The 57,671-nt window shown below is 70.0% G+C and carries 46 protein-coding genes and 2 riboswitches (2 of these 48 only partly in view); of the genes, 13 read left to right on the top strand and 33 right to left on the bottom strand.

The window, feature by feature from the left end; genetic code table 11:
• Both BLS25_RS15845 and BLS25_RS15850 read left to right on the top strand, forming a co-directional pair.
• Positions 1 to 91, top strand: partial view of an aminopeptidase P family protein gene (locus BLS25_RS15845; RefSeq protein WP_074697112.1) — the end only. 1,319 nt of this gene lie to the left of the window's left edge; the window shows 91 of its 1,410 coding nt (coding positions 1,320-1,410); the start codon falls outside the window, past its left edge; it ends in the stop codon at positions 89 to 91.
• Positions 88 to 1,983, top strand: coding sequence for a gamma-glutamyltransferase family protein (locus BLS25_RS15850; RefSeq protein ID WP_074697114.1), 1,896 nt, complete (start codon positions 88 to 90; stop codon positions 1,981 to 1,983). The genes BLS25_RS15845 and BLS25_RS15850 overlap by 4 nt, the downstream gene beginning before the upstream one ends.
• A gap of 344 nt (positions 1,984 to 2,327) precedes the next feature.
• Here BLS25_RS15850 and BLS25_RS15855 read toward each other — a convergent pair whose 3' ends face one another.
• Both BLS25_RS15855 and BLS25_RS15860 read right to left on the bottom strand, forming a co-directional pair.
• On the bottom strand, positions 2,328 to 2,996 hold the full coding sequence (locus BLS25_RS15855) for an alpha/beta hydrolase family protein (RefSeq protein ID WP_176786402.1): 669 nt from the start codon (positions 2,994 to 2,996) through the stop codon (positions 2,328 to 2,330).
• Positions 2,993 to 3,739: a YflT domain-containing protein gene (locus BLS25_RS15860; RefSeq protein WP_074696983.1), complete on the bottom strand. Its 747-nt coding sequence runs from the start codon at positions 3,737 to 3,739 to the stop codon at positions 2,993 to 2,995. The genes BLS25_RS15855 and BLS25_RS15860 overlap by 4 nt, the downstream gene beginning before the upstream one ends.
• A gap of 71 nt (positions 3,740 to 3,810) precedes the next feature.
• Between BLS25_RS15860 and BLS25_RS15865 the strand changes: the two genes are divergently transcribed.
• The 3 genes from BLS25_RS15865 to BLS25_RS15875 are packed head-to-tail and all read left to right on the top strand — an operon-like array spanning position 3,811 to position 6,871.
• Positions 3,811 to 5,130 (top strand): magnesium transporter MgtE N-terminal domain-containing protein, encoded by a 1,320-nt coding sequence (locus tag BLS25_RS15865; protein ID WP_056230475.1) that lies wholly within the window; start codon positions 3,811 to 3,813, stop codon positions 5,128 to 5,130.
• Complete coding sequence (locus BLS25_RS15870; RefSeq protein ID WP_056230474.1) at positions 5,130 to 5,726, top strand: DUF1003 domain-containing protein; 597 nt, start codon at positions 5,130 to 5,132, stop codon at positions 5,724 to 5,726. Before BLS25_RS15865 ends, BLS25_RS15870 begins: the two co-directional genes overlap by 1 nt.
• Positions 5,723 to 6,871, top strand: coding sequence for an Mrp/NBP35 family ATP-binding protein (locus BLS25_RS15875; RefSeq protein WP_056230471.1), 1,149 nt, complete (start codon positions 5,723 to 5,725; stop codon positions 6,869 to 6,871). The genes BLS25_RS15870 and BLS25_RS15875 overlap by 4 nt, the downstream gene beginning before the upstream one ends.
• A 112-nt stretch (positions 6,872 to 6,983) precedes the next feature.
• Here the strand turns inward: BLS25_RS15875 and BLS25_RS15880 are convergent, their stop codons facing one another.
• Complete coding sequence (locus BLS25_RS15880) at positions 6,984 to 7,355, bottom strand: twin-arginine translocase TatA/TatE family subunit (protein WP_056230469.1); 372 nt, start codon at positions 7,353 to 7,355, stop codon at positions 6,984 to 6,986.
• Positions 7,356 to 7,427: 72 nt separating this feature from the next.
• Between BLS25_RS15880 and BLS25_RS15885 the strand changes: the two genes are divergently transcribed.
• A complete protein-coding gene (locus tag BLS25_RS15885) occupies positions 7,428 to 8,066 on the top strand; it encodes an O-methyltransferase (protein WP_056230467.1) in 639 nt (212 codons plus the stop codon).
• Positions 8,067 to 8,142: 76 nt separating this feature from the next.
• Here BLS25_RS15885 and BLS25_RS15890 read toward each other — a convergent pair whose 3' ends face one another.
• The 3 genes from BLS25_RS15890 to dapE all read right to left on the bottom strand — a co-directional run bounded on the left by BLS25_RS15890 (position 8,143) and on the right by dapE (position 10,703).
• Positions 8,143 to 8,313 (bottom strand): DUF3117 domain-containing protein, encoded by a 171-nt coding sequence (locus tag BLS25_RS15890; RefSeq protein ID WP_074615842.1) that lies wholly within the window; start codon positions 8,311 to 8,313, stop codon positions 8,143 to 8,145.
• 93 nt (positions 8,314 to 8,406) lie between these two features.
• A complete protein-coding gene (locus tag BLS25_RS15895) occupies positions 8,407 to 9,630 on the bottom strand; it encodes a hypothetical protein (protein ID WP_235557003.1) in 1,224 nt (407 codons plus the stop codon).
• A complete protein-coding gene (gene dapE, locus BLS25_RS15900; protein WP_056230465.1) occupies positions 9,627 to 10,703 on the bottom strand; it encodes a succinyl-diaminopimelate desuccinylase in 1,077 nt (358 codons plus the stop codon). The genes BLS25_RS15895 and dapE overlap by 4 nt, the downstream gene beginning before the upstream one ends.
• 42 nt (positions 10,704 to 10,745) lie before the next feature.
• Here dapE and dapD point away from each other — a divergent pair, with 42 nt between their 5' ends.
• Positions 10,746 to 11,666 carry a 2,3,4,5-tetrahydropyridine-2,6-dicarboxylate N-succinyltransferase gene (gene dapD / locus BLS25_RS15905; protein ID WP_056230463.1) on the top strand — a complete coding sequence of 307 codons (921 nt, stop codon included), beginning with the start codon at positions 10,746 to 10,748 and terminating at the stop codon, positions 11,664 to 11,666.
• Positions 11,667 to 11,786: 120 nt separating this feature from the next.
• On the opposite strand, the gene ddaH is transcribed toward dapD, so the two are convergent.
• The 7 genes from ddaH to BLS25_RS15940 all read right to left on the bottom strand — a co-directional run bounded on the left by ddaH (position 11,787) and on the right by BLS25_RS15940 (position 17,355).
• A complete protein-coding gene (gene ddaH / locus BLS25_RS15910; protein WP_056230461.1) occupies positions 11,787 to 12,548 on the bottom strand; it encodes a dimethylargininase in 762 nt (253 codons plus the stop codon).
• A 328-nt stretch (positions 12,549 to 12,876) separates the two neighbouring features.
• Complete coding sequence (locus BLS25_RS15915) at positions 12,877 to 14,172, bottom strand: citrate synthase (RefSeq protein ID WP_074696985.1); 1,296 nt, start codon at positions 14,170 to 14,172, stop codon at positions 12,877 to 12,879.
• A 220-nt stretch (positions 14,173 to 14,392) separates the two neighbouring features.
• Positions 14,393 to 15,496 carry a succinyldiaminopimelate transaminase gene (dapC, locus tag BLS25_RS15920; protein ID WP_074696987.1) on the bottom strand — a complete coding sequence of 368 codons (1,104 nt, stop codon included), beginning with the start codon at positions 15,494 to 15,496 and terminating at the stop codon, positions 14,393 to 14,395.
• 3 nt (positions 15,497 to 15,499) lie between these two features.
• Positions 15,500 to 15,820 (bottom strand): ferredoxin, encoded by a 321-nt coding sequence (fdxA, locus tag BLS25_RS15925; RefSeq protein WP_055836218.1) that lies wholly within the window; start codon positions 15,818 to 15,820, stop codon positions 15,500 to 15,502.
• 52 nt (positions 15,821 to 15,872) lie between these two features.
• A complete protein-coding gene (locus tag BLS25_RS15930; protein ID WP_074696989.1) occupies positions 15,873 to 16,271 on the bottom strand; it encodes a histidinol dehydrogenase in 399 nt (132 codons plus the stop codon).
• 56 nt (positions 16,272 to 16,327) lie between these two features.
• Positions 16,328 to 16,642, bottom strand: coding sequence for an AzlD domain-containing protein (locus BLS25_RS15935; protein WP_056230455.1), 315 nt, complete (start codon positions 16,640 to 16,642; stop codon positions 16,328 to 16,330).
• Positions 16,639 to 17,355: an AzlC family ABC transporter permease gene (locus BLS25_RS15940; protein ID WP_074696991.1), complete on the bottom strand. Its 717-nt coding sequence runs from the start codon at positions 17,353 to 17,355 to the stop codon at positions 16,639 to 16,641. The genes BLS25_RS15935 and BLS25_RS15940 overlap by 4 nt, the downstream gene beginning before the upstream one ends.
• Before the next feature lie 66 nt (positions 17,356 to 17,421).
• On the opposite strand from BLS25_RS15940, the gene BLS25_RS15945 reads away from it, so the two are divergent.
• Positions 17,422 to 17,973 (top strand): helix-turn-helix domain-containing protein, encoded by a 552-nt coding sequence (locus tag BLS25_RS15945; RefSeq protein ID WP_074696993.1) that lies wholly within the window; start codon positions 17,422 to 17,424, stop codon positions 17,971 to 17,973.
• A 48-nt stretch (positions 17,974 to 18,021) separates the two neighbouring features.
• Positions 18,022 to 18,381 (top strand): DUF2200 domain-containing protein, encoded by a 360-nt coding sequence (locus BLS25_RS15950; RefSeq protein WP_056230449.1) that lies wholly within the window; start codon positions 18,022 to 18,024, stop codon positions 18,379 to 18,381.
• Positions 18,382 to 18,567: 186 nt separating this feature from the next.
• Here BLS25_RS15950 and typA read toward each other — a convergent pair whose 3' ends face one another.
• From typA to BLS25_RS16000, 10 genes are all read right to left on the bottom strand, one after another.
• Entirely contained in the window at positions 18,568 to 20,481 is a 1,914-nt protein-coding gene (gene typA / locus BLS25_RS15955) for a translational GTPase TypA (RefSeq protein WP_056230447.1), read from the bottom strand.
• 156 nt (positions 20,482 to 20,637) lie between these two features.
• Positions 20,638 to 22,317: an ABC transporter family substrate-binding protein gene (locus BLS25_RS15960; protein WP_074696995.1), complete on the bottom strand. Its 1,680-nt coding sequence runs from the start codon at positions 22,315 to 22,317 to the stop codon at positions 20,638 to 20,640.
• Positions 22,318 to 22,321: 4 nt separating this feature from the next.
• Positions 22,322 to 24,514, bottom strand: a complete 2,193-nt coding sequence (locus BLS25_RS15965; RefSeq protein ID WP_081349900.1) for an ABC transporter ATP-binding protein — start codon at positions 24,512 to 24,514, stop codon at positions 22,322 to 22,324.
• Entirely contained in the window at positions 24,507 to 25,430 is a 924-nt protein-coding gene (locus BLS25_RS15970; RefSeq protein WP_056230443.1) for an ABC transporter permease, read from the bottom strand. The genes BLS25_RS15965 and BLS25_RS15970 overlap by 8 nt, the downstream gene beginning before the upstream one ends.
• A 1-nt stretch (position 25,431) precedes the next feature.
• Positions 25,432 to 26,412 (bottom strand): ABC transporter permease, encoded by a 981-nt coding sequence (locus BLS25_RS15975; RefSeq protein WP_074696997.1) that lies wholly within the window; start codon positions 26,410 to 26,412, stop codon positions 25,432 to 25,434.
• A gap of 220 nt (positions 26,413 to 26,632) precedes the next feature.
• Positions 26,633 to 27,223 (bottom strand): PH domain-containing protein, encoded by a 591-nt coding sequence (locus BLS25_RS15980; RefSeq protein WP_074696999.1) that lies wholly within the window; start codon positions 27,221 to 27,223, stop codon positions 26,633 to 26,635.
• Entirely contained in the window at positions 27,220 to 28,884 is a 1,665-nt protein-coding gene (locus tag BLS25_RS15985) for an ABC transporter ATP-binding protein (protein ID WP_074697001.1), read from the bottom strand. Before BLS25_RS15985 ends, BLS25_RS15980 begins: the two co-directional genes overlap by 4 nt.
• Entirely contained in the window at positions 28,881 to 29,828 is a 948-nt protein-coding gene (locus tag BLS25_RS15990; RefSeq protein ID WP_074697003.1) for an ABC transporter permease, read from the bottom strand. The genes BLS25_RS15985 and BLS25_RS15990 overlap by 4 nt, the downstream gene beginning before the upstream one ends.
• Positions 29,818 to 30,747, bottom strand: coding sequence for an ABC transporter permease (locus BLS25_RS15995; RefSeq protein ID WP_074697005.1), 930 nt, complete (start codon positions 30,745 to 30,747; stop codon positions 29,818 to 29,820). The genes BLS25_RS15990 and BLS25_RS15995 overlap by 11 nt, the downstream gene beginning before the upstream one ends.
• Positions 30,748 to 30,910: 163 nt before the next feature.
• Positions 30,911 to 32,530, bottom strand: a complete 1,620-nt coding sequence (locus BLS25_RS16000; protein ID WP_074697007.1) for a peptide ABC transporter substrate-binding protein — start codon at positions 32,528 to 32,530, stop codon at positions 30,911 to 30,913.
• A 164-nt stretch (positions 32,531 to 32,694) separates the two neighbouring features.
• Here BLS25_RS16000 and BLS25_RS16005 point away from each other — a divergent pair, with 164 nt between their 5' ends.
• Positions 32,695 to 33,549: a CPBP family intramembrane glutamic endopeptidase gene (locus BLS25_RS16005; RefSeq protein ID WP_081349901.1), complete on the top strand. Its 855-nt coding sequence runs from the start codon at positions 32,695 to 32,697 to the stop codon at positions 33,547 to 33,549.
• Positions 33,550 to 33,552: 3 nt separating this feature from the next.
• On the opposite strand, the gene BLS25_RS16010 is transcribed toward BLS25_RS16005, so the two are convergent.
• The 9 genes from BLS25_RS16010 to BLS25_RS16050 form a co-directional block, all read right to left on the bottom strand.
• Positions 33,553 to 35,295: an ABC transporter substrate-binding protein gene (locus BLS25_RS16010; protein ID WP_081349902.1), complete on the bottom strand. Its 1,743-nt coding sequence runs from the start codon at positions 35,293 to 35,295 to the stop codon at positions 33,553 to 33,555.
• 144 nt (positions 35,296 to 35,439) lie between these two features.
• Complete coding sequence (gcvP, locus tag BLS25_RS16015; protein ID WP_074697011.1) at positions 35,440 to 38,319, bottom strand: aminomethyl-transferring glycine dehydrogenase; 2,880 nt, start codon at positions 38,317 to 38,319, stop codon at positions 35,440 to 35,442.
• Entirely contained in the window at positions 38,316 to 38,690 is a 375-nt protein-coding gene (gene gcvH, locus BLS25_RS16020; RefSeq protein WP_056230424.1) for a glycine cleavage system protein GcvH, read from the bottom strand. The genes gcvP and gcvH overlap by 4 nt, the downstream gene beginning before the upstream one ends.
• The gene (gcvT, locus tag BLS25_RS16025) at positions 38,687 to 39,850 is read right to left on the bottom strand and encodes a glycine cleavage system aminomethyltransferase GcvT (protein ID WP_074697013.1); all 1,164 of its coding nucleotides are present in this window, start codon (positions 39,848 to 39,850) and stop codon (positions 38,687 to 38,689) included. Before gcvT ends, gcvH begins: the two co-directional genes overlap by 4 nt.
• A 48-nt stretch (positions 39,851 to 39,898) precedes the next feature.
• Positions 39,899 to 40,004: riboswitch (glycine riboswitch) on the bottom strand.
• Positions 40,005 to 40,099, bottom strand: a riboswitch (glycine riboswitch).
• 60 nt (positions 40,100 to 40,159) lie between these two features.
• Positions 40,160 to 40,549 (bottom strand): hypothetical protein, encoded by a 390-nt coding sequence (locus BLS25_RS16030; RefSeq protein ID WP_143017986.1) that lies wholly within the window; start codon positions 40,547 to 40,549, stop codon positions 40,160 to 40,162.
• Between the two features lie 91 nt (positions 40,550 to 40,640).
• The gene (locus BLS25_RS16035; RefSeq protein ID WP_074697017.1) at positions 40,641 to 42,470 is read right to left on the bottom strand and encodes an alpha/beta hydrolase; all 1,830 of its coding nucleotides are present in this window, start codon (positions 42,468 to 42,470) and stop codon (positions 40,641 to 40,643) included.
• A 125-nt stretch (positions 42,471 to 42,595) separates the two neighbouring features.
• The gene (locus BLS25_RS17010) at positions 42,596 to 42,763 is read right to left on the bottom strand and encodes a hypothetical protein (protein WP_176786403.1); all 168 of its coding nucleotides are present in this window, start codon (positions 42,761 to 42,763) and stop codon (positions 42,596 to 42,598) included.
• A gap of 98 nt (positions 42,764 to 42,861) precedes the next feature.
• A complete protein-coding gene (locus tag BLS25_RS16045; RefSeq protein ID WP_143017987.1) occupies positions 42,862 to 50,451 on the bottom strand; it encodes an Ig-like domain-containing protein in 7,590 nt (2,529 codons plus the stop codon).
• Positions 50,452 to 50,551: 100 nt separating this feature from the next.
• Positions 50,552 to 51,946, bottom strand: a complete 1,395-nt coding sequence (locus tag BLS25_RS16050) for a CSLREA domain-containing protein (RefSeq protein WP_074697023.1) — start codon at positions 51,944 to 51,946, stop codon at positions 50,552 to 50,554.
• A gap of 142 nt (positions 51,947 to 52,088) precedes the next feature.
• Between BLS25_RS16050 and BLS25_RS16055 the strand changes: the two genes are divergently transcribed.
• On the top strand, positions 52,089 to 54,680 hold the full coding sequence (locus BLS25_RS16055) for a LuxR family transcriptional regulator (protein WP_074697025.1): 2,592 nt from the start codon (positions 52,089 to 52,091) through the stop codon (positions 54,678 to 54,680).
• A gap of 54 nt (positions 54,681 to 54,734) precedes the next feature.
• Here the strand turns inward: BLS25_RS16055 and BLS25_RS16060 are convergent, their stop codons facing one another.
• On the bottom strand, positions 54,735 to 55,910 hold the full coding sequence (locus tag BLS25_RS16060; protein WP_074697027.1) for a MarP family serine protease: 1,176 nt from the start codon (positions 55,908 to 55,910) through the stop codon (positions 54,735 to 54,737).
• A gap of 149 nt (positions 55,911 to 56,059) precedes the next feature.
• On the opposite strand from BLS25_RS16060, the gene BLS25_RS16065 reads away from it, so the two are divergent.
• Entirely contained in the window at positions 56,060 to 56,785 is a 726-nt protein-coding gene (locus BLS25_RS16065) for an NUDIX hydrolase (RefSeq protein WP_056230168.1), read from the top strand.
• A gap of 12 nt (positions 56,786 to 56,797) precedes the next feature.
• Positions 56,798 to 57,671, top strand: partial view of a quinolinate synthase NadA gene (gene nadA / locus BLS25_RS16070; RefSeq protein ID WP_074697029.1) — the 5' portion only. Its footprint extends 458 nt past the window's final position; 874 of the gene's 1,332 nt are visible here — the first part of the coding sequence; the start codon lies at positions 56,798 to 56,800; its stop codon lies beyond the right edge, outside the window.

Genomic DNA, 57,671 nt, shown 5'->3' on the forward strand with positions numbered 1-57,671 from the left:
CATGACGTCCGACGGCCCGGTCAACCTGTCGGCGGGCATCCCCCGCACGGCGGACGAGGTCGAGGAGTGGATCGCCCGGCTGTCGCGATGACGTTCACGCCGGCGGCATCCTTCACCACCCGGCCGACCCTGCGGGGCACGTTCGGGATGTCGGCCTCGACGCACTGGACAGCGACCGCCACCGCGCAGTCCGTGCTCGAGCGCGGCGGCAACGCGTTCGACGCGGCGGTGGCGGCAGCGTTCGTGTTGCACGTCGTCGAGCCGCACTTGAACGGCCCCGGGGGCGACCTCGTCGCCCTCGTCCGACCCGCGGGGCGGGCGGAGCCCGTCGTCCTCATGGGCCAGGGCCCGGCGCCCGCGCGCGCGACCATCGAGCACTTCCGCGGCCGCGGGCTCGACCTCGTGCCCGGGGCGGGAGGCCTCGCCGCCGCCGTGCCGGGCGCCGTCGACGCCTGGCTGCTGCTGCTGCGCGATCACGGCACGTGGGAGCTCGGCGACGTGCTCGCCTACGCGATCGGTTACGCCCGCGACGGGCACCCGCTCGTGGCGGGGGCGGCCGCGACCATCGCCCGGGTCGCCGACCTGTTCCGCGACCACTGGCCGACTTCGGCAGAACGATGGATGCCGGAGGGCACGCCACCCGCCGTCGACACGCTCGTGAGCAACCCTGCGTATGCCGACGTGCTCGACGGACTCGTGGCGGCGGGAGCGGGGGTCGACCCCGTGCGGGGTGCTCACGCGCGGGCGGACGACGTGCAGCGCCGCCAGGCGGAGGCGGACCATTCGCAACGCGACGACGCGCAAGCGGGCCACGCGTCTCGCGACCGCGCGCCGCGCGACGACCGCGCCGCACGCATCGACGCCGCCCGCGCGCACTGGATGACCACGGTGCTGCCCGAGGCCGCCGCCTTCATCGCGCAGCCGCACCGGCACGCGGACGGTGCCGATCACCCCGGCATCCTGAATGCTCAAGACCTGGCGGACTGGCGCGCCTCGTTCGAGCCGGCCGTGTCGACGAGCTTCCGCGGGTGGGACGTGTTCAAGGCCGGCACGTGGACCCAGGGACCCGCTCTGCTGCACACGTTGCGGCTGATCGAGGCCTCCGACGACCTCGACCCGTCGTCGGTCGAGGGAGCGCACCTGCTCCTCGAGGCGCAGAAGCTCTCGTACGCCGACCGCGACGCGTGGTTCGGCGACGCCGGCGGGGCCGTCGACCTCGACGCCCTGCTCGCCGACGACTACGTCGCCTCCCGGCGGGCGCTGATCGGGCCCGAGGCCTCGAGTCAGTGGCATCCGGGATCACCCGAGGGCCGCGACCCGGTGCTGCCACCGTTGCGCACCGACCACGCGAGCACCGACGGCTCGACCGGCGAACCGACGGTCGACCGCTCGGGGCAGACCCGCGGCGACACGTGCCACCTCGACGTGATCGACCGCTGGGGCAACGTCGTCTCGGCGACCCCGTCGGGCGGCTGGCTGCAGTCGTCGCCGACCGTGCCGTCGCTGGGATTCTGCCTGGGCACGCGCCTGCAGGCGACGTGGCTCGTGCCGGGGCACCCGGCATCGCTCACCCCGGGCCGGCGACCGCGGACGACCCTGACCCCGACCCTGGTGTCGCGCGGCGCGGAGGTCATCGCGATCGGCTCCCCCGGCGGCGACCAGCAGGACCAGTGGCAGCTGACCGTGCTGCTGCGCATGCTCGTCGGCGGCTACAGCGCGCAGCAGGCGATCGACGCGCCGAACCTCAACATCACCGCGCTCATCGATTCGTTCTGGCCACGCACGTGGGTGCCCGCGGGCGTCGCCCTCGAAGACCGCATCGGCGACGACGTCATCGCCGCGCTCGAGCAGCGCGGGCATCGCGTGCGCCGCGCGGGCGACTGGGCCCTCGGCCGCGTCACCGCCGTCGGGCGCGGAGCCGACGGCGTGCTGTGGGCCGCGGCGAACCCCCGCGGAGCCCAGGGCTACGCCGCGGGGCGCTGACGCTCGGGTCCACCTCTGTCGGCGCACCGACGCGCCGGGCTACATGCGGCGGGGCGCCCGGCTTCGCGGGGCGTAGACGTGTGGCGTCCCGCGTCGGGGCGCCGACGCGGGCAGCCGCGACCCGACGAACCACCGCGCGACGGGGCCGCACCACCCGGACACAACTCAGGAGATATCGACGCACCCACGGCTTCCACGCCTCCCCCGTCGCGGAACTGCAGGAGTTGTGCACCACGCCGGCGCCGAAATTCCTGCGATGCGTTCGCCGCGCGAGACCGCGCGGAGCCCAGAGCTTCGCGGCAGGGCGCCGACAGTCATCGAAACTCGACCCGCCGCCCAGGTCGTCAGAGCGAGCGCACGAACTCCGCGACCACCGGGGCCAGAGCCGCACCGATCTCGTCGGCCGCGCGCCGGGCGCCTTTCACCTCGAACGAGTGGTTGCCGCCGGCGATCCAATGCACTCGCGCGTCCTGGCACGAGGCAACGACCTCGTCGAACTGCGCGCGCGGGGCGATGAAGGGATCGTTCTCCCCCTCGACGAACAGCTGCGGAACGCCGATGGCCGGCAGGTGCTCGCGGCGCGGCTTCTCGGGACGCCACGGCGGGTGAAGCGGATACCCGAGGTAGGCGAGACCGGCCGGGGCGATCACCCCTTCGGCGGAGGCCATGGATGCCATGCGCCCGCCGTACGACTTCCCCACTGCCGCGTACGGGCCGGGGGCGGCCGAGGCGAGCAAGGCCTCGACGCCTGTCCAGGTGGCCACCGCGTGGGACGCGGGTCCGGGCATACGGCGTCCCGCCTCGACGTAGGGGAAGACGAAGCGCAGCACCGACACCCCCGAGGCCACGAGGGCGTCGGAGAGCCCGGAGAGGAACGGGTGCTCCATCCCTGCGCCCGCACCGTGCGCGAGAGCGACGGTCGCGGCCGCGGCCGGTGCCGCGGACCACAGGCCCGACACCTCGGTGTCGCCCGCCGGCAACGCGACGGCGATGCGGACGGGCTCGGTGCTCACCGCTCGGTCGGGGTGGGGCGCTCGTCGGGGCGCGGAGTCTCGGCGGTGCGGTCGTCCTTCTCCGGCGCCTCGGGCACGGGCGCCGACGGCGGGGCGATGCGCTCCCCGTAGCGCGGGGGCTCGTCGTCGCGCGGGGCCGGGTTCGGGGTCGGTGCCGGCGGGCGCGGCGGGGCGACGGGAGCAGCGGAGCCCGGAGCGACCCGTTCGCCATACTGCGGCGGCGCGGAGTCCGAGGGCGCCGGACGCGACACAACGGTGGGAGCGGCAGCGGAGCCGGCCGGGCCCACGATCCCGCGGGCCTTGTGGACGCTGGGCGCCGCGACGCAGACGTCGTAGTGATCGGCGGCGACCTGCATCACCGACGCGAAATCGCGGCGGCGGCGCACGATGGAGTACGTCCCGATGCTCAAGATCATGCCGAGCGCCATTCCGACCAGCAGGACGCCGATGAACGCGGAGATCTGCACGGTCGGCATCCCGAGCACGAAGATGAACGCGAAGAGCAGGCCGAGCATGAGGCCGTTCAGCGCACCCGAGCGGGCCGCCGTGGCGTAACCGAGCTTGCCGGTGATGCGCTCGATCGAGCGCAGACCCGAACCCACGATCGCGATGTCGCGCGCGGGCACCTCGCCGGCGATGAGGGACGAGACGGCCTTCTGCGCCTGCTCATACGTCGGGAACGAGGCGATCTTCTCGCCGACCTCGTCGCGACCGGCACCCGGACGCTGCGCGAACATACTCATTTCACCATTCTGTCACGCGCGCCTGACCGTTCCCGAGGTGTTGCAGAGGAGGCGCGGACTACGCTGTACCGGTGAGCACGCAAAGGGTTTTCGTCGCCCGCTTGGCGGGCTGCACGGTGTTCGACCCGGCGGGAGACCGTCTGGGTAAGGTACGCGACGTCGTGGTGATCTACCGCGCGTCTGCGGCGCCGCGCGTCGTGGGGCTCGTCGTCGAGATTCCCGGACGACGACATGTGTTCGTGTCCATCGGGCGCGTCACCTCCATACAGGCCGGTCAGGTCATCACAACCGGTCTCATCAACGTGCGCCGTTTCCAGCAGCGCGGCGGCGAAGTGCGCGTCATGGCAGAGATGCTCGGACGCCGCGTGAGCCTCGTCGACGGCTCGGGCACCGCGGTCATCGAAGACGTCGCGATCGAGCGCAACCGCCTCGGCGAGTGGGACGTGGGGCAGCTGTTCCTGCGCCGCCCGCGCACGAGCGCCTCGCCCTTCGCCAAGGGCGCGACGACGTTCGCCGCGTGGGGCGAGGTGCGCGAGAACCAGACTCCCGGCGAGGCGCAGTCCGCCGAGCAGCTGGTCGCGACCTACTCCGAGCTCAAGCCCGCCGACCTCGCCAACACCCTCCTCGACCTGCCTGAGGAGCGCCTCATCGAGGTGGCCGAAGAGCTCAGCGACGACCGCCTGGCCGACGCCCTCGAAGAGATGCCCGAGGACGAGCAGGTCCACATCCTCGAGCAGCTGGGCGACGAGCGCGCCGCCGACATCCTGGATGCCATGGAGCCCGACGACGCGGCCGACCTCCTCGGTCAGCTCCCCGAGTCGCGCTCCGAGCAGCTGCTCGACCTGATGGAGCCGGAAGAGGCCGACGACGTTCGCGCCCTCCTGCAGTACGGCCCCGACACCGCGGGCGGTCTGATGACGCCCGAGCCGATCGTGCTGTCGGCCGATGCGACGGTGGCCGAGGCCCTGGCCCTCATCCGCCGGCACGAGCTGCACCCCGCCCTCGCGGCATCCGTCTTCATCACCCTTCCGCCGTACGAGACGCCCACGGGGCGCCTGCTCGGCACCGTGCACTTCCAGCGCATGCTGCGCTACCCGCCGCACGAGCGCCTCGGCGCGATCATCGACGACACCCTCGAGCCGGTCACCGCCGACGCCACCGCCGCCGAGGTCGCGCGTCTGCTCGCGAGCTACAACCTCGTCTCGCTCCCCGTGGTCGACCAGGCGCACCGACTCGTGGGCTGCGTGAGCGTCGACGACGTGCTCGACTACCTGCTGCCCGATGACTGGCGCACGCACGACAGCGATGATCCGAGACCCAGGGCCACGATCAGACCCACGCATACGTCGAGCATTCCGACCCAGATCCCCCAGACCCCGAGGAGGCGCTGATGGCACGCAACAACCGCAAGCCGGCTCTCGACGCCCCGCGCGGCCGCACCGGCGTCCTCGCCCCTCGCGCCCCGCAGCCCTCGCGCGACCGCTTCGGTCGGTTCACCGAGTGGGTCGCGCGCGCGATGGGGACCCCGACGTTCCTGCTGTCCCTGACGCTGTTCTGCGTGGTGTGGATGGGCTGGAACTCGATCGCCCCCGACGAGCTGCGCTTCGACTCCGCCGCGATCGGCTTCACCGCGCTGACCCTCGTGCTCTCTCTGCAGGCGTCCTACGCCGCGCCCCTCATCCTGTTGGCCCAGAACCGGCAAGATGACCGCGACCGCGTGCAGATCGAGCAGGATCGCCAGCGCGCCGAGCGCAACCTGGCCGACACCGAGTACCTCGCCCGCGAGATCGTGGCGTTGCGCATGGCCGTTCGCGATCTGACCGACGAGGTCATCACGAAGGACACGCTGCGCGCCGAACTCCGGGCGGCGCTGGAGCGCCTCGACGCCGACGACGACGCCCCGCGGGCGGAGTCCGGACGCGCGGACGCCCCTCGTGGCGACCTGCGCCGCGGCACGCACACCGAGCCCGCGCGGCCCGGCTCGTGAGCGTCGACCTCACCGAGAGGGTTCGCTCGGCCGTCGCCGCGGTCACCGATCCCGAGCTTCGTCGTCCCCTCGGCGAGCTCGACATGCTGCGAGAGATCTCGGTCGCGGACACCACGGCGCAGGTGGCCATCGCCCTCACCATCGTGGGCTGCCCCGCCGCCGACCGCATCGAGCGGGAGGTCCGGGATGCCGCGGCCTCGGTCGCCGGCATCGACGCGGTCGATGTGCGGGTCGGGGTGATGTCGCCCGACGAGCGGAGGGCGTTGACCGAGAAGCTCCGCGGCGGCCGCGCGAAGCGCGAGATGCCCTTCGGCCCCGACTCGCTGACCCGCGTCATCGCGGTGACCAGCGGCAAGGGCGGCGTGGGGAAGTCGACCGTGACCGCGAACCTCGCGGTGGCGTTGGCGGCGAAGGGGCTGCGCGTCGGTCTGATCGACGCCGACGTCCACGGTTTCTCGATCCCGGGGCTGCTCGGGCTCGTCGACGCCGATGGTCTGCCTCCGGCGCCGACCAAGCTCGACGACCTCATCCTTCCGCCCGTCGCCTACGGGGTGAAGGTCATCTCGATCGGCATGTTCCTTCGGCGCCCCGGGGAGGATGCCGCCGGCGCGGTCGCCTGGCGCGGACCCATGCTGCATCGCACCGTGCAGCAGTTCCTCACCGACGTGTTCTTCGGCGATCTCGACGTGCTGCTGCTCGACATGCCGCCCGGTACCGGCGACGTCGCCATCTCGGTCGGTCAGCTGCTCCCCCACGCCGACGTCCTGGTCGTCACGACACCTCAAGCCGCGGCCGCCGAGGTCGCCGTGCGCTCCGGACTCGTCGCGCGCCAGACCGGCCAACGCCCCATCGGCGTCATCGAGAACATGGCCGCGATGACCCTGGCCGACGGGACCGTCCTCGACCTGTTCGGCTCGGGCGGCGGAGAAGAAGTGGCCCGCGCCCTGTCGAGCGACGGCGTGGACGTGCCGCTGCTGGCATCCGTTCCGCTCAGCGCCGCCCTCCGCACCGGGGGCGACGACGGACGCCCCGTCGTGCTGTCGCAGCCCGACGACCCGGCCGCGATGGCGATCGACGCGGCGGCCTCGGCTCTGGCGGTGCGCCCGCGCGGACTGTCCGGCAAGCCCCTGCGCCTCAACGTCTGACGCAGAGCGGGACGCCCGTCACGAGAACATGACGCTGTAGCGGAAACAGGGCGTTCCCGCCGGAATCAGCCTGTCCTCGTCACGTCCCCTGTTTCGGTGACGGGCTCCCGCGTCAGGTCGCCTCGTCGTCGAACGGCGGCAGCTCGCCCGCCACGAAGGGGGTGGATGCCGGCTTCTCGCGCGCCGCGAGAGCTGCGGCGCCCGCAGCCCGCATCGTCGCCGTCGGGGTGTCGTCGAGCAGCGCCTCGCGGATGATGCGCCGCGGGTCGTACTGGCGCGGGTCGAGCTTCTTCCAGTCGACGTCGTCGAACTCGGGGCCCATCTCGTCGCGCATGCGCGAACGGGCACCCTGCAGCGTCTCTTTCGCGCGCTTGGTGAACTTGGCCAACGCCTCCGCGTAGCGCGGCAGGCGCTCGGGGCCGACGAGGACCGCTGCGATCACGCCGATCAGCATCAGCTTCTCGATCGTGAGGCCGAAGAACATGCCTCCAGATTACCGGCCTCGCCTGGGGGTCCAGCGACCATCCGCCGTCTAGCCTGATCTGAGGAGGTCCACGTGAGCGGTCATGAGGCGAACGAACGGTTCGTGCAGGAGTCGACGGTCGAGCCCGAGCACATCGCTCGCGCCCGGGCGCACGCGCTCGAGCTCGGAGCGGCGCCCATCAGCCCCGCGGTCGGAGCCCAAGCCGCGGTGATCTCGGCGGCATCCCGTGCTCTCAACATCGTCGAGGTGGGCACCGGCGGCGGCGTGTCGGGCCTCTGGCTGCTGCACGGTTCGCCCCGCGCGACGATCACCACGATCGACAGCGAACCCGAGCACCTCGGGGCCGCTCGCTCCGCATTCTCGGACGCCCGCGTGCCCGCCGCGCGTGCCCGATTCATCACCGGGCGGGCATCCGATGTCCTGCCGCGCATGAACGAGGCGTCGTACGACATCGTCTTCATCGACGCCGACCCCGAAGGCGTCATCGAATACGTCGAGCACGGCCTGCGTCTGGTGCGCGCCGGCGGGACCGTCCTCATCCCCCGCGTCCTCGCGCACGGCGCGGTCGCCGACCCGGTGCGCCGCGACGCGGTGACCACGGCCTACCGCTCGCTGATTCAAGAGGTGCAGTCCTCCCCCGCCGTCATCGGCGCCCTGTCGACCACGGGCGAAGGCCTGCTGCAGCTCACGACCCGTCCACCCGAGGCCTGAACCTCTCCCCGCGAAGCACGCGGGAACGAAGAAGGCCGGCCCCCGCGGGAGCCGGCCTTCACTGCGTCGATGGTCGTCAGGCGGTGACGACACCACCGAGCACGTCGTAGAGTTCCTTCGCCTCGGCGTCGTTCACCGAGACGACGAGTCGCCCGCCACCCTCGAGCGGCACGCGCACGATGATCAACCGGCCCTCCTTCACGGCCTCCATCGGTCCGTCGCCGGTACGCGGCTTCATGGCTGCCATCGCGGCCCCCTTTTCGTCGTTGGTCTGCCTGAGAAGTTTACCGGTATCCCGCGTGGCGGGTCGTACAGGCGGGTCGGCGGGGGCGGATCTGGGTCAGGGAATCTGCCAATACGTGTTCGCGAGGGCGTACATGTTGTAGATCCACCACCACTGTCCGAGCAGCGCGAGAGCGAGAACGCCGAACCGCCACGCGCGCGATTTCGGCACCGCGAGGGCGCCCCACAGCGGCGAGATCGGCACGAGCAACCGGAAGATGCTGGACTGCGGGAAGAACACCAGCAGCAGGTAGACGAGGTAGCTCGCCGACCACAGTCGCACCTCGATGCCCAGTCGCTTCACCTGCGGCGAGAACAGCAGCAGCGCGGCGATGGCCACCACCATCAGCGCGAGGAACACGTAGCCCGTGACGGCGCCGAGCCCCCACCGGGTGAACCAGAACCCCGCGGCCTCGACGAACCCGTCGAAGGGGACGAAGCCCCGCCCCGAGTCCCCGAGCCAGTTGCGCCGCCACGCCAACTCGGTCGCCAGGTACGCGCCCGGGTCGCCCGTGACGATCCCCGCGATCACCTGCCACGCGAAGCCCACCACGACCGAAAGTCCGCCGAGGGCCACGAGATGCGCGATGTCGCGCGTCGTAAGCGGATCCTTCCGTCGGCGCACGAAGCGGTATACCCCGTAGAGACCGAGGAACAGAGCGAAGGCGAGGATCCCGGGGCGCGTGAACCCCATCGCCGGGACCAGCAGATAGAGCCAGCCCCATCGACGTCGCTGCACGCACCGGAGGGCCAGGAAGAGGAAGAACAGGAACAGCGCCTCGGCGTACCCCACCTGGAACAGGGCGGCGAGCGGACCGCACGCGAAGAAGACCACGGCCCACATCGCGGCGGAGTCGCCGATCCGATCCCGCAGCATCGAATGCAGCACGAGGCACGCACCGAACCCCGCGGCCAACGAGATGGTGACGGCCCCGGCGCCCCACGAGCCGAGCAGGAATCCGAGTCCGGCCGAGAGGTACGAATACAGCGGCATGAACGCCCACGCGTTCTCGGCGACGTGACCGCCCGCGGCGAGGGGCAGATCAACGGGATATCCCGACACCGCGGCGAGCCAGTACCACTGCGCATCCCACCCGAGCGCGAGCTTATCGAGCGAGGGGGCCACACCGTACCGCGACCCGGGCCCCGACAGCGCAGAGGCCAGCAGGAAGAATCCCGTCGTGACCACGCGCGCCGCACCGTAGACGATGGCGATGCGCGCCGGCACGGGCAGGCGCTCCCACCATCCGACCCGCGTGCGCGTCGTGGCCGCGGCGGTCACGACCCGCTCAACCAGGCACGAAGGCCGCGCTCGACGGCGTCGATCTGCGCGATCGGAACCCGCTCCTCGTCGTGGTGAGCGAGGTGCGGGTCACCGGGACCGTAGTTGACGGCGGGGATGCCGAGCGCCGAGAACCGCGCCACGTCCGTCCAGCCGTACTTCGGTTTGGGGGTGGCACCCACGGCATCCACGAAGTCCTTCGCCAGGGCCGCGTCGAGGCCGGGACGAGCTCCTTCGGCCACGTCGACGATCTCGACGTCGAAGCCCGTGAACACGTCGGTGACGACGCGGGTGGCGGCGGCGGCGTCACGGCTCGGCGCGAAGCGGTAGTTGACCTCGACCGCGCACGCGTCGGGGATGACGTTGCCCGCGACCCCGCCCGAGATGCTGACAGCGTTCAAGCCCTCGCGGTAGACAAGACCCTCGACCTCGATCTCGCGGGCACGGTACTCGGCCAGGCGCGCGAGGATCGGCGCGGCCTTGTGGATCGCGTTCTCGCCGATCCACGATCGCGCGCTGTGCGCACGGACTCCCTCGGTGCGCACGATGGCGCGGAGCGTGCCGTTGCAGCCGCCCTCGACCTCGCCGTTGCTCGGTTCGCCGAGGATCGCGAAGTCGCCCTCGAACAGGTCCGGGCGGTTGCGCGAGAGCCGACCGAGGCCGTTCAGCGCCGAGTCGACCTCTTCGTGGTCGTACCACATCCAGGTGATGTCGACCGGGGGCGCGGTGAGCTCGGCGGCGAGCTTGAGCTGCACCGCGACGCCCGCCTTCATGTCGACCGTCCCGCGGCCCCAGATGACGTCCTCGCCGTCGACCGTGCGGTCCTCGACGGGGAGGTTGCGGTTGATCGGCACGGTGTCGATGTGCCCGGCGATGACGACCCTGCGGTCGCGCCCCAGGGCGGTGCGGGCGACGATGGTGTCGCCGTCGCGGATGACCTCGAGGTGGGGGTACGCGGAGACGGCGGCCTCGATGGCATCCGCGAGAGGGGTCTCGTCTCCCGAGACGCTGTGGATGTCGCAGACGGCTCGCGTCAGGGCGGCCGAGGACTGGGTGAGGTCGAGCGCGGGCATGCCCCGATCTTCCCACAGCCGGTGCCCCAGTACCCTGGGACGGTGAGCAACGAACGACGCATCAGCGCTGCCGGCCTCTCGACGCGAACCACCGGGGGGACGGTGCTCGACGCCTGGTTCCCGAAGCCGGTCCTCGGTGCCCACGGAGACCTGGATGCCGAGCAGGCGGCGCTCGAATCCGCCGCCGGCCCCGACGAGCGACGTGGCGTCGTCGTCGAGACGGTGTCTCTCATGATCGACGCCGACGCGGCTCCCGCCTCGACCGTCGACGCCTACCTGCGCCTGCACGCGCTCTCGCACCTGCTCGTCCGGCCCAACGAGATCAACCTCGACGGCATCTTCGGGCACCTCCCCAACGTCGCGTGGACGAACGCGGGTCCCGTGCACCCCGACGACGCGGAGCGCCTGCTGCCGCAGTTGAAGCGTCACGGCATCCAGCTCCAGGGTCTCGACAAGTTCCCGCGCCTGACCGACTACGTCCTGCCCGCGGGCGTGCGCATCGCCGACGCCTCGCGCGTGCGCCTGGGCGCGCACCTCTCCCCCGGCACGACCGTCATGCACGAGGGCTTCGTCAACTTCAACGCCGGCACGCTCGGCTCCTCGATGATCGAGGGCCGCGTCTCTCAGGGCGTCGTCATCGGCGACGGCACCGACATCGGCGGCGGCGCCTCGATCATGGGCACGCTCTCGGGCGGCGGGACGCACCGCGTCTCGATCGGAGCACGCACCCTGCTCGGCGCGAACGCCGGCATCGGCATCTCGCTCGGAGACGACTGCGTCGTCGAGGCCGGTCTCTACGTCACCGCCGGCACGAAAGTGCGCGTCGGCGACGAGACGGTCAAGGCGGGCGAGCTGTCGGGTCGCGACGGCATCCTGTTCCGCCGCAACTCTCTCACCGGCGCCGTCGAGGCCTCGGCCCGCGCCGGCGTCGGCGTCACGCTGAACGAGGCACTGCACGCCTGAGCGGCAGGCGCCTGCGCCCTTTTCCCGATAAACGCTCCCTGCACGAGGAAACGCCCTCGGCGCGCGTTTCTCCGTGCAGGGAGCGTTTCTCGTCGCGTATCCGCCTCCGCGCCGGTCGCGTCAGTCGCGCACCCGCACCGACAGGCAGGTCACGCAGCCCTCGAGCTTCTCGAACTCGCTCACGTCGACGGTCACGACCTCGAGGCCGCGGAACCGGTGCTCCTCCGCCGTCGCCGGAGCGTCCGCCGACATCAGCACCGTGTCGTCGTCGAGGACGACCACGGCCGTGCCGTGCTCTTCGGGGACTCCCGCGAACACCGGGAACATCGACGGATCGTCGACCAGCGGCTCGAACCCCACGACCGTTCCGTCGGGTAGCGCCGTCACCCCCGACTTCAGGTGCAGCACCTTCGTGACCGGGATCTCGCGCACCTCCCACCCACGCGGCTCGAGCAGAGCCCGCAGCTGGGCGATGCCCTCGGCGTTCGTCCGCGACGACGCGCCCACGTAGACGGTCCGTCCGACCTTGAGCACGTCGCCCCCGTCGAGGGTTCCGGGTTCCACGATCTCGGCAAGATCGATTCCGGATGCCGTGACCCCCGCGCGCACGCTCTCCGCCTCGCCGCGGCGCGAGACGGCGCCGGCCCGGCAGAGCACGGCGAGGTCGCCGAAGACGACGACCGCATCCTCGACGAACACCCCGTCGGGCTGGTCATCGGCCGGGTCGATCTCGACGATCTCCCACCCACGGGTGCGGAAGGCATCGACGTACGCCTGCCACTGCGTCAGCGCCAGCTCGGCATCGACCGGCACGCGGTCGAGGTGGGTGAGCTCGCCCTCGGCGAGGCGGGGCGACGGACGGCGAACGAGCAGGCGCGACATGCCCCGACCCTACTGGTTGCGTCATCGGCGTCGGCGGAACCGCCTGGCATCCGGTCTCTCCGGCGCACCCATGTCCCCATCTGCGCAGACCATGTCCCACAATCGGCTCCCTGGCGGCGCCCCAGACAGCACAAAGTGGGACATGGCTGCAGGGCGAACCACCCTCGCCGACCATGTCCCCATATATGCAGACCATGTCCCACAATCGGCTCCCTGGCGGCGCCCCAGACAGCACGAAGTGGGACATGGGGAGAACCAACGACACACACCGCCGCACACAGCGAAACGCCCCGCCCCTCGCGAGAGGGACGGGGCGCTCCAGGCCGGATCAGATGCCGGGGTAGTTGCGCTCGGCGGCACCCGTGTAGAGCTGCTGCGGGCGGCCGATCTTCGTCTGGGGGTCGCTGATCGCCTCGCGCCACTGGGCGAGCCAGCCGGGCAGACGGCCGATCGCGAACAGCACCGTGAACATGCGCGTGGGGAAGCCCATCGCCTTGTAGATCACGCCGGTGTAGAAGTCGACGTTCGGGTAGAGGCGACGCTCCTTGAAGTAGTCGTCCTCGAGGGCGATCTGCTCGAGCTCCTTGGCGAGGTCGAGCAGCGGGTCGCTGACGCCGAGTGCGGTGAGCACCTCGTCGGCCGACTCTTTGACGAGCTTCGCGCGCGGGTCGTAGTTCTTGTAGACGCGGTGACCGAAGCCCATGAGCTTGACGCCCTGCTCCTTGTTCTTCACCCGCTCGACGAAGCGCTCGACGCTCTCGCCCGAGTCGCGGATGCGTGCGAGCATCTGCAGGACGGCTTCGTTCGCGCCACCGTGCAGGGGGCCGGAGAGCGCCTGGATGCCGGCCGAGATCGACGCGAACTGATTCGCTCCGGTCGAACCGACCAGGCGCACGGTCGAGGTCGAGGCGTTCTGCTCGTGGTCCTCGTGCAGCATCAGCAGCAGGTCGAGGGCCTTCGTCATGACCGGGTTGGCCTCGAAGGGCTCGCTGTGCACACCGAAGTTGAGCTTGAGGAAGTTGTCGACGAAGCCCAGGGAGTTGTCGGGGTACAGGAACGCCTGTCCGATGCTCTTCTTGTGCGCGTAGGCGGCGATCACGGGGAGCTTCGCGAGCATGCGGACCGTGTTGAGCTCGACGTGCTCGGGGTTGTGCGGGTCGGACTCGGCCTCGTAGTAGGTCGAGAGGGCCGCGGTCGCCGCTGAGAGCACCGACATGGGGTGCGCGGTAGGCGGTAGCGCCGAGAAGAGGCTCTTGAGGTCTTCGTGCAGCAGCGTGTGACGGCGGATCCGCTCGTCGAACGACGCGAGCTCGGATGCCGAGGGCAGCTCGCCGTAGATGAGCAGCCACGCGACCTCGAGGTAGGTGCTGTTCTTCGCCAGCTGCTCGATGGGGTACCCGCGATAGCGGAGGATGCCCTGATCGCCGTCGATGTAAGTGATGTCGGACTTCGTCGACGCCGTGTTGACGAAACCGTAATCGAGCGTGGTGTGACCGGTCTGCTTCGTCAGCGACGCGATGTCGATGCTCGGAACGCCGTCGGTGCCTCGCAGGACCGGGAATTCGGCGGTGGTGCCCCCTACCGTGAGAGTGGCCTTGTCCTGCTGCGTGCCCGCGTCGCTCACCGCGCCTCCTTGCGATTTCTGGTCGCCCGTGTGGTCGAACGCGGGGGGTTGCGGCACCCCGCGATCTTCTCGCCCTCTGGATGCCACGGGAATGGCATCCGGGTCGGCGGGGCGCACGGAGGATGACCCCGAACGACCTGCCTTTACAGCCTAGTAGGCACTCCGGCGTACAGATGACACCGCTAAAGGTTGCCCCCATCGAATGGAGGGAACCTCCTGGTCAGGCGCGCAGACGCTCCGCGGCGGCGGCGATGCGCTCGTCGGTCGCGGTGAGCGAGAAGCGCACGTGGTTCGGAAAGTGGGTGCCGTAGAAGTGCCCCGGTCCCACCAGGATGCCGAGATCGGCGAGGCGGTCGACGCTCTCCCACGCGTCGCGTCCCTCGGTCGCCCAGAGGTACAGGCCGCCCTCGCTGCGGTCGATGGTGAAGCCGGCGGCCTCGACCGCGGGCTTGAGGACCGCGCGGCGGCGGGCGTAGCGCTCGCGCTGCGCGGCGACGTGCTCGTCGTCTCCGAGGGCGACGGTCATCGCGCGCTGCACCGGCGCGGGCGGCATGAGGCCCAGGTGCTTGCGACCGGTGAGCAACCGCGACACGAGGGCGGGGTCACCGGCGAGGAACGCCGCGCGGTACCCGGCGAGGTTCGACTGCTTGCTCAAGGAGTACACCGACAGCACGCCGGAGAGGTCGTCGCCGACGACGCCCGGGTCGAGCACGCTCGGTACGGGCTGCTCATCCCACGGGGCGTCCCAGCCCAGTTCGGCGTAGCACTCGTCCGACGCGAGGACGGCACCGATTTCACGCGCCCGGGCCACGGCATCCCGAAGCTCGTCCGTCGAGAGGACGCGCCCGTCGGGATTGCCGGGTGAGTTGATCCAGATCACGCGCGCGTTCGCGGGCCACGAGGACGGATCGTCGGATGCCACGGCCTCGGCGCCCACGAGACGCGCTCCGACCTCGTAGGTCGGGTAGGCGGCGCGCGGGTGAACCACCGCATCGCCCGGGCCGAGCCCCAACAGCAACGGCAGCAGGGCGACCAGCTCTTTGGAGCCGACGGTCGGCAGAACGTTCGCCGCGGCCAGGCCGGGGACGCCGCGCCGGCGGTGGTACCACTCGGCGATCGCCTCGCGCAGCGCCGGGGTCCCCGCCGTCTGCGGGTAAGCGTGCGCGTCGGTTGCGTCAGCCAGAGCTTCGGCGACGACGGCGGGCGTCGGGTCGACGGGCGAGCCGATGGACAGGTCGACGATGCCGTCGGGGTGGCGTCGGGCGCGCTCCGCGTACGGGGCGACCGCGTCCCACGGGTAGTCGGCGAGGTCGGCGACGCCCACGGGTCAGTGCGCCTGCGGGGGCAATGCGGTGATGACGGGGTGGTCCTTGGCGATCACGCCGACCTTGGCCGCACCACCGGGCGAGCCGATGTCGTCGAAGAACTCGACGTTGGCCTTGTAGTAGTCGGACCACTCCTCGGGGAGGTCGTCCTCGTAGTAGATGGCCTCGACGGGGCAGACCGGCTCGCACGCACCGCAGTCGACGCACTCGTCGGGGTGGATGTAGAGCGATCGTTCACCCTCGTAGATGCAGTCGACAGGGCACTCATCGATGCAGGCGCGGTCTTTCACATCGACGCACGGGAGGGCGATCACGTAAGTCACCGCATCAGTCTAATCGCGCCGGAGCGACCGACCCCGCCGCCGGGCCGCGGGCTTAGGATTCGGCCGGGCGCGCCGGCGCCTGCATCTTGCTGAAGTCGGGCCACAGCGCGACCAGCACCATGAGCGCGGGTCCGACGACCGTCCACACGAGCGGGATCCACTCGGTCCCCGCGGTGGGGGCCGCGACGATCGCGGAGCCGCCCGGCCCCACCTGAGAGAACAGGTAGGTGGCGGCGGTGATCCCCAGCCCTCCGGCGAGGGCGTTGACGCGATCGCCCGTGAGTGTGCGCAGGGCGATGAGCAGGGCCGCACTGCCAATCGTCGCGAGGATCAAGCCCACCGGCACGGGGCCGACGAGGAAGGCCTGGCCGACGGTGCCGGCTGCTCCGTAGAAGGCCCCCACGAGCAGGGCCACCACCCAGCCGACGACGCGGAGAATCGTGGAAGTCACCGGTCGAGTCTAGGCGCGACGGCTATGCGACGGCCGCGGCCGATAGCGCTCACCCCTCACGCCGCCCACCCCCAGAGCCGCAGCAGCGCCGCGGTGAGGGCCGCCGCGGCGACCACGACGAGGAACGGGGCGCGCGCCCAGAGGAGCAGGGCCGCGACGCCGACCGCCGGGAGTCGCGCGTCCACGACCACCGCCGACCCCGCGCCGAGCGTCTGCACCATCACGAGCGCCGAGAGCAGGGCGACGGTGAGAAGGTCCGCGATCCGCGCGGGGCGCGGCTTGTCGAGCCAGTGAGCGGGAAGCAGGTAGCCCGTCGCCTTGAGGGCGACGCAGATGACGGATGCCGTGAGCACCGCGGTCCACAGGGTCATGGCATCCGCTCCTCGGTTGCCGCCGGCTTCGCGGGCCGGGGATCGAACAGTCCCACCGCGATCGCGACTCCCGCCGCCGCAATCACCGGGATCCCCGGCATGAGCCACGGTGTGAGCAGCGCCGCGACGATCGCCGCTCCCGCGGCCACTGCCAGGGGCTGACGTCCGCGAAGACGCGGCCACAGCAGAGCGAGGAACGCGGCGGCCGCCGCCGCATCGAGACCGTAGACACGGGGGTCGCCGAGGACGTCGCCGAGGAGCGCCCCCAGGAGAGTCGAGAGGTTCCAGCCGACCCAGATCGCCACACCCGTGACCCAGAAGCCCACCTGACGAGCGCGCGGCTCGGTCTGCGCCAGGCCGACCGCCACCGATTCGTCGATCGTGAAGTGCGTGGCCGACGCCTTGCGCCAGGGTCCGCCCGCCACGACGGGCGCCATGCGCATCGCGTACGCGGCGTTGCGGACGCCGAGCAGGGCCGACGACGCGATCGCCGCGGGTGCGGCGGCCACTCCCCCCGCGGCGATGACGCCGACGAACGCGAACTGCGATCCGCCGGTGAACATCAGCAGGCTCAGCACGCAGGTCTGCCAGATGTCCAGACCGGATGCCACGGACAGGGCCCCGAAAGAGATGCCGTAGGCACTCGTGGCGAGGGCGACGGCGAGGCCCTGTCGAGCGGCGACACCCTCGGATGTTCGGTGAAGCGAACGCATGGACATCATCGTGAACGCTCAAGACGTCGTTCGTCAAGTCGAACGATCGACGGTCATAATGAACAGATGAGCGATCTGAGCGCCCGAATCGCCGCGAGCCTGCGCCGCGAGCGAGAAAGACGTGACCTCAGCGTCTCGGAACTCGCCCGGCGGGCCGGAGTCGCCAAGGCCACCGTCTCGCAGCTCGAGAACGGGGGCGGCAATCCCAGCGTCGAGACCCTGTGGGCGCTGGCCTCGGCGCTCGAGATCACGTTCGCCGACTTCGTCGACGAGGGCGCGCACTCCCCCACCCTCATCCGGGCCGGCGAAGCCGGTGCGGCCGTGGCCTCATCGGCATCCGACTACATCGCCGTCCTGCTCTCGGCGAGCCCCCCGCACGCTCGCCGCGACATCTACCTGCTCTCGGCCGAACCGGGTTCCCCCCGCCGATCCGACCCGCATCCCCGGGGAACGATCGAGCACCTCGTGATGGTCTCGGGTCGCGGTCTCGTCGGCCCGGCCGACGCCCCCTTCGAGCTCGCACCCGGCGACTACCTTTCGTACGCCGGTGACGCGCCCCACGTCTTCGAAGCGCTCACGGCGGGTATGAGCGCCGTCTGCGTCGTCGAGTCCCGCTGACCCGACGACCGCGTCGACAGGGTCCGGACGCGGGGATATCGTGCTGGCATGTCCCGCGTCTTCGACATGACCTTCTCGTCGGTGTATCCGCTGTACGTCGCGAAGGTCGAACGCAAAGGGCGCACCACCGACGAGCTCGACACGGTGATCCGCTGGCTGACCGGGTTCGACGAGGCGGCCCTCGCCCGCCACGCGCAGGGGTCGACCACGTTCCGCGAGTTCTTCGACGAGGCGCGGCTCACCCCGCAGGCCGCCGAGATCACCGGAGTGGTCTGCGGCGTGCGGGTCGAGCAGATCGAAGACCCGCTGATGTACCGCATCCGACTGCTCGACAAGGTCGTCGACGAACTGGCGAAAGGCAAAGCGCTCGCGAAGGTGATGCGCGCGGGGGCGTCCGGAGACAGCTGAACTCCCGCCGGTCCCCGCACACCCGCGGACGAATCCCCCGACGCGCCGCCTACCCCAGCCGCGTCGCCGAAAACCCCCCGCCGTCAGGCACGCCACGGCATCCGGATGCCACCCACCCGCAGACCCCGCAAAGCGAACGGCCCCGCCGAGCACGAGGCTGGGCGGGGCCGTTCGAGACGGGAACGCTTACGCGTTGGCGTCCTGGCGCTTCAAGCGCGAAGCGGAGCGACCGCGCGCGGTCGCGTCGAGCTCGACCTTGCGGATGCGCACCTTCTCGGGCGTGACCTCGACGCATTCGTCGTCGCGGGCGAACTCCAGCGACTCCTCGAGCGTGAGGATGCGCGGGGGCGTCATCGACTCGAAGGAGTCGGAGGTCGACGAACGCATGTTCGTGAGCTTCTTCTCCTTGGTGATGTTGACATCCATGTCGTCGGCGCGCGAGTTCTCGCCGATGACCATGCCCTCGTAGACCTCTTCGGTGGGCTGCACGAAGAAGCTCATGCGCTCCTGCAGGGCGATCATGGCGAACGGGGTGACGACACCCATGCGGTCGGCGACGATCGAGCCGTTCTGGCGGGTCGTGATCGAGCCGGCCCAGTCGTCGTAGCCGTGCGAGATCGCGTTCGCGATGCCGGTGCCGCGCGTGATGGTGAGGAACTCGCTGCGGAAGCCGATGAGGCCGCGCGAGGGCACGACGAACTCCATGCGCACCCAGCCGGTGCCGTGGTTCGTCATGTTGTCCATGCGGCCCTTGCGGGCGGCCATGAGCTGCGTGATCGCACCGAGGTGCTCTTCGGGGGCGTCGATGGTGAGGTGCTCGAAGGGCTCCTTGAGCTTGCCGTCTTCGCCGCGCTTGGTGACCACCTGGGGCTTGCCGACGGTGAGCTCGAAGCCCTCGCGACGCATGTTCTCGACGAGGATGGCCAGCGCGAGCTCGCCGCGGCCCTGGACCTCCCACGCGTCGGGGCGTCCGATGTCGACGACTTTGAGCGAGACGTTACCGATGAGCTCGCGGTCGAGGCGGTCCTTCACCATGCGGGCGGTGAGCTTGTGGCCCTTGACCTTGCCCATGAGGGGCGAGGTGTTGGTGCCGATGGTCATCGAGATGGCCGGGTCGTCGACGGTGATCGCCTTGAGCGGGCGCACGTCCTCGGGGTCGGCGATGGTCTCGCCGATGGTGATGTCGGGGAAACCGGCGATGGCGACGATGTCACCGGGGCCGGCGTCTTCGGCCGGGTAGCGCTCGAGGGCGCGGGTCTTCAGCAGCTCGGTCACGCGAGCGTTGCTGGTGGTGCCGTCGGCGCGCACCCAGGCCACGGTCTGGCCCTTCTTCAGCGTGCCGTTGAACACGCGCAGCAGAGCGAGGCGACCGAGGAACGGCGAGGAGTCGAGGTTGGTGACCCAGGCCTGCAGAGGCGCCTCGTCGTCGTAGGCGGGAGCTGGAACGTGCTCGAGGATCGCGCCGAAGAGCGGCTCGAGGTCTTCGTTGTCGGGCAGCGAGCCGTTGTCGGGGCGGTTGAGCGACGCGGCACCCGCGCGGCCCGAGGCGTAGACGACCGGCACGTCGAGCAGGGCGTCGACGTCGAGGTCGGGCACGTCGTCGACCAGGTCGGACGCGAGGCCCAGCAGCAGGTCGTGCGCCTCTTCTTCGACCTCGGCGATGCGCGCGTCGGGGCGGTCGGTCTTGTTGACCAGCAGGATGACGGGGAGCTTGGCCTCGAGGGCCTTGCGCAGCACGAAGCGCGTCTGGGGCAGCGGGCCCTCGGACGCGTCGACGAGCAGCACGACGCCGTCGACCATCGACAGGCCGCGCTCGACCTCGCCACCGAAGTCGGCGTGGCCGGGGGTGTCGATCACGTTGATCGTCACCGGAACGTCGCTGTGCACGCCGTTGTAGGTGATCGCCGTGTTCTTGGCGAGGATCGTGATGCCCTTTTCGCGCTCGAGGTCGTTCGAGTCCATCGCGCGCTCTTCGACGTGCGCGTGGTCGCCGAACGAGCCGGTCTGGCGGAGCATGGCGTCGACGAGGGTCGTCTTGCCGTGGTCGACGTGCGCGACGATCGCGACGTTACGGAGGTCAGGACGAAGGGCGTGCGCCATGGAGGGTCTCCAGGAAAATTCGGGGTGATGCCCGGAATCGGGCGTCCCTAGTCTACCGGGCGCCTACGACACTCCCGGGCAGGAGACGCACAGGTAACGGGAACGCACGAAAAAGGGGCGGAATCCCGCAGGATCCCGCCCCTTTCCATCAGTGGATCAGGAGTTCGCGAAGCCCACGATCGTCCAGTCGATGGTCTCGAACTGGGTGGCTCCCCAGTTCACGAGGCCCTGCTTGACGGCGTAGACGTTCGGCAGCGGCGCGATCGGGATGATCGGCACGGACTCCCAGAGCACCTTGTTGATCTCCTGCGCGGTCTGCTGACGCGCGGCGGGGTCGAGCTCGGAGTTGGCCTTCTCCCACAGGGCGTCCAGGCGCGGGTCGGCGATGCCGGTGTAGTTCTGCGCCGAGTCGACCGGCGTGAACAGCGAACGGCTCGACGAGATCGGGTAGGCGGTGCCCTGCCACGAGAACGTCACCATCTCGAAGTCACCCTTGATGATGTAGTCCGAGAAGTAGCTGCCGACGGGAACCGAGACGAGCTCGACCGGGATGCCGACCTCGGCGAGGTCCGCCTGGATCTGCTCGGCGCGCTGGATGTTCGTCGTCGTGTCGGCCGGGACCGTCACCTTGAACGACAGCGCGGTGCCGTCCTTCGTCCACGAGTCGCCGTCCTTGGTGTAGCCGGCGGCCTCGAGGTACTTGGTGCCCGCGTCGACGTCGTACGGAAGCGAGTCGTCGGTGTAGCCGTCCTGGCCGGGCATGAAGATGTAGCTGCCCTGCGTGATGGCGGGGACGCCGACCGGCGAGTTCGCGTTGGTGGCGATCTGGCTGCGGTTGACGATGGATGCGATCGCCTTGCGGACGTTGACGTCGGCGAGGGGTCCGCTCGAGGCGCGCATCGTGATGTGCGTCCAGGTCAGACCGTTCGACGCCTGGATCTCGGCACCCGGGACGTTCTGGGCCGTCTGGTAGAGGTCGGCGTTGGAGCTGATGTTCAGCGCGTCGATCTCACCGTTGCTGAACGAGGTGCCCTGCTGGGCCTGGCTCACGGCGCGGAAGACGACCGAGTCGAGCTTGGGCTTGGCGCCCCACCAGTTGGGGTTCGGCTCGAGCGTCGCCACACCGGCCGTCGAGTCGAAGTTCGCGAGCTTGAAGGGTCCCGATGACGGAAGCGCCTTCGTGAGATAGCCGGTGTTGAAGGTGTTCGGGTCGTTGGCGACGCTCGCGGGCAGGACCTGGCCGAAGAGGCTCTGCCAGTCGGCGAAGACCGACGAGAAGGTGATGACGACGTCGAACTGGTCGGTGCCCTGCTCGACGGACGAGATCTGGTCCCACCCGGTGGTCGAGATGACCACGTACGCGGGGTTGCTGCCGTTGTTGGCCTTCCAGGTCGCCTGGTAGTCGGCCACCGTGATGGGCGTGCCGTCTTCCCACTTGGCATCCGGGTTGAGCTTGATCTCGACCTTCTGGGGGTCGCTGCTGGTCAGCTCGACGGAAGAGGCGTAGTTCTGGTCGACGATCGGCTTGCCGTCCTCGCCGATGCGGATGGGCCCACCCTGCATCGCGGCGACGATGTTGTTCGTGTTGGCCTCGTTGCCGTCGATCTGGAAGTTGTTCCAGTTCACGGGCATGGAGTCGACCGCGAGAGTCAGCGTGCCGCCGTCCTTGACGTCTGCGGCATCGGCGCGCACCCACGCGGTCGACGGCAGCGAGTTCTGATCCTCGGGGTTCGCCGACGGAGCGGCGGTGTTGCCCGGCGCGCACCCGGCGATCGCCAGGGCGGCGGCGCTCAGCAGCGCGAGAGCGCTGAGGGCCTTCGCTTTACGCATTCTCATGTGATCAATCCTCTCGTTGGTGATCGGGGAGGGCCCCCGGCGACATGGTGCCGTCGGTCGGGGACGTTCGGGGGGAGCCGGCCGACACCGTCTCGAGGACGAGGTCGGACCGTTCGGCGTAGTGGCACGCCACCTGGGAGTGCGCCTGGGAGCGCAAGCCCGGGTCGTCGTTGTCGCACCGGCGCCGATCGGCGTCGGGCAGCAGGCGGTAGAGCGGGCATCGCGTGCGGAAACGGCATCCCGAGATCTCCTGCGTCGGGCTCGGGAGGTCGCCGTCGAGCAGGATGCGCGTTCGCGCCCGCTCGATGCGCGGGTCGGGAATGGGCGCGGCCGAGATGAGGGCCTTCGTGTAGGGATGCCGCGGGTCGTCGAACACCTCGTCGACGGGACCCTGCTCGACGATGCGGCCGAGGTACATGACCGACACGTCGTCGGCGATCTGGCGGACCACGGCGAGGTCGTGCGCCACGAAGAGGAACGAGAGGCCGAGTCGTTCCTTGAGGTCTTCGAGCAGGTTGATGACGCCGGCCTGGATCGACACGTCGAGGGCCGACACCGGCTCGTCGAGGACGACGACGGCGGGGTCGGTCGCCAGGGCGCGGGCGATGCCGATGCGCTGACGCTGACCGCCCGAGAACTCGTGCGGGTACCGGTCCGACATGTTCGGGTCCAGCCCGACGAGACCGAGCAGCTCGCGCATCTTGCGGTCGCGCTCCGCACGCGGCACGCCCTGGACCAGCAGGGGCTCGGTGATCACCTCGCCCACCGGCAGGCGCGGGTCGATCGCGCCCATCGGGTCCTGGAACACGATCTGGATGCCTTTGCGCAGCACGGCCTTGTCCTTACGGCTCACCGTGGCCACGTCGGTGCCGTTGATGCGGATGCTGCCGCTCTGCGGGGCGACCATCTCCATGATCTCGAGGATCGTCGTCGTCTTGCCGCAGCCGGACTCCCCCACCAGTCCCATCGTGCGACCGGGCTGGATCGAGAACGAGATCCCGTCGACCGCGCGCACCGTGCCGACGCGGCGCGGGAAGACCGCGCCCTTCATCAGCGGGAAGTGCTTCACGAGATCGGTGACCTCGACCGCGGGGGTCGCGTCGGGGCGGAGCGGCGGGATCTCGCCGAGAGCCTCGGGCCGCGGGAAGATATCGGGCCGCGCGAGGGCACCGGAGGCGATCTCGCCCGAGCGGATGCACGCCGCGACGTGGTCGGGCACCGCTCCGTGCACCTCGAGCACGGGCTCGATGTCGTGACACGCGTCGATCGCGATCGGGCAGCGCGCGGCGAAGGGGCATCCCTTGGGCAGCGAGGCGAGGGACGGCGGGCGCCCCTCGAGCGGGACCAGTCGGTGCGAGCCCGCGGTCTGCATGTTCGGCACCGAGCGCAGCAGCCCCACGGTGTACGGCATGTGCGGGTCGTGGAAGATCTCGTCGACCGTGCCCCGCTCGACGAGCTTGCCCGCGTACATGACCGCGACGCGGTCGGCGTGGCCGGCGACGACGCCGAGGTCGTGCGTGATGAGCACGACGGCGGCGCCCGTCACCTCGCGGGCCTTCTGCAGCACCTCGAGAATCTGCGCCTGGATGGTGACGTCGAGGGCGGTCGTCGGCTCGTCGGCGATGATCACGCGCGGGTCGTTGGCGATCGCCATGGCGATCATCGCGCGCTGTCGCATACCGCCCGAGAACTCGTGAGGATACGCGCGCGCCCGACGCTCGGCATCCGGGATGCCGACGAGCTTGAGCAGCTCGACGCTGCGGGCGTGCGCAGCCTGTGCGCTCAGGGCGCGGTCGTGCAGACGCAGTCCCTCGGAGATCTGGTCGCCGACGGTGTAGACCGGGGTCAGCGCCGACAGGGGGTCCTGGAAGACCATCGCGAGCTCGGCGCCGCGGATCTTCGACAGCTGCCCGTCGTTCATGCCGAGCAGCGAACGACCGTCGTAGAGGATGTCGCCCTCGACCTGCGCGTTCGAGGGCAGCAGCCCCATCACGGCGAGCGACGACACGCTCTTGCCGGAGCCGGACTCGCCCACGATGCCGAGGAACTCCCCCTCGTGCACGTCGTACGAGATGCCGCGGACGGCGCGGACGGGAGAACCGTCGCGCTGCGGAAAGGTGACGCTGAGGTCGCGGACCGACAGCAGCGGCGAGCGGCCGGTCGAGGACAGCAGGGTGGCGGATCGGGTGTCAGTCACGGTTCGCTCCCGAGGTGGGGTCGATGGCGTCGCGCAGGGCGTCGCCGATGAGGCTGATGGCCAGGAGCAGCACGATCAGCACGCCGGCGGGGTACACGAACAGCCACGGGCGGGTCACCGCGGCCGACGTCCCCGACGCCAGCAGCGTGCCGAGCGAGACGTCGGGCGCCTGGACGCCGAAACCGAAGTAGCTGAGCGAGGTCTCGGCCATGATGGCCGCGACGATGCCGAGGGTCGCGTCGATGATGAGCAGCGACGCGATGTTGGGGATGATGTGGCGGCCGAGGATCTGCCGGGTCGGCATGCCCATGTACCGCGCCGCGCGCACGAAGTCGCGGTTGCGCAGGGACCGGGTCTGGTTGCGGACGACCTGAGCGAGGATCATCCAGCTGAACACCGCGAGGAAGAACGTGAGGGCGAGCCACGACAGTCCGCGGGTCAGCGGACTCAGCAGCACCAGGATGAAGAACGACGGGATGACGAGCAGAAGGTGGATGAGCCACCCGATGACCGCGTCGATCTTGCCGCCCAGGTAGCCGGCGAGGGATCCGACGGCCGCCGCGATGAGGGTGGCGCCGATGCCCGCCAGAGCGCCGATGATGAGCGACTTCTGCAGACCCACGAGCGTCTGCGCGTAGATGTCCTGCCCGATGCCGTTCGTCCCGAACCAGTGCAACTGAGTCGGTCCCAGGCCCACGTTCAGGAAGTCGCGCTGGGTCGAGTCGTAGGGGTAGAGCAGCGGCCCGATGAAGGCCCACAGCACGATGAAGACGAGGATGCTCGCGCCCACCCAGAAGCGAGGCATCTTGCGCAGCCGCGAGCGCACCAGCGCTCCGCGCGACAGCGGTTTGCGGTCGCGGGTGACAGGGCTCGTGGCGACGAGCGTTCCGTCGAGGGCTTCTTCCTGCATGGTCATGTCAGCTCCTCACTCTCGGGTCGAGTGCGGCGTAGAGCACCTCGGACAGGGTCGATGACAACAGCACCAGCACGGCGACGAAGAGCGTCGATCCGGCGACGGCGTTGATGTCCTGCTGGGTCACGGCGTTCAGCTGGAACTGCCCCATGCCCCGCCACGAGAAGACGATCTCGAGCATGGTGGAACCGGCGATGAGCGTGCCGAAGCTGTACGCGAAGAACGTCGACATCGGGATCAGGGCGATGCGCACGCCGTGGCGGAAGAGCGCCTGCGTGCGGGGCAGTCCCTTCGCGCGGGCGGTGCGGATGTAGTCCGCACCGAGCACGTCGAGCATCATGCTCCGCTGGTAGCGCGAGTACGACGCGGCGCTGATGAGCACGAGCGCCAGCGTCGGCAGCAGCAGGTGGACCGCCCGATCGGCGATCATCGGCCAGAACCCCTCGACACCGGCGGTGTACTCGCCGGTGAAGCGGATGAGCTGCGTTCCGGCCGCGTTGTTGAGATTGGTCGCGCCGATCATCAGCAGCACGCCGATGACGAAGGTGGGGGTCGCGAAGACGAGGTACGAGGCGTACGTGGTCACCTGGTCGGGAGCCCGGTACTGGCGCACCGCACCCCACACGCCGATGAGCACGCCGACGATCGCGCCGATGAGCGAGCCGATCAGCAGCAGGCGCAGGCTCGTGCCGGCGCGCGTCGCGATCTCGGTCATGACGTCCTGGCCGCCGATGGTGGTGCCGAGCGAGAACTTCGTGAACAGATTGACCAGCCAGTTGCACAGGCGGACGAGGATCGGCACGTCGGGGTTGGCACCGAGGGCATCGAGGCTCGCGATGATCGACTCCTGCGGCGGCCGGGGATTCATGCCGTAGAAGCGGTCCTGGGGTCGCAACAGCGCGCTGCCGAGAACGTACGCGAGGCACGTCGCCAACAGGCTCAGGACGGCGTAGTTCAGGAACCGTCGCAGAACGTACAGCGTCATGAGGTGCGCGGGCCCGTCCGGAACACGTCGGGGGTGTGCGTCATGGTGGTCCTCTCGCCTTCGAGATCCCCGCCTATTCGTTTGCCTGGCTAAGGATCTTCAGCGACCCTACGTCGGCTTCCCATGAAACGTGTGCCGGGGGAACACACTTTTCACGACCGTAACAAAGCTCTTACATGGCGCTTTGCCACCGCGGTCTCCGTCGAGCGCAGCATCGCGCTCAGCCGAGACCGCCTGAGATGAACAAAGCGATAATAACCCAGCAGATCAGAACCAGCAGGGAAGTGACCGAGGGAATGTCCCACGACCGGCGGACGACACCGGTCTTCGACGCGGTCGGCCGCGCCGTCTCCCATGCTTCCTGGATGAGCTGCAGGTCGCGGATCGCGGGAGGCTCGCGACGCCCCCGCTCATCGTCACGACGGATCGGCGGACGACCCGGACGACCGGCGACGGGGCCACCGAAGGCCTTCACGACGCGGGGTTCGTCGGTGCGGACCTCGAGCTGCCAGCGCATGTCGATGTCGGCCACACGCGCCCACGCGATGTCCGCGATGCGCAGAGGATTGTGGATGCGGATGCCCTCGGCGTCGATGCGCACGTGCGGCGCGAACAGCAGCGCGTAGACCGCCCACAGGGCCAACAGCACCCAGGGTGCCAGCAGGAGCATCTCGCCCACCCCGGCGCGCAGCGCGGCATCCCCCAAGAGCACGAGCGCGAGCACCGCACCCAGGATCAGGCCGAAGATCGACGACGGGGCACGGAACACCCGCGGGTGTTCCGTGCCCCGGAAGCGCTCGTCGCGCGTCACGCGCCGCCCAGCGAGAGGGAGGCGCCGGGAATGGCGTCGAGCAGGCGCTGCGTGTACTCCTGCGAGGGCTGCGCGAAGATCTCGTCGACCGTTCCCTGCTCCACGAGCTTGCCGCGCTCCATGACGCACACCAGGTCGGCGGCGACACGGACGACGGCGAGGTCGTGCGTGATGAACAGATAGGTCAGACCGAGCTCGGACTGCAGCTCCGCCAGCAACTGGAGGATCTGCGCCTGCACCAGCACGTCGAGGGCCGAGACAGCCTCGTCGAGCACGAGGATGTCGGGCTTGAGCGCGAGCGCGCGCGCGATGGCGACACGCTGGCGCTGTCCGCCGGACAGCTCGTTCGGATAGCGGGATGCCAGCTCCTGCGGAAGCGCGACCTGCTCGAGCAACTCCTCCACACGGGCTCGACGCGACGCGTTGTCGCCCACCTTGTGGATGTTGAGCGGCTCGGCGATGAGGTTGCCGATGCTGCGCAGCGGGTCGAGCGACCCGTACGGGTCCTGGAAGACGGGCTGCATCCGGCGGCGCAGGTTGAACGTGTCCTTCGCGCTCAGCTTGCCGGTGTTGACACCGTCGACCTCGATCGAGCCCGAGGTCGGATCCTCGAGCTTGAGGACCATCTTCGCGATCGTCGACTTGCCCGAACCCGACTCCCCCACCAGCGCCAGCGTCTTGCCGCGCGGGATCTCGAACGAGACCCCGTCGACGGCGCGGAACTGCTCGCTGCGGAACCCGCCCTGGCGGATCTTGTACTCCTTGACGAGGTCGGTGACCTTGACCGTCGCGGGAGCGTCGATGTCGGACTCGCGCAGGATGCCGCGGTCTTCGACCTTCGCCTGGATGCGCTGCGAAGCGATGCTGGGGGCAGCCGCCACCAGTCGCTGCGTGTACGGGTGCTGCGGGTTCTCGAGGATCTCGCGGCTGGGACCCGACTCGACGATCTCGCCCTGGTTCATCACGACGATGGTGTCGGCGCGCTCGGCGGCCAGACCCAGGTCGTGCGTGATGAGCAGCACCGAGGTCCCCCGCTCACGGGTGAGGGATGCCATGTGATCGAGGATCACGCGCTGCACGGTCACGTCGAGGGCCGAGGTCGGCTCGTCGGCGATCAGCAGCTTCGGGTCGGCGGCGAGGCCGATTCCGATCAGCGCGCGCTGACGCATTCCGCCCGAGAACTGGTGCGGGTACTGGTGCAGGCGACGCTCAGCGTCGGCGAGACCAGCCTGCTTCAGCACCTCGATCGCGCGCTTCTCGACCTCTTTGCGACCGGTGGCGATGCCGTTCGCGCGGATCGCCTCCTTCACCTGGAAGCCGATGCTCCACACCGGGTTGAGGTTCGACATCGGGTCCTGCGGGACGTAACCGATGTCGCGACCGCGAACCGACTCGAACTGCGTCTGGCTGAGATCGGTCAGCTCACGCCCGTCGAGCGTGATGCTGCCGGCGGTGACGTGACCGGTACCGGGGAGCAGGCCGATGACCGCCGAGGCGGTCGTCGACTTGCCCGAGCCCGACTCGCCCACGATCGCGACCGTCTGGCCGGGGTAGACGTCGAGGCTGACTCCGTGGAGGACCTCGCGCGTGCCGCCTTCTCCCTCGAACGCGACCTTCAGGTCGCGAACGGACAGCAGCGGCGTCATGGTGGCGTCGCTCATCGGCGGGCCCTCGCTCTCGGGTCGATGGCGTCTCGGATGAGCTCGCCCAGCAGGATGAAGGCCAGAACCGTGACGGTCAGGGCGATCGACGGCCAGATCAGCGCCATCGGCGCGATGCGCAGCGACTGCTGCGCCTGGCTGATGTCGTTACCCCACGACATGGTGCTGCCGCCGAGGCCGACGCCGAGGAACGACAGGGTCGCCTCCGCGACGATCGCCGCGGCGAGGCTGATCGTGGTGACCACGAGGAGCGGCGCGATGGCGTTCGGGATGACGTGGGTCAGGAGCGTGCGGAAACGCGACTGCCCCAGGGCCTGCGAGGCCGCGACGTAGTCGGCCTGGCGCACGCGCAGGACCTCGGCGCGCACGACACGGGCCGTCGATGCCCACGCGAACCCGCCGATCGCGAAGGCCAGGGTGAAGACGTTGCGGTACTGCGAGAACACACTCATCACGACGATGGCCGCGAGGATGTAGGGGATCGAGAAGAAGATGTCGCCGACGCGCGAGATGACCGCGTCGAGCCATCCGCCGTAGAAGCCCGACAGGGCGCCCATGATCAGGCCGATGATCGTGCCGATCGCGGTGGCCAGCAGGCCCACCGACAGCGAGGTGCGGGCACCCCACACGATGCGCGAGAAGGTGTCGCAGCCCTGGAACGTGAAGCCCAGGATGTGGCCGGCCGTCGGACCGCCGTTGCTGTTGGACAGCTGGCAGTCGTTGTCCGGCGGCACCTGCGTGAACAGCATCGGGAACGCGGCCATCAGGATCACGATGGCCATGACGACCAGGGCGATCCAGAACGTAGGGCGACGACGGAGGTCGCGCCACGCGTCGAGCCACAGGTTGCTCTTGCGGGCGGCGACGCGGACGGCGTCGACCGAAATGGTCTCGGTCTTGATCGGCGCGACATAGTGGGGCGCCGGGAACTGACTACTTGACATAGCGGATCCTCGGGTCGAGAAGGCCGTACAGGAGGTCGACGACGAGGTTGACCAGCACGTAGATGATGACGAAGACGGTCACGAACGACACCACCGTGGGGCCCTCACCGCGGATGGTGGCCTGGTAGAGCGTGTTACCGACACCGGGGATGTTGAAGATGCCCTCGGTCACGGTGGCGCCGACGAGGAGAACACCGAAGTTCGTCGCGGAGTTCGTGATGACGGGGATAAGGGAGTTGCGCAGCACGTGCACGGGGATCACGCGGCGACGCGAGAGGCCCTTGGAGTACGCGGTGCGCACCCAGTCCTGGTTGAGCGTGTCGATGACCGACCCGCGCATCAGGCGCATGCTCGTCGCGAACAGGCTGAACCCGAGCACGATGGCCGGCAGCAGCAGATCACCCCAGTTGTTCTGGGCGCCCACCGTGGGCCGGAACCACCCCAACTGGATGGCGAGGAAGTACTGCGCGAGGAAGCACGCCACGAAGATCGGCAGCGCGACGAACAGCAGCGCGACGATGAGCGCCACGTTGTCGAACAGCTTGCCCTTGCGGATCGCCGAGATGGTGCCGACGACGACGGCGAGCACGAACTCGATGGCCAGGGCCATCACGGCCAGTCGTGCCGTCACGGGGAGCGTGCGGGCGAGCACCTCGTTGACGGACTGACCCGAGAAGGTCGTTCCGAGGTCACCCTGGAAGATCCCGCCGAGGTACAGGAAGTACTGGACGATGAAGGGCTGGTCGAGGTGGTACTGGGCCCGCAGGGCTTCGACGACCTGGGGCGCGGGGGTCTTGTCGCCGAAGAGGCCGAGGATCGGGTCCCCCGGCATGGCGAAGACCATGAAGTAGATCAGCAGCGTGGCCCCGAAGAACACGGGGAGCACCTGCAGCAGACGTCTGAGGATGTAGCCGAGCATCCGCTCTCTTTTCGAACGTGGGAAACGCCTCATCAGACGTTTTGTGGGGGGCGCGGGCCGAAAAGGACCCGTGCCGTTTTATCACACGTCGTGATGAGGCCAGGCGGGCAGACCGCGAGGCGGTGACGAATCCGTCACCGCCTCGCGGGTGAGATCGGAAGGGTTACTTCGTGATCTCGTAGTAGAGCGGAACCGAGTTCCAGCCGAACTGGACGTTGTTCACGCCCTCGGCGTAGCCACCGGTCACGTTCGAGTACCAGAGCGGGATGGCCGGAAGGTCCTGCAGGAGGATCTCCTGAGCCTTGGCGAAGTCCGCGTTCTGCGTGCTCAGGTCGGTCTCGGCGATGCCGGCCGTGATCTGCGCGTCGAACTCGGGGTTCGAGTAGTCACCGTCGTTCGACGAGGCACCGGTCGCGTACAGCGGCGCGAGGAAGTTGTACGCACCCGGGTAGTCGGCCTGCCAGCCCGAACGGAACGTGGTCTCGATGCTGCGGTTGGTGACCGCCGAGCGCAGTTCCTTGAACGTCGGGTAGGGAGCACCCGAGGAGTCGATGCCGAGCGTGTTCTTCAGCGAGTTCGTGACCGCGTCGACCCAGGACTGGTGTCCACCGTCGGCGTTGTAGGCGATCTGAAGCGAACCGCTCCACGGCGAAATGGCGTCGGCCTGGGCCCACAGCTGCTTCGCCTTGTCGGCGTTGAACTTCAGGACGTCGGCGCCCGTGAGGGAGTCCGACCAGCCCGCGATGACCGGCGAGGTGAAGTCGCTGGCAGGCGTGCGCGAGCCCTGGAAGATCGTCTTGGTGATCTCGTCGCGGTTGATGGCCATCGAGATGGCCTGGCGACGGAGCTTGCCCTCTTCGCCGCTGAAGTGCGCGAGACGCTCGGGGATCGTGAACGACTGGAAGATCGCCGCCGGCTGGTTGACCGCACGGTCGCCCAGGTCGGAGGTGAAGGTCGCCAGCGACGACGAGGGGACGCCGTCGATCACGTCGACGTTGCCACCGAGCAGGTCGGCGTAGGCGGCATCCTGCGTGGCGTAGAAGATGATCGAAAGACCACCGTTCTCGACCGTGCGACCGCCCTGGTAGTCATCGTTCTTGACGAGGTCGATCTGGACGTTGTGCTGCCAGGCACCCTCGCCCTTGAGCTTGTAGGGGCCGTTTCCGATCGGGTTCTCGCCGAACGCAGCCATGTCGGTGAACGCGACGTCGGGCAGCGGGAAGAACGCCGAGTAGCCCAGTCGCAGCGCGAAGTCGGCGGCGGGCTTGGAGAGCGCGATCGTGAAGGTGTAGTCGTCGACCTTCTTCAGACCGGTGAGCTCGGAGTCAGCGTCGTAGCTGAAGCCCACGATGTCCTCGAAGAACGAGCTGCTCACCTGGTTGTTCGACAGCTGGGCGCCGTAGTTCCACGCCTTGATGAAGTTGTCGGCCTTGACCTCGGTGCCGTCCGTGAACTTCTGGCCCTTCTTCAGGGTCACCGTGAGGTTCTGGGGGTCGTTCGTGACGATGGACTCGGCCATGTCATTGACCGGAGCGCCGGTTCCGTCGTAGTAGACCAGACCCGCGAAGATCGAGTCGAGGATCTTTCCTCCACCGACCTCGTTGGTGTTGGTCGGGATCAGCGGGTTCTGCGGCTCGGAGCCGTTCGTCCGAATGATCGCCGTGGCGTCGCCGCCCGATGACGAGCCGCCGCCGTTGTCTCCGCCGCCCGAGCAGCCGGCGAGCATAAGCCCGACGGCTCCCAGCAGGGCGAGACCGGAGAGGGCAATCTTGTTGCGCTTCACAGTTCCTCCAGGGAAGGGATGATCGTCGCCCGCGCAGGGCTTTCGCGCAGCACAAGGCGCGTGAAAGATCCGTCGGGCAGGATGAGAACACACTAGGCACGTTTACCCAGGTGCCCCAAACTCCTCTGAAAAACGTTACACAGCATTTACTCGAGAGGCTCTCGATGGAGCAATCTGACAAGCGCACCCGGCTGCAGGTCCCAGCGGACTGGACGTATCCTCCGACGCTGAAGCGCTCGGACACCTACCCCCGCCGCCGTCTCGGCTGGGAGATCGGGATCGTGCTGCTCGTCAGCGTCGGTCAGTCGGCGATCTACTCGGTGGTCTCGTTCGTCCGCGCCGCCACCCGCGCACCCATCTCGCAACAGCAGACGCAGCTGAATCCGTCGCGCAGCGCCGAGCCGGTGTGGGACGCGATCTACCAGTTCCTCGACATCTTCTTCTCCTTGGCCCTCGTGGCGCTGGCGGTCTACCTGCTGTGGGAGCCGACGAACAACGCGCTCCGCCGCATCGGGCTGGACTTCCGCCGCTTCGGAGGTGACTCCGCGCGGGGACTCCTGCTCGTCGTCCTCATCGGCGCGCCCGGTATCGGTGTCTACGCGATCGGCCGCGCTCTCGGGCAGAGCATCGCGGTGATCCCCGCTCCCCTGGACTCGTCGTGGTGGGTGATCGCGCTGCTGGTCCTCGCGGCATTGCGCGCCGGCCTCACCGAAGAGGTGATCTTCCTCGGATTCCTCTTCGACCGTCTCCGCCGGCTCGGCTGGTCGTGGACGTGGATCATCGTGTCGACCGCCCTGCTACGCGGCAGCTACCACCTGTATCAGGGGTGGCCCTCGGCGCTGGGCAACGTCGTCATGGGGCTCGTCTTCGGCTGGTGCTACAAGCGATGGGGGCGGGTGATGCCCCTGGTGATCGCACACACGGTCATCGACATCGTGGCCTTCGTGGGGTACCCGCTCGCCGCGGCCTGGTGGCCGGGGATCTTCGCCCCGACCCCTGCGCCGTCGCCGACGTCGTGACCGTCAGGACTGGGGCGGCGACCAGGTCCAGAACGCCGGGGGCAGCCCGTTGGGCTCGGAGGTGTACGTCACTCCCCCGACGCCCGCGGCGCTGACCACGGCACCCGTGCGCTCGAGCAGCGGCACACCCGCGTACGCGGCGAACAGCGACCGGTCGATGAGCTTCGCCTCCGACAACACGTCGACGGGGTCGGTGTGCGTGGTGAGGTCGTCGAAGAGCTCCTCGGTGTCGCCGCCGTCGATCCCCTCCGCGATGCGGTCACGCGCCGACCGGTAGAGGCTCTCATCCTCGCCGACCCACGAGAGGGTGGCATCCGGAATCTCCGTCGCGGTGGCGGCGCGGACCGCGATCCCGGCCTTGGCGGCCATCGACACGAGGCGTGGGAACACCAGCGACGCCGTCGGATCGGTCGTGTCGTAGGCGACGCGGAGCACGGCCGCCCGGTCGTTCAGCGCGGAGCGCGCGCCGTTCACGTCGGCCCCCGTGCCGGGAGCGCCGTTCCCCGAGACCAGGTCGTTGTAGAGCTGCCCGGTCGCCGGAGACGACAAGAACGACTGGAGGGGCTGGGCGTCCGGACGCACTGCGCCCAGCACGTCCTGGACGAGCGAGGCCCGATCGAGCGACAGCGTCGTCGCCTGACGGAGATCGGATGCCGTCGTCGTGGCGAACCGGAGTTGAAGCGTCTCGGAGGTGGGCCCGACCTGGACGTTGAACCCGGCATCGGTCAGGGTCTTCCGCTCCGCGACGTCGAGATCGCCGACATTGGCCACGTCGACCGTTCCCGCTTCGATCGCCGACAGCTGCGCCGCGCGATCGGGGAAGAACCGGACCGTCAGCCCCTCGAGACCCGGGAAGTGCGCCCCCTGGTAGCTGTCCCGGCGGGCCAATTGGAGCGTGTCGGCCGTGATCTCCGAGACCGTCCACGGGCCCGACGACACGACACCGGCCGGGTCCGGCGTCGTTCCCGGAGCGACATCGAAACCGGTGTTCCACGCCTGCGCGGCCGCAGCCAGCACCGGATTCGGAGCCGCCGGAGCCTGAGGGTCGCCCTCCGGCGCCGTGAGAATCGCGGTGAGCAGATCCTTGACGCTCACGCCCGCCCGCTGCGCGACGACGTGGACCGGGCGGTCGAGCAGCCACTGCCGGTTCCAGTCGGCGAAGGGCTGGTCGTAGGTGAGCATGAGGGTGTCGTTCGCCCGGTCGAGGCGCGGACGCGTCGTGCGGGCGTTGGGGTCGGCGGGGAGCGCGGTGTCGAAGTACCGCGTACCCGACACGAGCTGGCCGTTGGCGTCGTAGGTGGCGTCGTCGAAGAAGTGGGAGGTGACCGCCCACCCGAACAGCAGGTCGTCGAGGGTCACCGGGGTGCCGTCGGACCAGACGCGGTCGGAGAAGAGTTCGTAGCTGACGGTCAGCGGGTCGCCCTCGACCCGCGTGATGCGCCCGAGACCGTTGTTGGGCACGACCTGGAGGTTTCCGTCGAGGGAGCCGAGCTTCTCGTCGAGGAGGGCCGACACCGCGCGGTTCGCCGCGGTGTCCCCGGTCGCGCTGGCGGCGTTGAAGCTCGTGAGCGAGCCGACCACACCGACTGTCAGGCTCGTCCGCTGCTCTTTCGCGGGGACCGGCGCGGGGTCGGTCGCCGAACAACCGGCCAACGCGAGACCGGCGGCGACGAGGAGGGCGATCACCCGTCCCGGGCCGCCACGGCGTCGAAGCGGTCGAGGAACGTCGTTCAGCCCGTGGTGCACAGAGGCACTTTACTAAACGCCCCCTGAGGATCTCCCGGTCCGCTGCGCGTCCCCCTACAACGACGAAACGGCATCCCGCTCAGCCCCCGCGCGGAGCGGAAGGGACGTCGGAGGGATGCCGTCCCGTCGAGGGACGGGCAAGGGTCAGGCGAACGCCTCAGGCGGCGGGCACGAGCAGACCAGGTTGCGGTCGCCGTACGCCTGGTCGATGCGGCGCACCGGGGGCCAGTACTTGCCGCGGATCAGCGAGCGCACGGGGTATACCGCGGTCTCGCGTGAGTACGGGTGATCCCACTCCCCCATCACGACCGTCTCGGCGGTGTGCGGAGCGTTGACCAGCGGGTTGTCGTCGGCGGGCCACTCCCCCGCCGCGACCGCGAGGGCCTCGTGCTTGATCGCGATCATGGCATCCACGAACCGGTCCAACTCGGCGAGATCTTCGCTCTCGGTCGGCTCGACCATCAGGGTGCCGGCGACGGGGAACGACATCGTCGGGGCGTGGAAGCCGTAGTCGATGAGGCGCTTGGCCACGTCGTCGACGGTGACGCCGGTCTGCTCCTTGAGGGGACGCAGGTCGAGGATGCACTCGTGCGCGACGAGACCGCCCTCACCGGCGTAGAGCACGGGGTAGTGCTCGCGCAGGCGCGTGGCGATGTAGTTCGCCGAGAGCACCGCGGCGGCCGTGGCCTGGCGCAGGCCCTCGGCGCCCATCATGCGCACGTAGGCCCACGAGATCGGCAGGATACCGGCGGAGCCGTGCGGGGCGGCCGAGACCGGCCCCCCGTCGAACACGCCACCGGCGTGATCCGCGCGCTGCGAGAACGGGTGCGAGGGGAGGTACGGGGCCAGGTGCGCCTTCGCCGCCACCGGACCGACACCGGGTCCGCCACCGCCGTGCGGGATCGCGAACGTCTTGTGCAGGTTCAGGTGCGAGACGTCGCCGCCGAGGTCGCCGAAGCGGGCGAATCCCAGCAGCGCGTTCAGGTTGGCGCCGTCGACGTAGACCTGTCCGCCGGCGTCGTGCACGGCCTGCGTGATCTCGAGCACGTCGTGCTCGTACACCCCGTGGGTCGAGGGGTACGTGATCATGAGCGCCGAGAGCTCCGCGGCGTGCTGCGCGATCTTCGCGCGCAGGTCGCCGAGGTCGACATTGCCGGCCTCGTCGCACGCGACGACGACGACCTTCATGCCCGCGAGGATCGCCGAGGCGGCGTTCGTGCCGTGCGCCGACGACGGGATCAGGCACACCGTGCGCGCGGTGTCGCCGTTGGCGAGGTGGTAGCCGCGGATCGCGAGGAGGCCCGCGAGCTCGCCCTGCGACCCGGCGTTCGGCTGCAGCGAGACCGCGTCGTAGCCGGTCACCTCGGCGAGCCAGCGCTCGAGCTGCTCGATCATCTCGAGGTAGCCGCGCACGTCGGCCTCGGGGGCGAAGGGGTGCACACGCGAGAACTCCGGCCACGACACCGCCGCCATCTCGGTGGCCGCGTTCAGCTTCATCGTGCACGAGCCCAGCGGGATCATGCCGCGATCGAGCGCGTAGTCGCGGTCGGCGAGGGTCTTGAGGTACCGCATCATCGCCGTCTCGCTGCGGTGCGCGTGGAAGACAGGGTGCGTGAGGAAGGCGTCGTCGCGATGCAGGGCCGCATCGATCCCGCGCAGCGCCTCGCCCTCGGGCAGCGTGTCCTCGGCGAGGCCGAAGGCGTCGAGGATGACCGAGACATCGGCATCCGTCGTCGTCTCATCGACCGAGACGCCCACCGTCGCGTCGTCGACCCAGAGCAGCTGGTAGCCGCGCTCGCGGGCGCGGGCGACCACGTCTTGCGCGCGCCCCGGCACGTGGACGCGCACGGTGTCGAAGAAGGCGTCGCTCGCGAGAGTCAGGTCGGAGGAGCGCAGAGCGGATGCCAGGGCGTCGGCCTTGCGCGCGACCTGCGTCGCGATTGCGCGGAGTCCGTCGGGACCGTGGTACACCGCGTACATCGCCGCCATCACGGCCAGCAGCACCTGCGCAGTGCAGATGTTCGACGTCGCCTTCTCGCGGCGGATGTGCTGCTCGCGTGTCTGCAGCGACAGGCGGTAGGCGGGGGCGCCCACGGCATCCTGCGACACGCCGACCAGGCGGCCGGGCAGCTGACGCTCGAGGCCCGCGCGCACGGCCATGTAGCCCGCGTGGGGTCCACCGAAGCCGAGCGGCACGCCGAATCGCTGTGTCGTGCCCACCGCGACGTCGGCGCCGATAGAGCCGGGCGAGCGCAGCAGGGTCAGGGCGAGCAGGTCGGCGGCGGCCACGACGAGGCCGCCCGCGGCATGCACCGTCTCGGCCACGGCCGAGAAGTCCCAGATGCGACCGGTCGCACCGGGGTACTGCACGAAGGCGCCGAACGCCTCGGGCAAATCCCCCTCGTACGAGGTCTCCACGATGCGGATGCCGACGGCCGCGGCGCGGTGGTGCAGCAGCGCCTTGGTCTGCGGCAGGGCGTCGACATCGACCAGGAAGAGGTCGGTCTTCGCCTTCGACGCGCGGCGGGCGACGAGCATGCCCTCGACGACGGCGGTGGACTCGTCCAGCATCGACGCGTTTGCCGTCGCGAGCCCGGTGAGATCGGTCACCATCGTCTGGAAATTGATGAGCGCCTCGAGCCGGCCCTGCGAGATCTCGGGCTGGTACGGCGTGTACGCGGTGTACCACGACGGGTTCTCGAGGACATTCCGCGCGATCACCGAGGGCGTGAAGGTGTCGTAGTAGCCGAGACCGATCATGGGGCGGGCGGAGCGGTTGGCGGATGCCAGCTCCCGCAGTTCCGCCAGGGCCTCAGCCTCGGTGGCCGCGGTCGGAATCGCGCTCGTGGCGCGGACCTGCACGTGGATCGAGGCCGGGACGGCGGTCTCGACGAGCGCCTCGACGCTGTCGTAGCCGACCACCTCGAGCATGTGCGCCTGGGCGTCGGCACCGATGCCGATGTGGCGGTCGGTGAAGGCGGCCGGGGTCCCGGCATCCGTGCGGGGAGGAAGGACGGAGGTCATGCGGTGAGGTCCTCGTAAGCGGCGCGGTCGAGCAGGTCGGAGGGAAGGTCGCCCTCGACGCGGATCTTGATGAGCCACCCGCCGGCGAAGGGCTCGGCGTTGACCAACGACGGGTCGTCGACCACGGCGTCGTTGACCTCGACGACCGTGCCGTTCAGGGGCGCGTAGAGCTCGCCGACCGACTTGGTCGACTCGATCTCGCCGCAGACGTCGCCGGCCGAGACGGCCGAGTCGGCGCCGGGCAGCTCGACGAAGACGACGTCACCGAGCTTGTCGGCGGCGAAGTCGGTGATGCCGACGGTGGCGATGTCACCCTCGAGGGCGATCCACTCGTGCTCGGAGGTGTAGCTGAGGGCGGTGAGGTCGGTCATGCGTTTCTCCGATAGAAGGGAAGGGCGGTGACGGTCGCGGGGATACGGGTTCCGCGCACGTCGATGGACAGTTCGGTTCCGATGGCGGATGCCGCGGGTGCGACGAACGCCATGGCCACGGGGTGGCCGAGGGTGGGGCTGAGGGCGCCGCTGGTGATCTCGCCGACGGTGTCGTCGCCGCGCAGGACGGCGTAGCCCGCGCGACCCGCGCGGCGGCCCTCCGAGACGAGGCCGACGAGCACGGGGGCGTCGGCGGGGCCGGACGACAAGCCGTCCTTGCCGACGAACGCCTCTTTATCGACGGCGAGGACGCGGCCGAGACCCGCCTGTGCGGGGACGATGTCGCGCGAGAGCTCGTGGCCGTACAGCGGCATGCCGGCCTCGAGGCGCAGGGTGTCGCGCGCGGCGAGACCGCACGGCACGAGGCCCCGGTCGGTGCCCGCGGTGAGAGCGGCATCCCACAGGGCGGCGGCCTGCGCGGTGGGGATCATGAGCTCGTAGCCGTCTTCGCCGGTGTACCCGGTGCGGGCGACGAACAGTGGCGCCCCGTCGAAGGTGCCCTCGGTCCAGGCGTAATAGCCCAGCTCGTCGAGGGCGGTGCCGGTGATCTCGACACCCGGGGTGGAGTTCAGAATGCCGCGGGCCTCGGGGCCCTGCAGGGCGATGAGGGCGTAGTCGTCGGTGACGTCGGCGACCGCGAGGGTTCCGGCCTCTTCGACAGGCTCCGGGACCTCGCTCGACATGGCGACCCACGTGCGCTGGGCCAGGTCGAAGGCCGAGGCCACGGCATCCCGATTGCCGGCATTCGAGATGACGAGGAAGCTCTGCTCCCCCAGGCGGTAGACGATGACGTCGTCGACGATGCCGCCGCTCTCGGCAAGCACGAGCGAGTACTTGGCCTTGCCGATCTTCATGGTCGACAGGCGGCCGGCGAGCACATAGTCGAGGAACGCGGCCGCTTTCTCTCCCTCGACGCGGAGCTCGGCCATGTGCGAGATGTCGAACAGGCCCGCGGCCTCGCGCACGGCGCGGTGCTCGGCGAGGTCGGAGGTGTAGCGCACGGGCATGTTCCAGCCGCCGAAGTCGGTGAACGAGGCGCCGAGGGCCTCGTGCCGATCATTCAGCGGGGAGGTGCGCGGTGGAGCGGGGGTTTCGGTCATGAGTTCTGCCGTTCGCGATGACGGACAGACGCCGGACGGCGCCTGTAGAACTCCCCCTCTGTCATGGGCCTGAGAGTTTCACCGCGCGGATCGCGCGGCTTTCACCGTCGGCGGGCTCGGGGACGTGGCATCCCGAACCTCTTTCCAGAGTGGCCCGATCGACGCGGTACGCGTACCTGAGAGATTGGCGGGGAGGCTTGCTCCTTCGGTGCCCGGCTGCGTTCGCCGGAGCTCTCCCGCATCGATCATGGGGCCGGTGTGGACTTGTGGGGTCAGCCTAGCGGAGCTTCGGCGGGCGCCGTGAGATGTTCAGCCGTTGTCCTGCTTGCGGATCTCGGCGGCGTCGCCGGGGACGCAGAGGGAGGTGCCGGCGATGTGGTAGTCCCCGGGGCCCGTTGAGAACGAGAGCCCTTCGACGGGCCCACCTGTGGCATAGACCACAACCACCGGCTTCTCCACCGTCCGGACGTCCATCCCCAGCGAGCGCCAATGATCGGCAACCTTCTTCGCGTCGGCAGCTCGGTCTCCATCGGGCGGCGGGGCGCCATAGCCATAGGTGTAATTCACGCGCTCGCCGCTGCGCTGCCCGCAGTTTCCGACCTCCGGCGCCCCGTCCCAGGTCCAACCGCTGACATTCAGCAAGGCAGCACTGTCTTCGACGGTTGAAACAAGTGCATCCTTCGCCTGCTCAGGACTCATCTCATCCTCCTTGGATCCCACACACGCGGCGAGCGTCCCAACAATCGCTCCGAACATAACGACGACCGCAAGCGCCCTGATATATCCGTAGTCAGTAGATCGGGCCATGGGTCATCCCTTCGATCAACGATTGCTGGAAGGGCGTGGGCCCCGGCGGTACGTACGGTGAGACCAGTGCCCCCTGGCCGGTGGTCGCGAGCGCAACGTTGCGCAGTGACTCCGTATCGAAGTCCAGATATCCCGTACCGTCCGGAGTGGAAACATTATGGTCGAGAACGGGTTTGCTACCTGCATCGCCGGCCACGCTGAAGGTGTTCGCCCCGAATCCGGGGTCCACCGGGTTGATTGGGTGGTCGGGAGACAACCGACCAGTCCACGCCCATGCGTCCCCTCCGGCCGGGTCGATCTTCCATACATCCTGCGCCTGACCCGCGAAGACCTGGTCGGCCTGCAAATCACTCGCTTCCTCTACGCCCGCCGGGAGACCCGCCGAGCCGAGAGTCACATAGGTGTCGACATGCACCCCCTGCTCCGTCAATGCAAACGAGGATGTCGTCGTGCCATACGAGTGGGCAACGACATTGATCTGCGCGTCTGCCCTAACGACATCGGCCGCGCGAAGATCCCGGGCGAGATTGTCCGCCCCGCGCTGGGCGAGGTCGTTGTGCATCACGTCGAAGCCTCCCTCCGCGACGGGGATCGGAGGAGTTTGGTATCCGATCCACGCGACGACGGCGTGCGTACTTCCACTATCCGAGCGGTCTTGTTTCGTGAGGAGGTTCTGAGCCGCGCGCGTCCAATCCCCCATCCCTTCCGTTGTCGTCCCCATGCCGGGCACTGCGTAGGTGATGTCGTCGGCAGTATCGAGATCTCCGATCGAGACGGCCGCGAGCGGCGGGGAATCCGCGGTGAGCGACATGAGAAACCTCGGCGCCTTCCCGTCGGGAGACGTGAGCGATGATTCGATGTCCTCCAAACCCTTCACCCGGGAACGTACCTGGTCGAGCCGCTCGGCATATGCCTGGGCCGCGGCGTAGCCGCCGAGGATATCGTCGTACGTCGGGGGCCTTTCCGCCTCCGCCAACGCCGCGCGGGCGTCGGCCAGCTGGTCCTCGAGCCAGATGCGGTTCGCCTCGTCGCGAGCCGCATAGGCCACTCCCCCGAGGTTGCCGGTGATCGCAGGAGCCGCGTGGATGAGAGCGTCCCTCTGAGAGTCGTCGAGTTGCGCCCACCACGGTGCGACGGCGGCGGACTCCGCCTGAGCGAGGACTCCGGCGAGACTCGGTCGCGCCCGAAGAAGGGCCGCAAGGCTGGCGGCATCCGCACCCGCGAGCGCATCGAGCACTTGGCTGGAGTTCGCGCAGCCGGTCAAAATGGCCGCCCATTCATCCGCACCGAGCCCGGGCGCGGCGATCGCGGCACGAAGCGCCGCCGCGGCCTTCTGCGTCGCAATGCTCAGCGCGGTGCGCGCATCGGCGAGGACCGCTCGCGCTTCGGCCCGCGGCGCGGACCCCAGGAAAGCTCGCCGGTCGGGTCCGAGCCAGCCGGTCGATTCAGCAGGCGCGTCCTGGAACGCTGCCGCATCGAGGGCTTCAGCCTGGTCCCAGAGATCGATCGCGTCTCCCGCCTTGGCGCGCGCGGCGTCAATCGCGGCCGCGACGTCCTCGAGCGCGGACTGGCCGGCGCGGAAGGCCGTTGCCATGGCGGTCCACCCGGATTCCACCGTGCCCGCGCGGGTCTCGTACGCATCGGCCGCTTCACCGGCCCAGTCGGGAACCGTTCGCATCGAGTGAAGCGCCGAACCCACATCCTGCGCGCTCTCAGCGCGCGCCCGCCACGCGGCTGCGGCGCGATGAAGCTCGCCGACGTCACCGGGGATCAACAGGGAGGGGTCCCGAGTGCTTCCGAGTTCGGCGTTCATTCGACGGTCCAACCCTCGACGGCACCCAGCGCTCGCACGTCGGCCTGGGCGTCGGCATCCATCCTCTCGAACATGTCCGCCACCTCACGGAGTCCGGTCACGAGCACGTCGACACCGCGCTGACGCTACGCGGTGCAGTCGTTCATGCACCCGACGAACTCCGCCACCGCAAGACTCAGGTCGGGCTGGTCGGCAACGGAGAAGTCCCGCAGTTGCGACAGTTCCGGCACGACATCGCTCATCTTCGTCGCCACCCGCCGCACCTCGTCGACGGAAATTGAAATGTCCCCCACGCGCAAAAGACTAGACATGAGACGCATCGGCAGCGGAGTCCAGGAGTGGATTTCACCCGCTGAGTTCACCCGCGCCGCTTGTCACCCCGCGGCGACCGTCACCCCGTACGGGGAGCCAGGCCCTTCAGCCATGACGCGTCGCTCGAGGGGGTGTAATCGCCGAAGGTGACCGCGTAGGCGAGGGTATCGAGGCCCGCGGCCATCTTCTTCTGCATGCACGCGGCGAAGGCGTTGGTCCCCGCTTTGTCCGTCCACACGCCGGCCGCCGTCTGCCCGCCCTTGGCCGCTTTCGCCTTCGCTTGCGACGCCGCGACCGTGGCCTTGATGGCCAGTCCCGTCGCCGAGACCCCCGCCAGTGCGGGCTCAGCCGCGATGAGGGCCGACTCGACGGAATTCACCATCTTGGTGAAGCGGGTCGAGGTGCCGAAGACCGTCTTCGTCTGCGTCCCGTAGCCGGCACCGAGGGCGATACCACCGCCGATGAAACTTTGCATGGCGAACAACATGTTGTCGTCGCCCCCGGCGGAGTAGGCGGTCAGGCAATCGAACGGAGCCGCCAACATGTCCACGACCGAGTTGATGGTCTGCCCCGCGCTTCGAATCCCGTCGACGGCTTTTCCGCTCACGTTCAGCGCCGTCAACGCGTCCGCGGTGGCCGACAGCGCCACTCCCGCGATGCCCACCACGCTGGTGAGCGAGCGGACGTACGCTCCCGCCGCAGCCGTGGCGAAGCCGGTCATGACCTTCGCGGTCGTCGACATCGTCATGACGAAGCTGTCGCCGAAGTCTTTGAAGTCCTCCGAGATCGACGTCGACGAGTAGTAGGCGACGAGCGTCTTGTCGCTGGACATGTGAACGCCAGCGTACTCCCCATCTTCGCTGCTCGTGGAGTCCGCGCCCGACGTCCAGTGTCGGAACCGCGGGTCGCCTCCCGTAGTGGCGCGCACCACGACGTCCGTGCCGCCGAGATAGCGATACGTCGTGGGGTGCGTCATCGTGAACGCCACAGGTCCCATCGAATCGTCCAGCCAGGGAAGCGTCTGCTCCTCCCCGGGACAGTTCGGCGGGGTCATGACCGTGAGCCGCTGCGTGTCGTGCGGCAGTGACAGCGTGTAGCACTTGGCCTGCAACGTCGCCGTCACGCGTTTGTGCACGTAGTCGCCGTCCGCCGTGCGTCCCGCGCCGGAGAGCACCACGGGCGCGTCGGGGCTGGCGCCGCTGCCCGAGGCGTCGCCCTCCCACGAGACGACGTTGAACGCCTCGGGGTCGACGGCCGCCCGGAGCTGGAGATCCGTCCCCGCCAGCCACGCGTACCCGCCCCGCGTGTACCGCGGGTTCCCCCCGACGCCGCAGTCGGCCGGAGCGGTCGAGATGTAGTCCTCGATCGGACTGCCCTTGACCTGATTGGTCGCGTACAGATCGGGCAGCACCGCGCCCGAGGGCGAGAGGATTCGCGCCGAGATCGAAGCGAATTCGCACGCTCGCGCCACGACGGTCGAGTCGCCGTGAAACTTCTGCGACAAGGACGAACCCTCCTGCCACATGTTGACCGAGGGGCGGTCCTCCTTCGCCGTCGGCCCGTTGCCGACGTCCGTGAACGTGTTGGACCTCGAGGCCCAGACGATCGTGGCGCCCTTCGCGGCCTCGCTGATCGGCGTCGCGTTTACCGTGAGTTCCTGACCGCTCGCGGTGCCCTGATCGTAGAAGCGCGCGTTCACCCCCTTGTACGGCACGTCGCACGGGTTGCCCTGCGGGCCGAAGTCGAGGCTGACGTCGAGAGCACCCGCCGGCTGCGACGACAGGTCGATCCGCTTGCAGTTCTGCCACTTGCCGTACGCCGCGACCGCGGAGGTGTCCTGGGTGAGGACAGCGGTCACCTTCGCGATCGCGTTGGCCGACCCCTTCACCGGAAGCCCCGCCCACCCGAGGAAGGTCAGTCCGCTGGAGCCGCCCGTAGCCTCCATGGTCACCGCGGTGCCGGAGAGGTACCAAGGCGAAGACGCCGTGCCGCCGACCGCCGGGCAATTGCCGGGCGTCTGGATGTCGACCTTCGCGTCGCGGTACAGATCGCCCACCATCGATGTCGAGAGTGAGACGCACGTGCCGTAGGTGGCACCGACCGTGAACGGGCGATCACCAACCGAGAACGAGAACCGGCGGCTCCCCAGTGGCGCGGTGCTCTCCGAGATCGGCGAGTATCGATCCGTGCTGCCCGCCCACGAGGCGAAGTACGTCTTGGCGCCGGCACCCGCGTCCTTCAGCGTTCCCACGACGGTCGTCCCAAAGCGGTACGCCGACGTGCCGGTCACCCGGTCGTAGCAGTTCGACGGGGTGTCGATCGTGATGGTGCCGCCGATCGGCTGGGCGATCTCGGGAAGCGCGTAGCATTTCGGCCCCACCGCAGCCGACACGAAAGCGGTGTCGGGCGTCACCTTCACGGTGATCGAGTCGGCGCGGACGCCGTCGCCGCTGATGAGCTGCGCGCCGTCTCCCCATCCCACGAACTGCTCGCGTGAGCGCAGTTTCGAGCGGTCGATCGAGACCGTGAGGTCGGAATCCCACGCGGCGGTGGTCTCGACCCGATCGCCGGTGCGTTTGACGGTGTAACCGCACTTGCCGCGAACGTCGTAGCGGAGCGCGTCGACCGGCAGGACGGCCCCGTCGTAGTTCTGGACCGACAGGATGACGGGAACGCACCGGACGCTCGTGGTCGCAGTGACCGTCATAGGGCGCAGGGCGTTCGGTCCGGCGATCGACACGGGCGGGTCGACGAACTGGCCGGTGGTCGCTCCGAGCGAGACGCCGTTGACGGCGACGTCGTCGACGTCGTACTTCTCTCCCGGCGTGACCCGCACGAAGACGGGCGTCGATTCGAAGTAACCCGCGCCCCCTCCGCAGTCGGGGGCCGTCACGAGTTCGATGTTCGCCGAACCCGCCGGAGACGAGGAGGGTGCCGCGAAGGGGACGCACGCGACGATCCGGCCCTGTCGCGTGACGGTCGCCGGCTTCCACGCCGTCGTCCCGCTGTATTCGAGGGTGAACAGAGCGTCATCGGTCGTCCGCTGGTACGCCGGCAACGTGACCTGGCAGGTGCCGCTGAGCACCGCCGCCGTGCACACCACGGTGTCGCCGCGACGGATCTCGATCGTGCCGAGATCGCCTGCCGCACGCGGCCCCGCTACCGACCACGACACGGGGACGGTGGTCAGGCCACCCCACCGCTCGTTCTGGCCGACAGCCAGGCTGACGGTCGGCTCCGAGCGGTCGAACTCGACGAACGCCGACCCCGAGCCTGGTGCGTAGTTGTCGGCACCGAGGTAGTTCGCCGTCAGGACGCGGTAACCGCCTTCGCCGAAAGCGAGATCGCACGCGCCGGATGCCGTCCGGTCGCCGTCACCGTCTCGGGGGCCGACGAAGGCGGTGCACGTCGCTCCCCGTCCGTCGTTGACCACCACGGAGCCTTGCGGGGCGTGAGTCGGCAGCGTATCGCCGAGCAGGAGCGGATTCGCCTCGTGGGCGTATCGGACGGACACCGTCACCGGGCTCATCCGACCGGCCTGCGGCTGGCCGGGATCCAGCGTCACCACGACGGGCGCGGCGACCCAGTCCTGCGCGATCTCGGCGGAGCTCGGCGCGAAGCGATCCTCATCGGGGAGGAACCGGGCCTCGACGGTGCCGCTGCTCGCCGCGAACGTCCGCGCAGACACGCGCACGGTACCGGTGGCGGTCACCGCACCGGTCGCGAACGGCTTTCCGTTCCGCGTGAGCTGAATGAAGCCCGTCGGCTGAAGCCCGGCGGCGTCGACCGTTACCTGGTAGGAGGTCACCGTGTCGGAGAAGACCGCTGTCGCACCGGGCCGCTGGTCGGCCGGGGCGAGCACCACCCGGGTGGGGACGCGCGTCACACGAACGGTGAACTCCTGGCTCGTGCTGCGCGTGTTCGCGTCGTCACCGGAGTAGTCGATCACGAAGCGGTAATCGGCATCCATGTTCCTCAGCGCCGAGGGCAGCGGGAAGGTCGCCGTGGCCGACCCGTTCTCGAGAGGAACCGTCGTGCCGAGGTCGCCGAGGAGGTTGTCGGCGCTGCGGATACGGATCGTGCCGGAGGGCGTCACCCTGCCGCTCATCGTCACGGGGACAGACAGCGTCGATCCCACCTGGACGGCGGCCGGCGCGGTCAGAGCGAACGTCGGCGCTCCCGCGAACAACTGCGCCTGGTCGAACGCGTAGCTCCCGCCCGGGGGCGCGACGTACCGGTCGTCCCACGGTTGTCCGAGGTACGTGACCGAGACGGTGTACCAGCCCAGAGAGGTGGTGCGGATGCCGCCGAGCCGTGTCGACGAGAGCTTGGCGACACCGTTCTCCAGCGTGGCGGTCTCGTCGCCGATGTCGCGGCCATCCGGTCCGGTGAGGACGAAGCGCACGGCGCCGCGGGCGACGAACCCGGCCGGGGATCCGGGGACGCTGACGGTCGCGACGGCTTCGACGAACCCGCCGAGTTGCGCCGTCGCCGTGACCGCGGCCTGCGTCTCGCGCGGCGTCAGCGTGATCTTCTGCGCGGCGAGGGAGCCCGTGGCATCCCTCGCCGAAGACCCGCCGAAAGGCCCGGTCGGCTCGAAACTCGCGGTGAGCGCACCCGAGTACGCGAGACTCGGGATCTGCGCACCGAAGGTGACGGGCACCACGACGTGGCGCTCACCCGCGACGCCCGTGTCATCGGCGGACGACAGGGCGACGCGTCCGACCTCGATGTTGGTCAGCGTGACGATCACGACGCCGTCGGGGCGGTCGTCTCCCGCCGCGTTCTTCACGCTCACCCCCACTCCCAGGTCGCTGTTCCACGGCAGGGTTCGCGACTCGTCGGTGTCGAGGGTGGTGCTCGTCGGTGCGGCGGTGACCGAGAGCGACCGCGAGGTCGACGCGGGGTCGAACTGCTCGTCACCACCGAAGTCGGCGACCAGGGTGTACGCCCCGGGGAGGAGCGCGCCGCCGACGCGCACGCGCGCGGCACCCGAGGCCAGCGAGAGGGATCCGAGCGACGTCGTGGCACCGTCGGCCGAGACGGCGCGCAGCGTCACGATGGCGGTCTCGGGGCTCAGCCCGCTCGCGGCGAGTGTCACCTCGACGGATGCTCCCGCGGAGTACGCGATGGAGCCGGGGGCGTCGACGGTCAGCGTCGGCGTGGCCCGCGCGACGGTGACGTCGATCGCGTTCGACGCGGACCCCGCGAACACCGGCGATCCGACGTATCGGGCCGTGACGGCGCCCCCGCCCACGCCGAGCGACCCGGCCGGGGCGGTGAAGGTCGCGGTGGCGCATCCCGAACCCGTCGCGCACGCGGCCAGGGCCACCGACCCGAGCACGGACGATCCCCGGACGAACTCCACCGAACCCGTGGGGATCCGTGCGTCGCCGCCGGTGGTCACCGTCGCGGTGAACGAGACGGAATCCTCCCAGTGCACGGCCGTCGACGACGCCTGCAGAGCGGTCGTCGTCGCGGTCGAGAGGACCCGCACGGGGTGCGCTGCCGAGACGGATGCCGAGAACCCGGACGCGCTCGAAAAGGCGGCCGTCAGGACGTGGTCGCCGACGGCGAGCGCATCGCCGGGGACGACGACCGTGTAGACCGCCCGGGCATCACTCGCCGTGACCACCCCGATCTTCGCCGCCGTCACCGCGACACCGTCCGACAGCAGGGTCAGGGCCCCGCTCGGCGTCGCCGTGCTCGGGGAGAGCGTGTCGACGACGACCGTCGTCGTGAACGGAAGTCCGGCCGTCACCGACGAGGGGCTCGAGGAATCGAAGGCGGTGGTCGTCTCCGCCGCCGTGAGGTGGAGCCCCACGCTCTCGGACGCCGCTCGGCCGTACACCTCGTCACCGAAGTACGTGGCGGTGAAGGAATCGGTACCCCACCCGTAGCGCACGCCCGGCACGACCGCGCGGCCCTGCGCGTCGAGGGTGGCGGTGTAGCCACCGACCGAGACCGTGCCCGTCGGGATGGGCCCCTGCCCGCTGACGGTCACCGTCGCGGCCGCTCCGACGGGGTCGCCGTAGACGGCGGTCGCCGCCGGGAACGCCAGGGTGACCGTGGCCGCGGAGCGGATCAGCAGTGTCTGCGGGCTCGCCGTCGCACCGCCACCGGAGGCGTCGTCGCGGGTGTACACGGCCCAGAGCGCGTGTCGGCCGACGCCGATGGTCTCGGCGGAGAGGAGGAAGGATGCCGCCCCCTCGGCCACCGCGACCGGCCCGGCGACGACGGTCTTGCCGGCCGCGTCGGAGGACAGCACGACCGTGCCCGGCTGATCGTCGGCGACGGAGACGACGGCGGTGAGCGCCGCGGCATCTTCCAGGGTCCAGTCGGAGCCCGAGCACGCGGCCAGCGGGGCCTCCGGCGCGCAGGCCAGCGAGACCGCGACGACGTCGCCCGCGATCGTGAGAGTCTGCGTGATCGAGGTGCTGTCGGTGTAAGGAGAACTGCCGGTGAAGACCGCGGAGTAGTCGTAGGACGCCCCGCCCTTCAGACCCGGAACCTGCACGACGGCGGTGTCGGTGATGCCGTTGGGGATCGATGCCTGCGTGAGCGGGATCGGACCGTAGGTCGCGCCGTCGACGGTGAAGGTGACGGTGCCCTGCGCGGTGCTCGGGGTGATCGCCCGCACCGTGGCCCGGAAGGTCGCGCTGCCGCGAACATCGGCATCCGGCTCCGCGCTGGCCGAGAGAACGGTGGAGCCGTCGAATTGCATCGCTCCCAGATCGCACCCCTGTGCGGGGCGGTGGCCGCCGCGCGCGTCGAGGCTCGGGCAGTCGATTCCCGTGCCGGCGACAACGTTCAGCTGCGCCCCGCCGAGCGGATAGACGGGGACGGCGCCGGTCTCATCGAAAGCCCCGAAGTACGACTGGCCGCGGTTCACGGTCGGCGAGCCGGGGCAGCTGCCGTCGCCCTGAGCGTGCGCGTTGTGGTCGCCCGACAGACGACCAGAGCAGGCGAGGGCGGGGGTATCGATCGCGTTCGTGCTGAACAGGGAGTTCCGCACCGTCGAGGTCGGCACCGCGCCCCCGTCGGTGCTGGTCGACGGGCTGCCCAGCGATCCGCCGTCGAAGTCGACGAAGGTCGAGTTGACGACCGTCATGCCGGCGTCGGCCCACACGTCCGCGCCTTGATTGCGCGTCTTGTCCCACTGGTCGGTGATCTTGTTGCGGCCGAACGTGGAGTTGACGATGGTCGTCGCACCCGTGGTGTAGATCGCCGCGCCACGCGAGCCCTCGGAACCCAGCGAGAGAGTGTTGTCGAGGAAGGTGCTCGAGTCGACGGTCAGGTCGCGCGCGAACACGGCACCGGCGCTGAAGCCGCCCTGGTTGCCGCGGAAGACCGTGCGCGTGAGGGTCGTGGACGTCATCGCGGCGATGAGCGCTCCGCCGGTGTACGTGTCGAAGCCGCCCCGCAGGGTGAGGTCGCTGATCGAGAGCGCCCAGTGATCGCTCGCGGCCCACAGCAGGCGCATCGTTCCGCCACCGTCGATCACGGCGCCGTTGCCGATGATGTCGAGAGTGCCGCTCGTGATCGCCGAGGTGCCCCCTCCGCCGGCTCCCCCGCCCGAGCCGGTCTCCTGCGACGGCGACTCGTCGGAGGACGGCGACTGCTCCGAGGTGGTCTGCGCCGACGTGACGACGTTCGACGCGAGCTTCATGACGGCACTGCCGAGCTCGCCCGTCGACGATGCAGCGGGAGCCTCGGATGCCGAGGGCTCGGGCGAGGGCGCAGGTGTCTCCGAAGACGTGGGCGACGGGTCACCGCCCTCCGACGGATTCTCCGTCTGCACGGGAGCGGGGGGGCTCGGACGGGGTCGTCTCCGAAGGCGTCGTCTCGGACGGGGCCGGCGTCGGGGTGGGGTGGTCCTCCCCCGTTCCCGGCTGTTCCTCTCCCCCGGTGCCGCCGGATCCACCGCCGGTAGTCACCGTGTCGGGCTCGAAGCGCAGAGGAGCCGCCAGCGTGATCACCGAGGCACCCGAGATCGTGATCGTCGCCCGCGGCGCCCCCGACGCGGCGACGTCCGCCGCAGCGGCGAGAGCGGCGCGCAAGGTGCAGTCCCCGCCGCCCGCGAGACACGAAGCCTTCTGAGACGCGAGGGCCGTGGCATCCGTCGTGTCCGCCGCCGAGGTGACCGTGAACGAGGTGACCGGGGTGACGGCATCCTGAGCGATCGCCGCGGAGCCCGTGGTCGCCGCCCCCAGGGGCAGGACCAGCGCCATCACCACGGCCGTCGCCACGCGCGCCATCACCGGCGAGGGCACCGGCGTCGTCGAGGGCACCACGGGCGATGCCATGGCGAAGATACGCCCCGACGGGCCCGCCGCACGACGATAGAGCGCGACGGCCACCACCAGAGGCAGCGGAGCGAGCACGAGCGGCACGACCCCCGACAGCAGAGCGCCGGAGGTGGCATCGAGCGTCTGCCCGAGCAGACCGGTCGCGGTCACGAGGGCGAGCGCGACGAGCACGCTCAGCAGCCACGCCCCGAGAACCTGCCAGCGACGACCGGCTGCCGCCTTCTCTGCGGCGATCACGGCCGCGCGCGGCCACGCCGGTTCCAGCACGGCGGCGGGCACGAGCAGCACCGCCGTGGGGAGCACGCGCCACAGCACCCCGAAGGGCACGGCGAGCACCAGCCACAGGCGCCAGCGGGTGGCATCCGGTCGTCCGCTTCGACGGCGCATGAGGGAGCGGATGCCGAGGACTGCGAGCGCGAGAAGGCCCAGCACGCTCACGAAGGGGGCGCAGATGAAAGCGAGGGCGACGGCGAGGACGGAGATCCCCGCGGCGAGGAGAAGACGCGGGACGAAACGCACCCCTGTCACCACCGAGCGCCACATCCGCGGGCGCTGACCCGCCAGCGAGGCGTCGACCAGGCGCGCGAGCGCCGCGATCGTGACGAGGACGAGGGGCGAACCCGCCAGGGCGACGATAGCCGAAGCGAGCACACCGACGGCGGCGATGCGAGGCTCGACCGTCGCCGGCGCCTCGGACACCCAGTCGTACAGGGCGGTGCCCTGGGCCGCGAGCGCGACGCCAAGGGCGAAGAAGACCACGGTCAGAGCGACGGCGAAGATCGCCTGAACCACCAGCAGCCTCCACCACGACGACGCGATGGCTCGACCGGAATCACGCAGGGCACCCAAGAGCATGTGCTCATGTTCGCTGACGGCGGACTGTCAACCCCTAGGTGGAACCCACCTACTCATGCCGACACCACCCGACACGGCTCCAACGACGTGAATCGGACAGGACTGCGCCGAGGGTCCTCACGCGCACGGCATACTGATCGACGTGAAGAGCCCGGGTGCCCCCGACGGCGACCGGGTCGCCGCCCTCGCCGACCGTATCGAGGCCGGGCGGGGCCGCGCGTGGCTCATCGAGGGCGTGCCCGGCGCGGGCGCCACTCATCTGTCCGAGCACCTCGCCGATCGCCTCGGCGAGCGCGGGTTCGACGTCGTGCGCACCTTCGCGCTGCCCGAGCTCCGTGGCATCCCTCTCGCTGCTCTTCTTCCTCTGCTGCGGCTCGACCCGACTCGAGAAGCCGACGACGATCCCGCTCGCCGCCTGCAGCGCGTGACGGCGCGACTGGCCGGCACGGCGAAGACGACGGTTCTGGTGATCGATGCCGCCGCGTGGCTCGACGACGTGTCCGCGGCCGCGGTGCATCAACTCGTCCGGTCGTACGGGGTGCGGGTCCTGTTGACGGCGCGCGTCGGGCAGACGCTCCCCGCGCCCCTCCGTCGCCTCGGTGATGAGGGGCTTCTCGAGCGCATCGCGGTGCCCCCGCTCAGCGACGACGATGCCGTCGCGGTGATCGACCTGGCCGCGGGAGGCCGGGTCTCCCCGCCGAGCCTGGTCGCGTTCCTGGACCGCGTGGGCGCGCATCCGCTGTTCCTCAGCCTCCTCGTCGCGCAGTCCCTGCGCTCGGGACTGGCCCGGCAGACCCCGCTCGGGCTGGACCTGGGGCGGCCCTCACCGCCGAGCCGTCTGCGCGAGCTCGTCGCCGAGTGGGTCGAGCTCGCCGGAAGCGCTCGAGCGGAGGCGCTCGGACTGCTGGCGGTGTCGACGTCGCTTCCCCGGGACGTCCTCGCCGAAGCCGATGTCGCCGCCCTGGTCGAGGCAGGGCTCGCCGTCGGCACCCCCGATCGCGTGCGCATCGTCTCGCCGCTCGTGGGCGAGGTGATCTCGGACGGGATGCCACCCGCCCACCGCCGCGAGACCGCTGCGCACGCGTCCGCCCGACTCACCGGGTACGACGATCCCCGCAGTCGGCTCACCCGCATCACCCTCGCCAGCGACGGCGACACCCCGCCCGCGACGGAAGAGCTCGCCGCCGCCGCACGGACCTGCACCGCCCTGGGCTTCCACGCGCTCGCCGTCGACCTCGGCTCTCGTGCCCTCGCCCTCGCGGAGGAGCGGCGAGAACCGGTACCGACCGACGCGGTCGTGCTGCGAGGAGAGTCCCTGTGGCTGCTCGGACGCCATGACGAAGCTGACCGGGCAATGGACCTCGCCGTCCGCGTCGCGCCCGATGACGCCGCCCTGGCGCTGGCCGCATCGCGCGCCGGTTCGTACTGGTCGCTCCGGCGAGAGGACCCCGCGCGCGCCTACCGCGTGACGGGTGACGCCCTCGAGCGGATCACCGATCCCCAAGCAGCCGCGTTCCTGCGCACGAGCATGACCAAGTGGCAGATCATGCTCGGCGACCTGCCCCGCGAGACCCTGACCGGCGGTCGCCTGGGCACCGACGGAGCCGAGGCGGCGGTCGCGTCGCTCGACCCCATGCTGTCGGCCGTCCTGGCGGCCTGCCTGTCGGGCGACACGGTCGCCGCCCGCGCGGGGATCGCCGCCGGGCGCCCGCACGCGCAGGCGGCGCTCGCCGTCATCCGGCACGCCGCCGAACTGTTCGACTACGCGGAGGCCGTCGCCGATTGCGCGGACGCCAACCTCCCCGCCGCGCGCGAGGCGTTCCGCGAGCACGCGACGCACCGCCTCAGCGAGGCCGTGGGCATCTGGACGCTCGGCGCCTCGTGGAGTGCGTTCATGCAGGGGGATGCCGACGGCGCCCTGCTGCACGCCCGCGAGGCGACGTACGAGCTCGCGTGGCGGGACCTCCTCGCCTTCGAGGGGCTGGCCATCGGCACGCGCGCGACGGTCGCCGCTTGGCTCGGGCGTCCCGCGGAGGCGCAGGAATGCCTGGACCGGCTCACCCCGGGCATGCGGGCTCTGGTCATCACCGACCTCGAGGCGGCGCAAGCCGAATCGTGGCTCGCCTTCCGTGCGGGTGCGCCGTCACCGGCGGCCCCGGTGGAACGCGCCGTGGAAGCCGCCGAGGGACGCCACCACGACTGGTGGCTCGCTCTCGCCGCCTTGAGCGCCATCCGCATGGGGCAGCCGTCCGCGGTCCTCGCGGTGCTGCGCCGGTTTCCGGCCCACCACGCCGGCCCCTCGGTGCGCCTGTTCGTCGCATACGGAGAAGCCCTCGAGCAGGGGGATCCCACCGCGCTCGTCGCCGCAGCCCAGGGGCTCGAGACGGCCGGATACCTCGCCGCCGCCTACGACGCGGCCCGCCAGACGCTAGCGCTCGGAGCCCACCCCGACGCGGCGACCGCCGCCCGCCGCGCTCGCGTCATCGTCACCCGCGTCGGTGCGCTCCTGTCGCCCTCGCCGACGGCGCGCTCCGGCGTCGCCGACCTGCTCACGGCGCGCGAGTGGGCCGTCGCCAGCGCCGCGGCCACCCGAGCACGCAATCGAGAGATCGCCGAGAGCCTGGGCCTGTCGCACCGCACGGTCGAGAACCACCTCGCCGCCGTCTATCGCAAGCTCGGCGTGAGCGGGCGCGACGAACTCCGCGAGGTCGTCACCGCCGCCGCGATCGCGTGACCTCGCAGGTGCCCGCCCGCGGAGTGTGACGCGGCCGCCGACGGGCGTGGTCCGTCAGCCCCGCGTGCAGTTTCCGGATGCCACGGGAGCCGACAACGACCCCATCTGGGCCATCACGGGCTCGAGTTCGGCGGGGGTCATGGCGTAGCCGACGTTGTCGTCGGTGTCGGATCGAGCGAAGACGATCCCCGCGACCTGACCGGACGTGGTCAGCAACGGGCCGCCCGAGTTGCCCGGCCGGACGATCCCGGCCAGGGCGTAGATGTCACGCGGGGCGGAGGAATCGTCGTAGATGTCGGGCACCGGAACCGTGCCCTCCGACAGGATCTGCGCGCTCCCCGAGGTGAAGGGGCCGCCACCCGGGTACCCCTGCACGACGGCGGGAGAACCGACGGCCAGCGTCTGCGCGATCGGCAGGGAGGCGGCATCCAACTGATCCACAGAGATCACCGCGATGTCGTCGACCGGGTCGAAGTACACCACGCGTCCCTCGCGCGCCGGACGACCCGGCAGTTCGACCAGCGGGGTGTCCACGCCCGCGACGACGTGGGCGTTCGTGACGACGCGGCCGTCGGCGACGACGAAGCCCGACCCGCTCGAGGTGATGCCGCAGGCGTAGGCGGTGCCCGAGATCCGCGCCACCGACTGCGCCGCCTGGGTCAGTGCGGGGTCGTCGAGGGCGATGCTCGGAGTCGTGGGGACCGGGCCGATCTGGATGAGCTCGCCCAGGCGAGGGATGCCGTCGGCGAAGATCGTTCCGCGCAGGTCGGCGAGCGCTCCGCGCACGGGTGCCGGGGTGAGGTCGTCGATCGTGCGCACCACGGTCGAGGAGCCGAGCGCGGCGGAGACGACGGGCACGCCGACCGGGGTCAGGGAGCCGGCGACGAACGAGATGGTGAGGGCGGCGGCGGCCACGTTCACCACACCGCCGAGGAGGCGCTCGGGCACGCGCAGCTTGATGCGGTCGGCGCCGCGCCGGAAGAAATTGCCGACGGCGCTGCCGAGACCCGAGCCGATGACGAGCAGGGCGATGCCCGCGCCGATCATGGCGGGTCCTCGCCATGCGAGGTCGGTGACCCACTGCCCCACGAACGGAAGCACCCAGTAGGCGGCGACCGCCCCGAGCGCGAGCCCCGCGAAGAAGCCGATGGTGGCGAGGAAGCCCCGGGAGAGCCCCACGGCGAGTGCGACCGCCAGAAGGGCGATCAGGGCGATGTCGACGATCGGCATCCGACCTCCTGTGTTCGCTTCGAGGCTAGAACGCCCGTCTGAGAGAACCCTTTCGACGCGCGGGGCCGGGCGGGCCTGTGCGCCCGGCCCCGCGAATTCGCCCTTCGAGTCGGAATGACACTAAGATCGGTTCCGGAGATATGGTCACCATGACACGAACCCCTCAGCCCGAGTCCCGCGACGCCGACGTGCGCGTCGCGGTGTCGACCGTGATCTTCAGCGTGCGCCGCGACGCCGACGACGAACCCGTCCTCTCGCTCCCCCTGGTGCGCCGCACACGCGATCCGTTCGGCGGGCGGTGGGCGCTGCCCGGCGGCTGGCTCGACGCGAGCGAGGGGCTCGACGCCGCGGCATCCCGAACCCTCGCCGAAACCACCGGCCTCACCCCCAGCTACCTCGAGCAGCTGTACGCGTTCGGGGCGGTCGACCGCTCCCCCACGCGCGTGGTGTCGATCGTCTATTGGGCGCTGCTGCGCTCCGACGAGGTCGACGCCCAGGTGGCCGCGCACGCCCGCGAGGGCGACGCCCCCGAGAACGTCGAGTGGTTCGACGCGACCGACCTCCCGGCCCTCGCCTTCGACCACAACGACATCGTCGAGTACACGCTGTGGCGCCTGCGCAACAAGGTCGGCTACAGCCGCATCGCCCACGGCCTGCTGCCCGACGAGTTCACGCTCGCCGACCTGCGTGAAGTGACCGAGTCGATCCTCGGCAAGCGCCTCGACCCGGCGAACTTCCGTCGCCAGGTCGACACGTCCGACACCCTCATCCCGACCGAGCGCTTCCGCACCGGAAGCCACCGACCCGCCCGCCTCTACCGCTACAACCGCGACGTGGAGCTCGCCGACCGCGGCCCGCTCCCGTCCCGTCACTGATCGGAAACGCCCATGTCCGCCACGCCTCTCACCCTGCAGCCCCGCCCCGCGATCGACCCCAGCGTCGACCACGCGATCCAGGCGATCGTCTCGGGCGCCTCGACCGATGCGACCTGCACGACCGACCTCGCCGTCGGCCCCTGGGACTTCGACACGCGCCCCGGCTACGGCCCCGGCTCGTCGATGGGCGACGTCATCCCCACCGGGGCGCCGCGCCAGGGCGAGCTGCCGCAGCAGTACCGCGACGCGTCCGACGACGAGCTCGACGCCCGCGTCCGCGCGGCGAAGGCGACGCTCGGCGACCGGGTCGTCGTGCTCGGGCACTTCTACCAGCGCGAAGAGGTGGTGCGTCACGCCGACTACGTGGGCGACTCGTTCCAGCTCGCGAACGCCGCGAAGGAGCGCCCCGAGGCCGAGGCGATCGTGTTCTGCGGCGTGCACTTCATGGCCGAGACCGCCGACCTGCTGTCGCGCCCCGACCAGGCCGTCATCCTGCCGAACCTGGCCGCGGGCTGCTCGATGGCCGACATGGCCGACATCGACCAGGTCGAGGAGTGCTGGGAACAGCTCGAAGACGTGCTCGGAGACCTCGAGACCCCGGATGCCGAGGGCCTGGTCCCCGTGATCCCGGTGACGTACATGAACTCCTCCGCCGTCATTAAGGGCTTCGTCGGTCGTCACGGCGGAATCGTCTGCACCTCGTCGAACGCGCGCACCGTGCTCGAGTGGGCGTTCGCACGCGGTCGTCGCGTGCTGTTCTTCCCCGACCAGCACCTGGGCCGCAACACCGCCAAGGCGATGGGCGTGCCCCTCGAACAGATGCCGATGTGGAACCCGCGGAAGCCGCTCGGCGGCTCGACAGCCGAGGTGATCGAAGACAGCCGCG

It is taken from the genome of Microbacterium testaceum StLB037, assembly GCF_900104345.1.
GTDB classification, from domain to species: Bacteria; Actinomycetota; Actinomycetes; order Actinomycetales; family Microbacteriaceae; genus Microbacterium; species Microbacterium testaceum_A.

Coding starts and splice junctions, on each gene's coding strand:
- BLS25_RS16050 (WP_074697023.1), bottom strand. CDS start 51,946: ATGCTCTTGGGTGCCCTGCGTGATTCCGGTCGAGCCATCGCGTCGTCG.
- BLS25_RS16030 (WP_143017986.1), bottom strand. CDS start 40,549: ATGAGTCCTGAGCAGGCGAAGGATGCACTTGTTTCAACCGTCGAAGAC.
- BLS25_RS16045 (WP_143017987.1), bottom strand. CDS start 50,451: ATGAAGCTCGCGTCGAACGTCGTCACGTCGGCGCAGACCACCTCGGAG.
- BLS25_RS15935 (WP_056230455.1), bottom strand. CDS start 16,642: ATGACCCTGTGGACCGCGGTGCTCACGGCATCCGTCATCTGCGTCGCC.
- gcvH (WP_056230424.1), bottom strand. CDS start 38,690: ATGACCGACCTCACCGCCCTCAGCTACACCTCCGAGCACGAGTGGATC.
- gcvT (WP_074697013.1), bottom strand. CDS start 39,850: ATGACCGAAACCCCCGCTCCACCGCGCACCTCCCCGCTGAATGATCGG.
- BLS25_RS15860 (WP_074696983.1), bottom strand. CDS start 3,739: ATGAGTATGTTCGCGCAGCGTCCGGGTGCCGGTCGCGACGAGGTCGGC.
- BLS25_RS15990 (WP_074697003.1), bottom strand. CDS start 29,828: ATGTCAAGTAGTCAGTTCCCGGCGCCCCACTATGTCGCGCCGATCAAG.
- BLS25_RS15975 (WP_074696997.1), bottom strand. CDS start 26,412: ATGACGCTGTACGTTCTGCGACGGTTCCTGAACTACGCCGTCCTGAGC.
- BLS25_RS16005 (WP_081349901.1), top strand. CDS start 32,695: ATGGAGCAATCTGACAAGCGCACCCGGCTGCAGGTCCCAGCGGACTGG.
- BLS25_RS15960 (WP_074696995.1), bottom strand. CDS start 22,317: ATGAGAATGCGTAAAGCGAAGGCCCTCAGCGCTCTCGCGCTGCTGAGC.
- BLS25_RS15985 (WP_074697001.1), bottom strand. CDS start 28,884: ATGAGCGACGCCACCATGACGCCGCTGCTGTCCGTTCGCGACCTGAAG.
- BLS25_RS15945 (WP_074696993.1), top strand. CDS start 17,422: ATGAGCGATCTGAGCGCCCGAATCGCCGCGAGCCTGCGCCGCGAGCGA.
- ddaH (WP_056230461.1), bottom strand. CDS start 12,548: ATGTCGCGCCTGCTCGTTCGCCGTCCGTCGCCCCGCCTCGCCGAGGGC.
- BLS25_RS15890 (WP_074615842.1), bottom strand. CDS start 8,313: ATGGCAGCCATGAAGCCGCGTACCGGCGACGGACCGATGGAGGCCGTG.
- dapE (WP_056230465.1), bottom strand. CDS start 10,703: ATGCCCGCGCTCGACCTCACCCAGTCCTCGGCCGCCCTGACGCGAGCC.
- typA (WP_056230447.1), bottom strand. CDS start 20,481: ATGGCGCACGCCCTTCGTCCTGACCTCCGTAACGTCGCGATCGTCGCG.
- BLS25_RS15880 (WP_056230469.1), bottom strand. CDS start 7,355: ATGTTCTTCGGCCTCACGATCGAGAAGCTGATGCTGATCGGCGTGATC.
- BLS25_RS15995 (WP_074697005.1), bottom strand. CDS start 30,747: ATGCTCGGCTACATCCTCAGACGTCTGCTGCAGGTGCTCCCCGTGTTC.
- BLS25_RS15970 (WP_056230443.1), bottom strand. CDS start 25,430: ATGACCATGCAGGAAGAAGCCCTCGACGGAACGCTCGTCGCCACGAGC.
- gcvP (WP_074697011.1), bottom strand. CDS start 38,319: ATGACCTCCGTCCTTCCTCCCCGCACGGATGCCGGGACCCCGGCCGCC.
- BLS25_RS15940 (WP_074696991.1), bottom strand. CDS start 17,355: ATGCGTTCGCTTCACCGAACATCCGAGGGTGTCGCCGCTCGACAGGGC.
- BLS25_RS15870 (WP_056230474.1), top strand. CDS start 5,130: ATGGCACGCAACAACCGCAAGCCGGCTCTCGACGCCCCGCGCGGCCGC.
- BLS25_RS16060 (WP_074697027.1), bottom strand. CDS start 55,910: ATGCCGATCGTCGACATCGCCCTGATCGCCCTTCTGGCGGTCGCACTC.
- BLS25_RS15850 (WP_074697114.1), top strand. CDS start 88: ATGACGTTCACGCCGGCGGCATCCTTCACCACCCGGCCGACCCTGCGG.
- BLS25_RS16035 (WP_074697017.1), bottom strand. CDS start 42,470: ATGAACGCCGAACTCGGAAGCACTCGGGACCCCTCCCTGTTGATCCCC.
- BLS25_RS15950 (WP_056230449.1), top strand. CDS start 18,022: ATGTCCCGCGTCTTCGACATGACCTTCTCGTCGGTGTATCCGCTGTAC.
- BLS25_RS16065 (WP_056230168.1), top strand. CDS start 56,060: ATGACACGAACCCCTCAGCCCGAGTCCCGCGACGCCGACGTGCGCGTC.